Origin of the sequence: Pseudomonas sp. UBA6753, from assembly GCF_002453565.1 — a bacterium.
GTDB lineage: Bacteria > Pseudomonadota > Gammaproteobacteria > Pseudomonadales > Pseudomonadaceae > Aquipseudomonas > Aquipseudomonas putida_Z.
The window spans coordinates 1-57240 of record NZ_DKHD01000043.1 but is presented as its reverse complement, the minus strand read 5'-3'; the positions used below and the strand labels follow the sequence as shown (position 1 = coordinate 57240).

Genomic DNA, 57240 nt, shown 5'->3' with positions numbered 1-57240 from the left:
GGCCCCCCTGTGCCTGCCTCTGTCGCTCAACCTGGAAGACATGGATGCACTGGATGAAATCGTCAAGCGTGGGCGGCCGTTGAAAAAAGGCGAGTTCCTGTTCCGCCAGGGCGACAATTTCGGCTCGGTCTACGCGGTACGTTCCGGCGCGCTGAAAACCTTCAGCCTCAGCGACAGCGGCGAAGAGCAGATCACCGGCTTCCACCTGCCCAGCGAGCTGGTCGGCCTGTCGGGCATGGACACCGAAGCCTACCCGGTGTCGGCACAGGCCCAGGAAACCACCTCGGTGTGCGAAATCCCGTTCGAGCGCCTCGACGAGCTGTCGGTGCAGCTGCCGCAGCTACGCCGCCAGCTGATGCGGGTAATGAGCCGGGAAATTCGCGACGACCAGCAGATGATGCTGCTGCTGTCGAAAAAGACCGCTGACGAGCGTATTGCCACCTTCCTGGTCAACCTGTCGGCGCGCTTCCGCGCCCGCGGCTATTCGGCCAACCAGTTCCGCCTGAGCATGTCGCGCAACGAAATCGGCAACTACCTGGGCCTGGCGGTAGAAACCGTGTCGCGGGTGTTCACCCGCTTCCAGCAGAATGGCCTGATCCGTGCCGAAGGCAAGGAAGTGCACATTCTCGACCCGATCCAGCTGTGCGCGCTGGCCGGTGGCGCAATGGAGGCCTGAGGCCGGCGTTTAGCGGGTATACTTGGGCATTCGTTTTCCCAGGATACCCGCAACAATGCACAGCGACGCCTTCGACCTCAAAGCCCTGATCCGCCCGGTAGTGGACTTCCCCAAACCGGGCGTGATCTTCCGCGATATCACCCCGCTGTTCCAGTCGCCGCGCGGGCTGCGCTATGTGGCCGACCAGTTCATCGAACGCTATGTCGAAGCCGAGTTCAGCCACATCGGCGCCATGGACGCGCGGGGCTTCCTGATCGGCTCGATCATCGCCCACCAGCTGAACAAGCCACTGATCCTGTTCCGCAAGCAGGGCAAGCTGCCGGCTGACGTGCTGAGCGAGGGTTACCAGACCGAGTACGGCGAAGCCTTCCTGGAAGTGCATGCCGACAGCCTGTGCGAAGGGGATTCGGTGTTGATCTTCGATGACTTGATTGCTACTGGCGGTACGCTGCTGGCAGCGGCCAACCTGGTGCGCCGGACCGGTGCGCAGGTGTTCGAGGCGGCGGCGATCATCGATCTGCCGGAGCTGGACGGGTCGCGCCGGCTGCAGGCGGCCGGGGTACCGACGTTCTGCCTGACCGAGTTTTCGCTCAGCGAATACTGAGTATTCGAGGGCGCTTTGCGCCCTATCGCCGGCAAGCCAGCTCCCACAAGTACGGCGCTGCCATCAGCCCTGCGGCAACCCTGTGGGAGCTGGCCTGCCGGCGATGGGCCGCAAAGCGGCCCCAACAATTCTGAATCAGAGCGAAATCGGCCGACGCCCCGCAAACGCATGGGCCAAGGTCCCACCATCCACCAGCTCCAGCTCGCCGCCCAGCGGCACGCCATGGGCAATCCGCGACGCCACCAGGCCCTTCTCGCTCAGCAACTGGGCAATGTAATGCGCCGTCGCTTCCCCTTCCACCGTCGGGTTGGTCGCCAGGATCACCTCGGTGAAGGTGCCCTGCTCCTCGATCCGCGCCATCAGTTGCGGAATCCCGATCGCCTCAGGCCCCAACCCGTCCAGCGGCGACAAGTGGCCCTTGAGCACGAAGTAGCGGCCACGGTAGCCGGTCTGCTCCACTGCATACACATCGGTCGGCCCTTCGACCACACACAACTGGGTATCGTCACGGCGCGTGTCGGCGCATTGCGGGCACAGCTCCTGTTCGGTCAGGGTGCGGCACTGACGGCAATGCCCTACCCCCTCCATGGCCTGGGTCAAGGCCTGGGCCAGGCGCAGGCCGCCGCTGCGGTCACGTTCGAGCAGTTGCAGGGCCATGCGCTGGGCGGTTTTCTGGCCGACACCCGGAAGAATTCGCAGGGCATCGATCAGTTGGCGGATGAGAGGGCTGAAGCTCATGGGAAAGGCCTGACAAATCAATAAGAGGCGGTTTATACCCAGCGGGGGCAGTGGCGTCAAATCAGCCATGCGACCTACGCGGTCCGCTTTTTTGTGGGAGCGGCCTTGTGTCGCGAAAGGGGCGCGAAGCGGCCCCGGGATTTCAGCTTCGCAGCGTGAATTGCCGGGGCTGCTGCGCAGCCCTTTCGCGACACAAGGCCGCTCCCACAAAAAACAGACCGCGCCTGGGTTGAAATCTCTGTAAAAAAAACCGCCGCTGTCATCAGCGGCGGTTTTCGGTAACGCAAATGCCCTTAGAACGGCATCTTGAAGCCCGGCGGCAGCTGCATGCCGGCGGTCATGCTGCCCATCTTGTCCTGGCTGTTCTGCTCGACCTTGCGCACGGCGTCGTTCAGCGCGGCGGCGATCAGGTCTTCCAGCACTTCCTTGTCGTCTTCATCAGTCGACATCAGGCTCTGGTCGATGCTGACACGCTTGACGTCGTGACGACCGGTCATCACCACGCTCACCAGGCCACCACCGGACTGGCCGGTGACTTCGGCGTTGGCCAGCTCTTCCTGCATCTTCTGCATCTTTTCCTGCATCTGCTGGGCCTGCTTCATCAGGCCGGCCATGCCACCTTTCATCATGGGGGTATACCTCGATTGGGTCATGTGATGCGGCCCGGCACCGGGCCGGCCGCATGGTTATCCGTTACTGGCCCTGATTAACCAGGGCTTCTACAGGCTCAATAGTATCCTGCCGCACCTTGGCGCCGAACAACTTGATCATCTGCTGGATCAACGGATCCTGTTCGATCGAGGTGACTGCGTCCTGCTGGCGCTCGGCGCGTTTGCGCGCCGCTGCCTGGGCCGGGGTTTCCTGCTCGGGCAGGATCAGCTCGATGCGCAGGTTCAGCGTGCGCCCCAGGTGCTGGTTGAGCGCTTCGTTAAGGCGCCGCTGCTGGGTGGCGTTGAACAGCGCACCCTGGCCAGGGTCCAGGTGCAGCAGCCAGTCGTCGCCATCGGCGGCAATCAACGTACAGTTTGCCGCGATGTTGCATGTCATCCCGGATACAGGCAACTGTGGGAATAATTCCAGCCATTGCAGGGCCAGGCCGGTGGCCGGCTTGGCTGCGGGCAGCGGTTCGGCTGCCGGCTTGGGTGCTTCTTCCTGGACGTGTTCGGCCAGTTCATCCAGGTAGCTGAAGCCGACCGGGTCGCTTTCGCCGCCGTAATAGTCTTCGTCCAGGGGCGGTTCATCGTCGCGGTCCATGCCTACTGCGGCATAAGCGGACGGGTCGAAAGGTGGCTCGTCGTCGTGTGCCGGGGCGGCAGGAGCCGGCGTGGGTGCAGGGGGCGGAGCAGGAGCCGGCGCAGGCTCGGCCACTACCGGTGCAGGCGCTGGCGCGGGCTCTTCCCATGGCAGATCAACCACCTCTGTCACGGGTTCTGGTGCTGGCTCAGGTTCGCTGACCAGTGCAGGTTCAGCCGCCACCACAGGCTCGGCAGCCGGCTGTGGCGCTGGCTCGACCGGTGCGGGCGCCTGCGCTTGTTGCGCGGCAACCGGTGCAACAGGCTCCACGACAGCAGCGGCCGGCGGCGCCACGGCAACCGCCGGCGCTGCCACCGGTGTTGCAAGATCAGCTGTGGCCTGGCTGATCCCCACTGGCTTTAGTACCGGCTTCGGCGCGTCGTCGGTGTCGGCCGGGCGGAACGCCAGCATGCGCAGCAGGACCATTTCGAAACCACCGCGCGGATCCGGCGCCAAGGGCAGGTCACGGCGGCCGATCAGGCCCATCTGGTAATAGAACTGCACGTCCTCCGCTGGCAATGCCGAGGCCAGCGCCAGCACCCGCTCACGGTCGCCCTGGCCGTTGTCCACCGCTTCCGGCAGCGCCTGGGCAATGGCCACGCGGTGCAGCACATTGAGCATCTCTGCCAGCACGCCAGCCCAGTCCGGCCCCTGCTCGGCCAGGTTGCGCACGGCCTCGAGCAAGGCCCGGGCATCGCCTTCGAGCAGCGCCTGCAGCACCCCGTAGACCTGGCCATGATCAAGGCTGCCGAGCATGGCCCGCACATCGGCGGCCAGCACCTTGCCTTCGCCAAAGGCGATGGCCTGGTCGGTCAGGCTCATGGCGTCGCGCATCGAACCATCGGCCGCGCGACCCAGCAGCCACAGGGCATCCGGCTCGAACGGCACGTTTTCGGCAGCCAGGACATGGCTGAGGTGCTCGACCACCCGCTCCGGGCTCATGTTCTTCAGCGAGAACTGCAGGCAGCGCGACAGGATGGTGGCTGGCAGTTTCTGCGGGTCGGTGGTGGCGAGGATGAACTTGACGTAGGGCGGCGGCTCTTCCAGCGTCTTGAGCAAGGCGTTGAACGAGTGGGTCGAGAGCATGTGCACTTCGTCGATCAAGTAGACCTTGAAGCGCCCACGGCTCGGGGCGTACTGCACGTTATCGAGCAGTTCGCGGGTGTCCTCGACCTTGGTGCGGCTGGCGGCGTCGATCTCGATCAGGTCGACGAAACGGCCTTCGTCGATCTCCCGGCACACCGAGCAGGTGCCGCAGGGCGTGGAGGTGATGCCGGTTTCGCAGTTCAGGCACTTGGCGATGATACGGGCGATGGTAGTCTTGCCCACACCCCGGGTACCGGTGAACAGGTAGGCATGGTGCAGGCGCTGGTTGTCCAAGGCATTGATCAAGGCCTTGAGCACATGGGTCTGGCCGACCATTTCGCGGAACGAGCGCGGACGCCATTTACGTGCAAGAACCTGATAACTCATCGAAAAACCATCGTAGCCTGATCGAGCGGAAGATCGCTAATGCTAGCGGAGCGGGGGCAAAATTGCACCCTGCGCAAGTCGTCTAAGCTTTGAAACTGGCGCGCCATCCAGGGAGGATTGCCTTTGCGAAGACTGCTGGCCCTGTTGATGCTGTGGAGCACCTACAGCCAGGCTGAACAGCCCGTGGTGCCGGGCCCACAAATACTTCCCAGCGCCGGTGACTTCCACTTAGCGCAACCGCGCAAATTGCCCGCCGAGTTTGCGTAACCAGTGACCGCAGAAAAATATCAGGATGCCGGTCAAGATCAGGCAGATCGCCAGCCATTGCCCGGCACTCATCTGCTCGTCGAAGAAAAGCCAGGAGGTTGCGAGGCCGGACACCGGTATCAGCAACGACAAGGGCGCAACGTGGGTAGCCGGATACTTCTTCATCAGGTTGTTCCACACGCGGTAGCCCAGAATCGTCGTGATCAGGCTCTGGAAAAGTACGGAAAACAATGTTGGCCATGCCAGGCCACCGGCCAGGGTTTCGAGCGCCGCCCATCCTTGCGAGGCAAACGTGAGCACCACAAGGACCGGCAGCGCATACAAGCTCGACCAGACGATAAAGGCCGTCATTTGACCTGGGCGCTTGAGCTTAATCAAAAGGTTGCACAAAGCCCAGGCGAGCGCAGCAACCAATACCAGCAGCAGACCGACCACCGTTGAGGACTGGCTGCTCGCCAACAACATCAGGCCCAACCCGCATGCCGCGAAGACCATACCCCAGGAATGGGCGGCGGTGATACGCTCACGCAAAAAGATAGCGCTCAGCAAGATCGTGAAGAACGCACTGAACTGCAGGAACACCGAGGACATACCCGGACTCAAGCCTTGGTGCATGGCAAGATTGACCACCCACCAGATACCGACAGCGAACAGCACGCCATATACCACCATGGCAACCACTGAAACTCTGGTCGGACGCCGGATGAAAAAAACCAGCGGCACCGCACAGAAGGTGAATCGTAACAGCGTCAACAAATAGGGATCGAGCTCTCGCAAGCCAAGTTCGATGACACTGTAGTTACCACCCCACAGGACAGTCACCAGGAGACCAACGGTCAAGTCACGCCTGCTCATTTTCATGCCTGCTCTCCAAGATTGGCAGGCACCACTCTATTTTCGTCACACCCGGGTAGATGTAGGCGCACTCGTCGCGGCCTGTGAGAAAACCTACTCGGCGCGAATACAAGCGCTCATGCAGCCTCACATCCTTCAATGCACGCAACGTTTCACTGTGATGTGACTGGGATAGACAAGACGCGGGTTTTTCATATCCCGGAAATGGAGGCGGCCCCACCAGCCACACCCCGGCACTCGATGTTCCCGTGCCAGCCACCGAGTTGCATTCTTCGCGGGCATGCCCGCTCCCACAGGATTGTGCGGTGCAGACACAGTTTCTATTACAGGCTCAAGCCTGGTGGTGTCAGCAGGCTGATTGCGCGCTCGTCAGCAAACTCGCACTCAAGAACATCCCCACGCCAAACACAAAATGCGTGGCCAGGCTCTTCAGGCAGTTGCGCACAGGCGTCGGCGTCCTCGACGCAAAGAACCCCGCGCCCATCGCCGGCTGCATGAAGCACAAAGGCGCCACGACCGTCACCACACCAACAACCAGCGCGGGCAACAATGTAGGTGCCAGCAACCAGCCCTCCCCCACGATCATGACCAGCAGCATCGCGAACAGCACGCCGATGGCGTAATGAATCCCCCACCCCAACGCCAGCTCATGCCGCACCGGTTCTGCCTTGGCAATCGCCTGGTGCCGCACACGCCCGTGCATCAAATGCCCCGCCCAACGCCCGACCATGGCGAAGTTCAGCGTGGCGACACCCATCCGCCTCAGCAGCAGCCCCCACAAGTCCATCACCATCGTGGCACCGATACCAATTGGCAAGGCGGCGGAAAACATCGCAGTAAACGTCATTGAACAAGCCCTCGAAGATTGACGGTCATCACCATGCCGCGCAGCATAGAAGTTGAAGTCAACTTCAAGTCAAGGGCCCGAAATGGACATTGCCGACGTCGCCAAACGCACAGGCGTACCCGCCTCGACGCTGCGCTACTACGAGAAGAAAGGCCTGCTCAAGTCACTCGCCGGGCCTGGCCAGCGGCGGCAGTTCGCAGCCGATGTTGCAGACCGGCTGGCGCTGATCGCCCTGGGCCAGGCTGCGGGGTTTTCGCTGGATGAAGTGGGGACGATGCTGGTGGACCTGCAAGTCGACCGGCAGATGCTGATCGCCAAGGCCGACGAACTGGATGCACGAATCAGGCGCTTGCAGGCGATGAGCAAGGGCTTGCGGCATGCGGCGCAGTGCCCTGAGGAAGATCACCTGGAATGCCCGAAATTCCAGCGGCTGATGAAGCTGTCGGCGGCGGGGCATGGGAAAAAACAGGGCAGTTCAACAGTTGCCTTTAAGCGGCCAGGATAAAACCACCATCTGGATGCATCAACATCTGAATAGAGTAATGGCAATACGATATCAATGCGCCACTACTCAGTGTAGAGTTACGCGCCTCCGCGCCCAGCCGTGCGCCGAGAACAGTACTCACACTCAGGAAATGTTGCATGTCCACAATTCGAAATCTGACCGCTGCCGCACTGATAGCGCTGACCACTGGTTGTGCTACCGGCCTCAATTCGGCCCAAGAGTCGGAACTTGCCAGCTATCGCGCCAGAAACCTCGCGGTTGAAGAAAAAAGCCCAGGGCTTGCTGCCGGCCTTGGCCTGCTTCCAGGTGGCGGTTCGTTCTACGGTCGCGCATATGGCTTTGGTGTGGTGAACCTGCTGTTCTGGCCGCTTTCCATTCTGTGGGACCCGGTGAGTGGGCATGACGCTGCAGAGATGATCAACTACCAAGCCAGCAAAGCCCATGTTGCAACGCTGAAAAAGCACGACATGGACGAACTCGATGCCAAGCTGGAATCCGACTCGATCGACCTCAAGCGCTACACGCTCGACAAACGCAGAATCGATGAGAAGTACAACCTGTAAAGGCATCTGCCGCACAGCGCAACGCTCGGCCTGAGGCCTGTACATTCCTGACGATGCCGCGACGCGGCCTTTTCCACAGTTGAAGCCATACATGATGTATGGCTTCCGTTGACTTGAATTTGCTGCGCTCGCCTGCGAGGCGCCCGCCACTCATCAAGATCGATGATAGGTAATATCGATATTTGCCCGTTTTCTATCAGCCAAATGAAATGGAGAATGGCGCCTGAACTCAAATCTGGAACTGTCTGATGCGCTTTCTGCCTCTTGCTGCTGCCTCCTTCACTATCACGCTGCTGGCGGGGTGCGCATCCGCGCCTAACCAGCCGACAAAGGAGTTGCTGACCGCGAAATCTCCAGAAGCTTTTTCCGCCTGCGTCATGCAGAAGTTGCAAGAGAATCAGCAATCGCCGAACGTCACCCATACGAGCCGAAGCTATCGCGTGATTCTGAGCAGCCCTGTTGCGGCGGACAATGTGATCGAGACGTTCAAAGGGGACACGGGCGGGAAAGTCTACGTTTATCAGCGAGGGCTCTTTTCTGAAAACCTCGTTCGTGTAGCTTCGCAATGCGCTTGAGGAGAAGTCGAGTAGGGTAATGCAAGAAATCCTTGAGAATTCAAGGACCTGAAATGGAGGCGGCCCCACCAGCCACACCCCGGCACTCGATGTTCCCGCTATGGCTGCTCCCTTCCGGGCCTGACCAGGTTAACGGGTAATCAATGCGGGGGGACCGATGGGGCCACCACTACAAGGCTCGCTGAACAGCGAGTGGCGCCATTGTACCGGTCTTGGGGGCAGATACAACCTCTGGAGCAGAAAAAGTCATCATTTCTCAATGACTTGTCCGGGTCGGGGTGGCCTGGAGCTGCCAATTCGCGGGTGAACCCGCTCCTACAGGGGTAGCGCTGACATCAAGACCAGCGCAGGACCTGTGGGAGCGGGCGTGTCGAGGCGTCGAACCGCCGCGAAGCAGGCGCCGCGGTGGATGGCACGGGCTTCGCCCGTGTTCGCGGGCATGCCCGCTCCCACAAGGACCGCGCAAGCCACAGGGGATTGCGCAGGGCGTTAGACAGCGATGCCCTGCTCGCCCAGGAAGGTGACGAAGGCATCTTCATCAAGCACCTTCACGCCCAACTCGCTGGCCTTGGCCAGCTTGGACCCCGCCCCCGGCCCTGCCACCACGCAGTGGGTCTTGCCAGAAACCGAACCCGCCACCTTGGCCCCCAGGCTTTCCAGCTTTTCCTTGGCGATATCACGGCTCATGCGCTCCAGGGTGCCGGTCAGCACCCAGGTCTGGCCGGCCAGCGGCAAGCCTTCGGCCACTTTCTTCTCGCTGCTCCAGTGCATGCCGAACGCCAGCAACTGTGCCTCGATGTCCCGGGCCAGCTTCTGGTTGGCTTCATCCTTGAAGAACTCGCGCACGGCTTCGGCCTGCTTGGCCGCCAGGGCCTGGCGCAGGTCGATGCCGTCGGCGGCGATGATCTTGTCCAGGCTGTCGAGCTTGGCCACCAGCTTCTCGGCACCGGTCGGGCCAACCGAGGCGATGTCGAGCTTGGCGATCATGCCGGCCAGAGTGGTGCTGGCGGCGAACTCGGCAGCCAGCTCGCCTTCGTCCTGCAGTTGCATGCCGCTGTCGAGCAACTGCTTGATGACCTTGCGGTTGTGCTCGTCCTCGAAGAAGTTGTGGATCTCGTACGCCACTTCCAGGCCGATGTCCGGCAGGTAGGTGAGCACTTGCGGCAGCGCTTGCTGCACACGCGCCAGGCTGCCCAGCGAGCGGGCCAGCACCTTGGCGGTCTCCTCGCCTACGTCCGGGATGCCCAGGGCGTAGATGAAGCGCGCCAGGCCCGGGCGCTTGCTGGCTTCGATGGCATCCAGCAGCTTCTTGCTGGACACTTCGGCAAAACCTTCCAGGCCGACGATCTGGTCGAATTCCAGCTTGTACAGGTCGGCCGGCGAGCCGATCAGGCCTTCGTCCACCAGCTGCTCGACGCTCTTCTCGCCCAGGCCGTCGATGTCCATGGCGCGGCGCGACACGTAGTGGATGATCGCCTGCTTGAGCTGGGCGCCACAGGCCAGGCGACCGACGCAGCGGTACACCGCCCCCTCGCTGGTGGTTTCCTTGCCCTTGCTACGCTTGACCAGCTGGGTACGCTCGACCTGCGAGCCACATACCGGGCATTCGCTCGGCACCTGCACCGAGCGCGCATCTTCCGGGCGGCGCTCCAGCACTACCTGCATCACCTGCGGAATCACGTCACCGGCGCGGCGGATGATCACCGTGTCGCCAATGCGCAGGCCCAGGCGGGCGATTTCGTCCATGTTGTGCAGGGTGGCGTTGGACACGGTCACACCGGCGACCTTGACCGGCTTCAGGCGTGCCACGGGCGTTACCGCGCCGGTGCGGCCGACCTGGAACTCGACATCCAGCACCTCGGTCAGCTCTTCCATGGCCGGGAACTTGTGGGCAATCGCCCAGCGCGGCTCACGGGCGCGGAAGCCCAGTTCACGCTGGGCGGCCAGGCTGTTGACCTTGAACACCACGCCGTCGATTTCGTAGGGCAGGCTGTTGCGTCGCTCGCCGATGTCGCGATAGTAGGCCAGGCATTCTTCAATGCCAGCGGCATGCTTGAGTTCGCGGCTGATCGGCAGGCCCCAGGCCTTGAGCTGCTCGAGGATGCCGATGTGGCTGTCGCCGATGCTCGCGGACACCTGGCCGACGCCATAGCAGCAGAATTCCAGCGGGCGGCTGGCGGTGATTTTCGAATCCAGCTGACGCAGGCTGCCGGCGGCGGCGTTGCGCGGGTTGGCGAAGGTCTTGCCACCGGCTTCGGCCTGGGCGGCGTTGAGCCGGTCGAAACCGGCCTTGCTCATGTACACCTCGCCGCGCACCTCCAGCACCGCCGGCCATCCCTCGCCTTGCAGCTTGAGCGGGATGTTGCGCACGGTACGCACGTTGGCACTGATGTCTTCGCCAGTGGTGCCGTCGCCACGGGTGGCGCCCTGCACCAACTGGCCGTCGCGGTACAACAAGCTTACGGCCAGGCCGTCGAGCTTGGGCTCGCAACTGTAGTCGACCGCACCGGGCTGGTCGAGGCCGTCTACCACGCGGCGGCCGAACTCACGCAAGTCGGCTTCTTCGAAGGCGTTGCCCAGGCTGAGCATGGGCACTTCGTGGCGTACCTGGCTGAACGCGGCCAGGGCTTCGCCACCCACGCGCTGGGTGGGCGAGTCTGGGGTTACCAGGTGCGGGTGTTCGGCTTCAAGCGCCTTGAGCTCGTTGAACAGGCGGTCGTATTCGGCATCGGGCACGCTTGGCTCATCGAGCACGTAGTAGCGGTAGTTGTGCTGGTCGAGCTCGGCACGCAGTTCGTGGATACGGGTTTCGGCGGTCATGGGATTTGTCTTCTCTTGCAAAGCAAAAGAGCAGCCTGGGGTGGTGCCGGAGGCTTGAGGTATTTATTGCCTGTGCCGGCCTCTTCGCGGGCTTGCCCGCTCCCACAGGAACACCACGAGCCTCAAGGGCAGTGATGTACCTGTGGGAGCGGGCAAGCCCGCGAAGAGGCCAGTACAGGCAATTGCAATACCCGAACCGACCAGCACGCCCTCAGGCTGCTCTTTCGTCTGGATCTGTCAGCGCTTCTGGGTCAGCGCACGGCGCTCGAACTCGACGATGCGCTGGCGGTAGTGCTCGATGGTCTGGGCGGTCAGCACGCTGCGCTGGTCGTCCTTGAGCTCACCGTTCAGTTCGTGCGCCAGCTTGCGCGCCGCAGCCACCATCACGTCGAAGGCCTGCTTCGGATGACGTGGGCCCGGCAGGCCGAGGAAGAAGCTCACCGCGCGGGTGCTGAAGTGGTCGATGTCGTCCAGGTCGAACACGCCGGGCTTGACGGCGTTGGCCATGGAGAACAGCACCTCGCCGTGACCGGCCATGCTCTCGTGACGGTGGAAGATGTCCATTTCGCCGAAGCGCAGGCCGCTTTCCAGAATGTTCTGCAGCAGCGCCGGGCCCTTGAAGCCACCCTCGTCGCGGGAGATGACGCTGATCACCAGCACTTCCTCGGCCGGCGGCAGCTCCTTGACGCTGCTGCTGGCAGGCGCCGCACCGTTGCTGCGGGTGTTTTCCGCGGCAAAGTCGTCATCGCTGTCGGCAAACAGGTCGGGCTCGCGTGGCTCGGCGCTCAGGTTCAGGTCGCCCTGCTGTGCATCCGCAGCAGCGGTGGCGCGCTTGCCACGCTTGGCAGCCTTGGCCGGCTTGGGCTCGCGCTCGCGATCACGCGCAGAAGCACTGAGCGACGGCAGGTCGCTTTCGTCCAGCTCAGGCTCCTTGTGGGTATCCAGCACCCGCGAAGGGCCAAGCACTTCGGCATTGCCCTCTTCGTCCGGCAGGTTGGAATAACTGCGATCCAGACGGAATTTCAACTTGCCTTTCCCGCCGCGCATGCGGCGCCAGCCGTCGAAAAGAATCCCGGCAATGACAATGATGCCGATGACGATCAGCCACTCGCGCAGACCGATTTCCATGTAATCCCGTGCCTCTATAAAAATATGCTTGAAAACAAAGGGTTCAAAGCCCTTTAACACGTGGCGCCAACTCTATGTTCTGACAGGCGTTTTACCCACGCAAAAAACGAGTGACATTAAGCTAGCACGACCAAAGACAACTTTACACCGTCTGTCGCACATGGCGGGGGCATTTCGCTACGGAATATGCCCTTATCGTCGAGCATCAGGCATCGACCATGGCCATGGCCTCCTCCACATCGACGGCAACCAGACGTGAACAGCCCGGTTCATGCATGGTCACCCCCATCAATTGATCCGCCATCTCCATGGCAATCTTGTTATGGGTGATGTAGATGAACTGCACGCTTTCACTCATTTCCTTGACCAGACGGGCGTAGCGCCCGACGTTGGCATCGTCCAGCGGCGCGTCGACTTCGTCGAGCATGCAGAACGGTGCGGGGTTCAACTTGAAGATGGCAAACACCAGCGCCAATGCGGTCAGTGCCTTCTCGCCGCCGGACAGCAGATGGATGGTGCTGTTCTTCTTGCCCGGTGGCCGCGCCATGATCGTTACCCCTGTATCGAGTAGATCTTCGCCCGTCAGTTCCAGATAAGCGCTGCCACCACCGAAAACTTTTGGGAAAAGTGCCTGTAATCCGGCATTTATCTGATCAAAGGTATCCTTGAAGCGGTTGCGGGTTTCCTTGTCGATCTTGCGAATGACGTTTTCCAGGGTCTCCAGGGCTTCGACCAGGTCGGCGTCCTGAGCGTCCAGGTAGCGCTTGCGCTCGGACTGCTGCTCGTACTCTTCGATGGCCGCCAGGTTGATCGCCCCCAGGCGCTGGATACGCGCCTCGAGCTGCTCCAGCTCCTGTTCGGTGCCCTGCTCGCTGGCCTCGGCCTCCAGGGTAGCGAGCACGCCTTGCAGGTCGTAGCCATCGGCCAGCAACTGCTCCTGCAAGGTCTTGCGCCGCACATCCAGGCCCTGGCACTCCAGGCGCAGCTGCTCCAGCTGGCCACGCAGCAACTGGGCCTGCTGCTCGGCCTGGGTACGGCGCTTTTCGGCGTCGCGCAGTTCGCGGTCGGCTTCGTCCATTTGCAGGCGGGCCTGGCGCATTTCCTCGTCGACGCTCATGCGCCGCTCCAGCAGCTCTTCCAGCTTCAGGCGCAGTTCTTCCTGTGGGGCCTCGCCCTCTTCCAGGTTCAGGCTCAGTTGCTCCTGGCGCTCGGTCAGGCGCGCGGCCTGCTGCTCCAGGCGTTCCAGGGCCTGGCGGGTGGAATCATGCTGCGCGCGCAGCGAGCCCAGGCGCACAGCCAGCTGGTGAGCGTGGTCCTTGTGCTGGCGGGCCTCCTGGCGCACGCGATCGAGGCTTTCGCGCAGGGTGTCGCGGCGGGCCATCAACTGCTCGCGCTGCTCGGTGTCCTGGGCCATCAGCTCCAGGGCCTCCTGCAGCAGCAGGCGGGCTTCGCCCAGCTGCTCATGCTCCAGGGCGCGCTGCTCTTCCAGTTCGGCCAGCTCTTCCTGCAGGCGCCGGCGGCGCAGCTCGACCTGCTCGGCACGTGCGCGGCCAGCCGACAGGTTGGCCTTCAGCTCGCCATGCAGGCGGTTTTCTTCCTGGGTGCGACGGCGCAGTTGTTCACGCTGTTCTTCAAGGTCCAGCTGCTGCTCGCGCAGGGCCTGCAATTGCTGCTCCAACTGCTCCAGCGCCGCTTCCTGCTCCAGTTGCTCCTGGCCCAGGCGCTCGATCTCCTGGCCGCGTGCCAGCACGCCGCCTTCGGCTTCGCCGCCACGGCGCACCCGCAGGAAGTGTCGGCCAACCCAGTAGCCATCGCGGCTGACCAGGCTCTGGCCTTCGCCTAGCGACGCGCGCTGCGCCAGCGCCTGGGCAAGGTCCTCCACGGGCTTGACCTGGCCCAGCCAGGGCGCCAGGTCGACACGGCCTTCGACCTTTTCCAGCAGGCTGCCGGGCAGCGACGAGCCGGTCCCGCTCGCCAGCAGCAAGCGCAACTCGCCCTGCTCCAGGCCGGCAAAATCCAGGTTACTGAAGCCGTCCACCAGCACAGCCTGCAGGTCGGCGCCAAGCACGGTCTCTACCGCAAGCTCCCAGCCCGGCTCAACCCGCAACCCTTCAGCCAGCCGCGGCTGTTGCTCCAGGCCTTGGCCCTGCAGCCAGTCCGCAGCACCTGCACCCGGCTCCAGGGCGGCCTGCTGCAAGGCTTCGAGCGAGGCCAGGCGACCGCCCAGGCGTTGCAGGTCGCCCTGCGCCTGCTGTTGGGCCTGGGTGGCCTGCTGCAGTTGCTCACGCGCGCCTTCCAGGCGCTCGACCACATGCTCTTCCGACAACTGCAACTCTTCCAGCACCATTTCGCTGCTGGCCAGCTGCTCGGCCAGTTCGAGCATGGCCGCATCCTGCGGGTCGCTGCCCAGCAGCTCACGCTCCTCGCCCAGCTTGCGCTGGCGCTCGGCCTGGCGTTCCAGGCTGGCCTCCAGCTGTTGCAGGCGCGCCTGCTGCACTTCGGCCTGGCGGCGCGGCTCGGCGGAACGGCTGTTGAAGCTGTCCCACTGTTCCTGCCAGCCGTGCATGCCCAGCTCGGCCTCTTCAAGGGCAGCAGTGGCTTCTTCGGCAGCGACCAGGGTCATTTCCTGCTCGGGTTCGAGCATGGCCAGCTCTTCGCCCAAGGTAGCCAGCAGGGTTCGGTCGTGGCCCAGGTGCGACTCGGTTTCCAGGCGCGTGCGCTCGGCTTCCTTGAAGTCATCCTGCAACTGGCGCAGGCGCTGCTGGCCGTGCTGGATGCTCTGCTCGACCCGGGCGATGTCACCGGCCACCGAGTAGAAACGGCCCTGCACCTGGTTGAAGCGTTCGGACAATTCGTGATGGCCATCGCGCAGGCGCTCGATGCTGGCATCGGCATTGCGCTGCTCGGCCACCAGCGCCTCATGGGACACATCCTGGTCGCTGATCACCGCCTCGCGCTGGCGCACCCGTTCATCCAGGTCGCGCCAGCGCAAGGCCGACAGGCGCGCCTTCAGCTGGCGTTCCTGGGCCTTGTACTCGCGGTACTTCTCGGCTGCCTGGGCCTGGCGGTGCAGGCGCTCCAGCTGGCGCTCCAGCTCTTCGCGCAGGTCGGTCAGGCGCGCCAGGTTTTCCTGGGTGCGGCGGATGCGGCTCTCGGTTTCACGGCGGCGTTCCTTGTACTTGGAAATGCCGGCGGCTTCCTCGATGAAGTTGCGCAGCTCCTCGGGCTTGGCCTCGATCAGCTTGGAGATCATGCCCTGTTCGATGATCGAGTAGCTGCGCGGCCCCAGCCCGGTACCGAGGAAGATGTCGGTGATATCGCGCCGGCGGCACTTGGTACCGTTGAGGTAGTAGCTGTTCTGCCCGTCGCGGGTGACCTTGCGGCGGATCGAGATCTCGGCGTAGGCGGCATATTCGCCGACCAGGGTGGTTTCGCTGTTGTCGAACACCAGCTCGATGCTGGCCTGGCTGACCGGTTTGCGGCCACTGGAGCCGTTGAAGATGACATCGGTCATCGACTCGCCGCGCAGGTTCTTTGCCGAACTCTCGCCCATCACCCAGCGCACGGCATCGATGATGTTGGACTTGCCACAGCCGTTGGGGCCGACCACGGCCGCCATGTTGCTGGGGAAGTTGACCGTGGTCGGGTCGACGAACGACTTGAATCCGGCCAGGCGAATGCACTTCAGGCGCATCGGTCAGCCTCGGGCCAACGCCGCCAGCACCAGTTCGCAACTGCGCTGGCCATAGGCGGTGAGCACCTCGCGAATGCGCGGCAGGTCACGGGCGATCACGGCGTCGAGCAGGCGGGCGAACAGGTCCAGATAATCGATCATGTTGGCCTGGCGCTGGTCCAGCGACAGGTAGTAGGCACGGCTCATCGCCGGCTGCAGGTTTTCCACGGTTTCCTGCAGGAACGGGTTGTCGGCGAACGGATAGGCCGCCCGCATGACCGCGAAGCTGTCGGCGACGAAGGCCTTGATGTCCAGCTGGTCATGGGCCCGCTGCAGGCGCTGCTGGATCTCCAGGAACGGGCGCAGGTCGGCATCGGTGCGCCATTTTTGCGCAACCGCGTTACCCAGCAGGATGTAGAACTCGCCCATCAGTGCGCACAGGCTGCGCACACTGCGCTCGTCGAGCTCGGTCACATGGGCACCCCGGCGCGGCAGGATCGCCACCAGGTGACGGCGTTCGAGGATCAGCAGCGCCTCGCGCACCGAGCCGCGGCTGACGTTGAGAGCCTGGGTGACCTTCTGCTCCTGGATACGCTCGCCTGGCGCCAGCTCGCCGCGAATGATGCGTTCGGCCAGGTAATCGGCAATCTGCTCGGAGAGGCTGTCCGGGGCCTTGAACGTCATGGTTTTCCTTCAAAATCATTGAACTGGGCACAAGGAGCGGATTGTAGCGTACTTGGCCGGTAATCGCGCAGAGGGGCCTGGCGGTTTATTTGACCTGCAAAGCATCCAGGCACCCGGCGCGATCTATGCTTGGGATATGGGCAATGTGTGCGGCCGGGCTTGGACATGAGCAATTTCTTGACCTTTGAGTCAGAAAAATATTGACCAGCTGGACAGCTCTTGCTTAGAGTCCGCCCAACAACAATAAAACCATTGCGAGGCCATCCCCGTGATCCAGTTTCTCGTCAACCAGGAGCTGCGTAGTGAGCATGCCCTGGACCCGAACATGACGGTGCTGCAGTACCTGCGCGAGCACCTGGGCAAACCTGGCACCAAGGAGGGCTGCGCCAGTGGTGACTGCGGCGCCTGCACCGTGGTGGTCGGCGAACTGACCCAGGACGACCAGGGCAACGACAGCCTGCGCTACCGCAGCCTCAACTCCTGCCTGACCTTCGTTTCGTCGCTGCACGGCAAGCAACTGATCAGCGTCGAAGGCCTCAAGCACCAGGGCCAGCTGCACAGCGTGCAACAGGCCATGGCCGATTGCCATGGCTCGCAGTGCGGCTTCTGCACCCCCGGCTTCGTCATGTCGCTGTTCGCCCTGCAGAAGAACAGCAGCGGCCCCGACCTGCACCAGGCCCAGGAAGCCCTGGCCGGCAACCTGTGCCGCTGCACCGGCTACCGGCCGATCCTCGACGCCGCCGAGCAGAGCTGCCGCCAGCCCTGCCGCGACCAGTTCGATGCCCAGCAGGCACAGACCATCAGCCGCCTCAAGGCCATTGCGCCGACCCAGACCGGCGAGCTGAACAGCGGCGACAAGCGCTGCCTGGTACCACTGACCGTGGCCGACCTGGCCGACCTGTACAGCTCGCACCCCGAGGCGCGGCTGCTGGCCGGCGGCACCGACCTGGCCCTGGAGGTCACCCAGTTCCACAAGACCTTGCCGGTGATGATCTACGTCGGCCATGTGGCCGAGCTCAAGCGCATCGAGAAAACCGCCAGCCACCTGGAAATCGGCGCCGCCACCCCGCTCACCGACTGCTACGGCGCACTGAACGAGGAATACCCGGACTTCGGCGCCCTGCTGCACCGCTTCGCTTCGCTGCAGATCCGCAACCAGGGCACCTTGGGCGGCAATATCGGCAACGCTTCGCCAATCGGCGACTCGCCACCCCTGCTGATTGCCCTGGATGCGCAGATCGTGCTGCGCCAGGGCGAGCGCCAGCGGGTGATGCCACTGGAAGACTACTTCATCGACTACCGCATCACTGCCCGCCAGGACAGCGAGTTCATCGAGAAGATCATCGTGCCGCGCGCCACCAGCGACTGGGCGTTCCGCGCCTATAAAGTGTCCAAGCGCCTGGACGATGACATTTCCGCCGTGTGCGGCGCCTTCAACCTGAGCATCGAAGACGGCGTGGTCAGCGGTGTGCGCATCGCCTTCGGCGGCATGGCGGCGATCCCCAAACGGGCCCGTGCCTGCGAAGCGGCGCTGCGCGGCAAGCCGTGGAATCAGGCTGCCATCGAGCGTGCCTGCCAGGCCCTGGCGGAAGACTTCACCCCGCTCAGCGACTTCCGCGCCAGCAAGGAATACCGCCTGCTGACCGCGCAGAACCTGCTGCGCAAGTACTTCATCGAACAGCAAACGCCGTACATCGAAACCCGGGTGACCGCTTATGTCTAACCATCACGTAGCCAAGAGCCAGGCCGAGATGGCCGAACTGTTCAGCCAGGACCTGACCACCGGGGTCGGCCGCAGCGTCAAGCACGACAGCGCCGACAAGCATGTGTCCGGCGAGGCGGTGTACATCGACGACCGCCTGGAATTCCCCAACCAGCTGCACGTCTATGCGCGCACCGCCGACCGCGCCCACGCGCGCATCCTGCGCATCGACACCACGCCGTGCTATGCCTTCGAGGGCGTGCGCATCGCCATCACCCACGAAGACATCCCCGGCCTCAAGGACATCGGCCCGGTGGTGGCCGGCGACCCGCTGCTGGCCATCGACAAGGTCGAGTTCTTCGGCCAGCCGGTGCTCGCCGTGGCCGCCCGCGACCTCGACACCGCACGCCGTGCGGCCATGGCCGCCATCGTCGAGTATGAAGACCTGGAGCCGGTGCTGGATGTGGTCGAAGCACTGCGCAAGAAGCACTTCGTGCTCGACAGCCACACCCACCAGCGTGGCGATTCCGCTGCTGCCCTGGCCAGTGCCCCGCACCGCATCCAGGGCACCCTGCACATCGGTGGCCAGGAGCACTTCTACCTGGAAACGCAGATTTCCTCGGTGATGCCCACCGAAGACGGCGGCATGATCGTCTACTGCTCCACGCAAAACCCCACCGAAGTGCAAAAGCTGGTTGCCGAAGTACTCGACGTGCCAATGAACAAGGTGGTGCTGGACATGCGCCGCATGGGTGGCGGTTTTGGTGGCAAGGAAACCCAGGCCGCCAGCCCGGCGTGCCTGTGCGCCGTGGTCGCGCGCCTGACCGGCCAGCCCACCAAGATGCGCCTGCCACGGGTCGAAGACATGACCATGACCGGCAAACGCCACCCGTTCTACGTCGAGTACGACGTGGGCTTCGACGACGACGGGCGCCTGCACGGGATCAACTTCGATCTGGCCGGCAACTGCGGCTACTCGCCTGACCTGTCCGGTTCGATCGTCGACCGCGCCATGTTCCACTCCGACAACGCCTACTACCTGGGCGATGCCACCGTGCACGGCCACCGCTGCAAGACCAACACCGCCTCCAACACCGCCTATCGCGGCTTCGGCGGCCCGCAGGGGATGGTCGCCATCGAGCAGGTGATGGACCACATCGCCCGCCACCTGGGCCGCGACCCGCTGGCGGTGCGCAAGGCCAACTACTACGGCAAGACCGAGCGCAACGTCACCCACTACTACCAGACCGTCGAGCACAACATGCTCGAAGAGATGACCGCCGAACTGGAAGCCAGCAGTGACTATGCCGAGCGCCGCGAGTCGATCCGCCGCTTCAACGCCAACAGCCCGATCCTGAAGAAGGGCCTGGCGCTGACCCCGGTCAAGTTCGGTATCTCGTTCACTGCCACCTTCCTCAACCAGGCCGGTGCGCTGATCCATATCTACACCGACGGCAGCATCCACCTGAACCACGGTGGCACCGAGATGGGCCAGGGCCTGAACACCAAGGTGGCACAGGTGGTGGCGCAGATCTTCCAGGTCGATTTCAGCCGCATCCAGATCACCGCCACCAATACCGACAAGGTGCCCAACACCTCGCCGACCGCAGCCTCCAGTGGTGCCGACCTGAACGGCAAGGCGGCGCAGAACGCTGCCGAAATCCTCAAGAAGCGCCTGACCGAGTTCGCCGCGCGGCACTACCAGGTGACCGAGGAAGACGTCGAGTTCCGCAACGGCCATGTGCGCGTGCGCGACCAGATCGTCAGCTTCGAGCAGCTGGTGCAGCAGGCCTACTTCGCCCAGGTGTCGCTGTCCAGCACCGGCTTCTACCGTACGCCGAAGATCTACTACGACCGCAGCCAGGCACGTGGTCGGCCGTTCTACTACTTCGCCTTCGGCGCCGCCTGCGTGGAGGTGGTGGTCGACACCCTGACCGGCGAATACAAGATGCTGCGCGCCGACATCCTGCACGATGTGGGTGATTCGCTGAACCCGGCCATCGACATCGGCCAGGTGGAAGGCGGCTTCATCCAGGGCATGGGCTGGCTGACCACCGAAGAGCTGGTGTGGAACGCCAAGGGCAAGCTGATGACCAACGGCCCGGCCAGCTACAAGATCCCGGCAGTGGCCGACATGCCACTGGATCTGCGGGTAAAACTGGTGGAGAACCGCAAGAACCCGGAAGACACCGTATTCCACTCCAAGGCCGTGGGTGAGCCGCCGTTCATGCTCGGAATCGCTGCCTGGTGCGCGATCAAGGACGCCGTGGCCAGCATCGCCGACTACCGCGTGCAGCCACAGGTGGATGCGCCGGCGACGCCGGAGCGGGTGTTGTGGGGTTGCGAGCAGATGCGCAAGGCAGTGGCTGCAGCGCAACCTGCCGAGCCGGAGCTGGAAACCGTCACTCACTGAGGTTGGGTGGGCGCCTGTTCGGGCCCTATCGCCGGCAAGCCGGCTCCCACAGGAACTGCACCGCTGGCAAGCCCTGTGTTGCACCTGTGGGAGCCCGGCTTGCCGGCGATAGGGCCAGTACAGGCCACCTGAAATGAGGATCTGCATCATGCACCAATGGATCAACGCCCTCGCCGACCACCAGTCCCGTGGCGAAGCCTGCGTGCTGGTTACCATCATCGAGGAGCGCGGCTCGACCCCGCGCAATGCTGGCTCGAAAATGGTCGTCAGCGCCAGCGGCCTGTTCGACACCATCGGCGGCGGCCACCTGGAATACAAGGCCCTGCACATCGCCCGGCAGATGCTCGAAGAGCACCGCACTACCCCGCACCTGGAACGCTTCAGCCTCGGTGCCAGCCTTGGCCAGTGCTGCGGCGGCGTCACTGTGCTGCTGTTCGAACCCATGGCCGCGGTGCAGGCGCAGATCGCGGTGTTCGGCGCGGGCCATGTCGGCCGGGCTCTGGTACCCTTGCTCGCCGCGCTGCCCTGCCGGGTGCGCTGGATCGATTCGCGCGAGCAGGAATTCCCTGCCCTGATCCCCGACGGGGTGACCAAAGTGGTCAGCGAGGAGCCGGTCGACGAAGTGGCAGACCTGCCGTCAGGCTGCTACTGCATCGTCATGACCCACAACCACCAGCTCGACCTGGAACTGACCGCCGCCATTCTCAAGCGCAACGACTTCACCTGGTTCGGCCTGATCGGCTCGAAGACCAAACGGGTCAAGTTCGAGCACCGCCTGCGCGAGCGCGGCTACGACGATGCCGTGATGGCGCGCATGCGCTGCCCGATGGGCCTGGCCGAGGTCAAGGGCAAGCTGCCCATCGAGATCGCCGTGTCCATCGCCGGTGAAATCATCGCCACCTACAACGCCTGCTTCGGCCAGCACGACGCTGCCGCCAATGCCGGCCCCATTGCCCAGTTGCTGCCGCCTTCCCGGCGCAGCCAAGCCATTTGACGAGTGTGTTATGACCGTTACCCGCAAAGCCTACCGTGCCGCCATCCTGCACAGCATCGCCGACCCGGCCGAGGTGGGCCTGGAGGCTTCCCATGAATACTTCGAGGACGGCCTGCTGGTAGTCGACGACGGCCGCATCCGCGCCGTTGGCCACGCCGCCGAACTGTTGCCGACTCTGGACGCCGATATCCCGGTCGAGCACTACCAGGACGCGCTGATTACCCCGGGCTTCATCGACACCCACATCCACTTCCCGCAGACCGGCATGATCGGCTCCTACGGCGAACAGCTGCTGGACTGGCTGAACACCTATACCTTCCCCTGCGAAAAGCAGTTCGCCGACAAGGGCCACGCCGACCAGGTGGCGAAGATCTTCCTCAAGGAACTGCTGCGCAACGGCACCACCACCGCCCTGGTGTTCGGCAGCGTGCACCCGGAATCGGTCAATGCCCTGTTCGAGGAAGCCGAGCGCCTGGACCTGCGCCTGATCGCCGGCAAGGTGATGATGGACCGCAACGCCCCGGACTACCTGACCGACACCGCCGAGTCCGGCTATGCCGAAAGCAAGGCACTGATCGAGCGCTGGCACGGCAAGGGCCGCCTGCATTACGCAGTCACCCCGCGCTTCGCCCCGACCAGTACGCCTGAGCAGCTGACGCTGGCAGGCCAACTGCTGAAGGAACACCCGGGCGTGTACATGCACACGCACCTGTCGGAAAACCTCAAGGAAATCGATTGGGTCAAGTCGCTGTTCCCCGAGCAGAAGGGTTACCTGGACGTATACGACCACTTCGAGTTGCTGGGCGAACGCTCGGTATTCGCCCATGGCGTGCACCTGTGCGATGACGAATGCCAGCGCCTGGCCGAAACCGGCTCGGCCGTGGCCTTCTGCCCCACCTCCAACCTGTTCCTCGGCAGCGGCCTGTTCAACCTGCCCCAGGCCGAGCGCTTCAAGGTCAATGTGGGCCTGGGCACCGACGTTGGCGCCGGCACCAGCTTCTCGCTGCTCAACACCCTGAACGAGGCGTACAAGGTGATGCAGTTGCAGGGCGCGCGCCTGCACCCGTACAAGTCACTGTACCTGGCCACCCTCGGCGGCGCCCGCGCGCTGCGCCTGGACGACCGCATCGGCAGCCTGCGCCCGGGCAACGATGCCGACTTCGTGGTACTGGACTACAAGGCCACGCCACTGCTGGACTACCGCATCCAGCAGTCCAACAGCATCGAGGAAACCCTGTTCGTGCTGACCACCCTCGGCGACGACCGCACCGTGCGTGAAACCTACGCCGCAGGGCGTTGCGTGCACCAGCGCTAAGGTTCTTTTGCCAGGCCCCGGTACAGTGCGCCGCCGATCGCAGCACCAATCAGCGGCGCTACCCAGAACAGCCATAGCTGTTGCAGGGCCCAGCCACCGACGAACAAGGCCGGCCCCGTGCTACGCGCGGGGTTGACCGAGGTATTGGTCACCGGGATCGAGATCAGGTGGATCAGGGTCAGGGCCAGGCCGATGGCGATCGGTGCAAAACCCGCTGGCGCCCGGGCGTCGGTGGCGCCCATGATCACCACCAGGAACATCGCCGTCATCACCACTTCACTGACAAAGCCCGCCCCGAGCGTGTAGCCGCCGGGCGAGTGGTCGGCGTAGCCGTTCGAAGCCAATCCCGCAGAAAGCTCGAAACCTGCCTTGCCGCTGGCAATGAGGTAGATCACACCTGCCGCCAGGATGGCGCCGATCACCTGGGCGATCACGTAGGGCAACAGCTCTTTGGCCGGGAAGCGCCCGCCCACCACCAGCCCGAACGACACGGCGGGGTTGAGGTGGCAGCCGGAGATATGACCGATGGCGAAGGCCATGGTCAGCACGGTGAGGCCGAAGGCGAAGGCGACGCCGAGTACACCGATGCCGATGGGGGAACTGGCGGCGAGTACCGCACTGCCACAGCCGCCAAGCACCAGCCAGAAGGTGCCGAGAAGCTCGGCGCCCATGCGTTTACCGAGGGACATGCTCATGAGTCCATTCCTCAAGAAGTTGAACGCAACGAATGCGCAAGCCCAACTGCTTGATGAAGGTTTGCTCACAAGAATTTAGCAGACCTTTAGCTGATGGCGAGAAATGGCAATCATCTCTGTGGGAGCGGGCGTGCCCGCGAAGCAAGCACTGCGGTGGATGGCACGGGCTTCGCCCGTGTTCGCGGGCACGCCCGCTCCCACAGGTTTTGCACATGGCCTACATTACGCGATCGCCCCTCGATCACCCAGGCAAACGATCAACCCTTGATCGATACCTTGGGCTTTTTCAACAGATGCGAGAACACCGCATGCAGATCGTCCGAGGCACTCTCCTCGTCCAGGTTCAGCTTGCTGTCGATGTGGTCCATGTGGTGCATCATCAGGCTCACCGCCTGCTCGGCATCGCGCGCCTCGATGGCATCGATCAGCTGCATGTGTTCGTCATACGAGCAATGCGAGCGGTTGCCGCTTTCGTACTGGGCAATGATCAGCGAGGTCTGCGACACCAGGCTGCGCTGGAAGCTGACCAGCGGCGCATTACCTGCGGCCTCGGCCAGCTTGAGGTGAAATTCGCCGGAAAGACGAATGCCGGCACCGCGGTCACCACGGGAGAAGCTGTCGCGCTCCTCACGCACCATCTGCCGCAGCTCGTTGAGCTGCTCGAGGGTAGCGTGCTGCACGGCCAGTTCGGTGATGGCCCGTTCGACCATGCGCCGGGAGAAGAACACCTGGCGGGCCTCTTCCACCGTCGGGCTGGCCACCACCGCGCCGCGGTTCGGCCGCAACAGCACCACGCTTTCGTGGGCCAGGCGCGATAAGGCGCGGCGGATGATGGTGCGGCTGACGCCGAAGATCTCGCCCAGCGCTTCCTCGCTCAACTTGGTGCCCGGTGCCAGACGCTGCTCGAGGATCGCCTCGAAAATATGCGCGTAGACGATGTCGTCCTGGGTACCACTGCGGCCAGCCTTGCCGGTACGCGCAGGTTTCTTCAGAGGTTGCAGCTGTTCGTTCATGGGCTCTCGAGGCACGAAGGAAAGTATGGCGCCATTGTACACAGGCTGAGCCGTTTCTGCAGGTGGCCTTTTACCTATATAGCCGTTGTACGACGCATTGCGCACACAAAACATAAAACATTATTTGCATTCTTTGTACACAAAAGCATAATCCACCGAGCAACTTCTTGACCCACAAGTCAACAAACCGGTCAGACGTCTGCCTTCCCTCGCGGAGCCGCCAAGTGCATTGCTCAGGCCCCTGGCTCCATAACAACAAGAAAGACTTGAGGAGTACTCGCTGTGGAAAGCCGCAAATCCGAAGCCCCTACGCTGGATCTTGCCCCACCGCTCGAAACGAGCTGGCTGGAGCGGATTTTCAAACTCAAGCAACACGGCAGCACCGTCAGAACCGAAATGATCGCCGGGGTGACCACCTTCATCACCATGGCCTACATCATCTTCGTCAACCCCAACATCATGGCCGACGCCGGCATCGACCACGGTGCCGCCTTCGTCGCCACCTGCATCGCCGCCGCGCTGGGTTGCCTGCTGATGGGCCTGTACGCCAACTGGCCGGTAGGCCTGGCACCGGGCATGGGGCTTAACGCCTTCTTCACCTACACCGTGGTCGGCACCATGGGCTACAACTGGGAAACGGCACTGGGCGCAGTCTTCGTCTCGGGTGTGCTGTTCATGTTCCTGACCTTGTCGAAAGTGCGCGAATGGTTGCTCAACAGCATCCCGGTCAGCCTGCGCCATGCCATGGGGGCCGGCGTCGGATTGTTTCTCGGGCTGATCGGCCTGAAGACGGCAGGCATCATCGTCGACAGCCCGGCCACGCTGATCAAGCTGGGCTCGCTGCATGAACCGGGGCCGCTGCTGGCCGCGGTGTGCTTCCTGCTGATCGCCATCCTCAGCTACAAGCGGGTGTTCGGTGCGATCCTGATCAGCATCATCGGTGTCACCCTGGCCGGCTGGGGTCTGGGCCTGGTGAAATTCGGCGGGGTGATGTCGATGCCGCCAAGCCTGGCACCGACCTGGATGGCCATGGATGTGGCCGGCGTGTTCAACGTCAGCATGATCAGCGTGGTGCTGGCGTTCCTGTTCGTGCACATGTTCGACACCGCCGGCACCCTGATGGGCGTGGCGCAGCGGGCCAACCTGGTGGCACCGGACGGGCGTATCGAGAACCTGTCGAAGGCGCTGAAGGCTGACAGTGCCTCAAGTGTGTTCGGCGCCGTGGTCGGCGTGCCGCCGGTGACCAGCTATGTGGAAAGTGCTGCCGGCGTGGCCGCAGGTGGTCGTACCGGCCTGACTGCCGTGGTGGTCGGCCTGCTGTTCATCGCGGCGATGTTCTTCGCCCCGCTGGCCGGGATGATTCCGGCCTATGCCACCGCCGGTGCGCTGATCTACGTGGCAATGCTGATGATGGGCAGCATGGCGCATATCCACTGGGACGAGGCCACCGACAGCATTCCGGCGATCGTCACGGTGATCATGATGCCGCTGACGTTCTCGGTCGCCGACGGTATTGCCCTGGGCTTCATCAGCTATGTGGCATTGAAAGCAGGTACTGGCAAATACAAGGAAATCTCCGCCAGTCTGTGGGTGCTGTGCGCGATCTTCATTGCCAAGTTCGTGTTCCTCTGAACCCTGCTGCACCAACCAAGGGCGCCTAGGCGCCCTTTCTTTATTTCTACAGCCTGTACCGGCCTCTTCGCGGGCTTGCCCGCTCCCACAGGATCACCACAGCCTTAAAACCCGGCGCCGTACCTGTGGGAGCGGGCAAGCCCGCGAAGAGGCCGGTGCAGGCGATACAAAAACAGCAGACGAAAAAAAGCCCGCCAGTGTGAGAGCGGGCCAAAGGACCTACGAAGATTCTTCTAGCGACCAACTAGCTTCCACGATAGGTCGAATAGCTGTACGGCGAGATCAGCAGCGGCACGTGGTAGTGCTCCTGCTGCTCGTCGATGCCAAAGCGCAGCACGACAACATCCAGGAACGCCTGGGCCGGCAGCTGTACACCGCGAGCGCGGTAGTAGTCGCCAGCGCTGAACTGCAGCTGGTAGACGCCGGTACGGTAGTCGTCACCCTGCAGCAGCGGCGCGTCGACACGGCCATCGCTGTTGGTCAGGGCGGTGTTCACCAGCTCCAGCTGCTGGCCTTCGACACGGTACAGCTCGACCTTGATCGAGCTGCCCGGGCAGCCATGCGCGGCATCCAGTACGTGTGTGGTCAAACGTCCCATTGCTTGTCGCCTCTTGTTCAATCTGTGGGCAAAAAATACACGGCCATCATCACGCCAAAGGGCCTGAGATGTGCGGGAATGACGCCATTAAGACATTCCATCGCCAAATTGTACACAATTTTTTGAGCCCTTCTGTCGCACCCGCCGTTTCTTACCCATAAACGACCCATCGGTCGCAAATACAGGCGCCGTAAAGACGTCAACGTCATTAGCTGACCAATCAGGCAGGTTTCTTGCACTGTTTTTCCAGGTCGCTGCGAGGCGACAAAAGGGAAGAAATGCGGAAAAACAGGCTTACAAAAGATTTCAGAAGTTGTATACAATCAGCCCATCCGGTGGTGCGACATACCGACGCGGTCCGCCCACCCCCCGCACTAACGCACAAGAAGGAAGACTGCAGTGAGCGCTGACTACCCTCGCGACCTGATCGGTTACGGCAACAACCCTCCTCACCCGCAATGGCCGGGCAACGCTCGCATCGCGCTGTCTTTCGTCCTCAACTACGAGGAAGGTGGCGAACGCAACATCCTGCACGGTGACAAGGAGTCCGAAGCATTCCTCTCGGAAATGGTCGCCGCCCAGCCACTGCAGGGCGTGCGCAACATGAGCATGGAATCGCTGTACGAATACGGCAGCCGCGCCGGCGTGTGGCGCCTGCTGAAGCTGTTCAAGGACAGCGGCGTGCCACTGACCATCTTCGCCGTGGCCATGGCCGCCCAGCGCCACCCCGACGTGATCCGCGCCATGGCCGAGGCCGGCCATGAAATCTGCAGCCACGGCTACCGCTGGATCGACTACCAGTACATGGACGAGGCCCAGGAGCGCGAGCACATGCTCGAAGCCATCCGCATCCTCACCGAAATCACCGGCGAGCGCCCGCTGGGCTGGTACACCGGCCGCACCGGCCCGAACACCCGTCGCCTGGTGATGGAGGAAGGTGGCTTCCTGTACGACAGCGACACCTATGACGACGACCTGCCCTACTGGGAGCCGAACAACCCTACCGGCAAGCCGCACCTGGTGATCCCCTACACCCTCGACACCAACGACATGCGCTTCACCCAGGTACAGGGCTTCAACTGCGGCGAGCAGTTCTTCCAGTACCTGAAGGACGCCTTCGATGTGCTGTACGCCGAAGGCGCCGAAGCACCGAAAATGCTGTCCATCGGCCTGCACTGCCGCCTGGTCGGCCGCCCGGCACGCCTGGCCGCACTGAAGCGCTTCGTCGATTACGCAAAAAGCCATGACCAGGTCTGGTTCGCCCGTCGCGTGGACATCGCCCGCCACTGGCACGCCACCCACCCGTACAAGAAAGAGAACGCCTGATGACCGCCTTCAACACCCTCAAGCCATCCGCCCTGGGCCGTGACGCCTTCGTCAAGGCATTCGCCGACATCTACGAGCACTCGCCGTGGGTAGCCGAAAAAGCCTACGACCTGGGCCAACTGGGCGAGCTGGACGAGATCGAGGCGCTGCACCAGCGCATGAGCGACATCCTGCTCAGCGCCAACCACGCCGACCAGCTGGCGCTGATCAACGCTCACCCGGACCTGGCCGGCAAGGCCGCCATCCAGGGCGAGCTGACTGAATCGAGCACCAACGAGCAGGCCGGCGCCGGTATTCACCAGTGCACCGCCGAAGAGTTCGCCCGTTTCACCGAGCTGAACGACGCCTACAAGGCCAAGTTCCAGTTCCCGTTCATCATGGCGGTAAAAGGCAGCAACCGGCACCAGATCCTCGCCTCCTTCGAAAAACGCATCCACAACGATGCCGATGCCGAATTCAAGGAAGCCCTGGCGCAGATCAACCTGATCGCCCTGTTCCGCCTGCTGCAGCTGTAAAGCCGCCGCAACGCTTGAGCCTTATCCAGAACAACGAACATAGAAGAGATATCCGCATGCGCACCCTGATGATCGAGCCCCTGACCAAAGAAGCCTTCGCCCCTTTCGGAGACGTGATCGAAACCGACGGCAGCGACCACTTCATGATCAACAACGGCTCGACCATGCGCTTCCACAAGCTCGCCACGGTCGAAACCGCCGAGCCTGAAGACAAGGCGATCATCAGCATCTTCCGCGCCGACGCGCTGGACATGCCGCTGACCGTGCGCATGCTGGAACGCCATCCGCTGGGCAGCCAGGCTTTCATCCCGCTGCTCGGCAACCCCTTTCTGATCGTGGTCGCGCCAGTTGGCGATGCACCTGTATCAGGTTTGGTCCGAGCCTTCCGCAGTAATGGCAGGCAGGGCGTCAATTACCATCGCGGCGTCTGGCACCACCCGGTGCTGACGATCGAAAAGCGGGATGACTTCCTGGTGGTTGATCGCAGTGGTTCCGGCAACAACTGCGACGAGCATTACTTCACCGAGGAACAGATGCTGGTCCTCAATCCCCACCAATAAGAAAAGGTCGGTCATTCAAGGGCAATGCCCGAGCGGGTGACCGGCAAGAGGTACATACTGTGGAAGCACACCTTCACGAATGGCTGAACCTGAGCATTCGCTGGGTTCACATGATCACCGGTGTCGCCTGGATCGGTGCATCGTTCTACTTCGTCTGGCTGGAGAACCACCTGAACCGAAGCAACCCGCGCGATGGGTTGTCGGGTGATCTCTGGGCAATTCACGGCGGTGGTATCTACCACCTGGAGAAATACAAGCTCGCACCCCCGAAAATGCCCGAGAACCTGCACTGGTTCAAATGGGAAGCCTACTTCACCTGGATGTCCGGTATCGCCCTGCTGTGCGTGGTGTTCTACTGGAACCCGACCCTGTACCTGCTGGCCCCTGGCAGCACCCTTAGCGGTGCCGAAGGCGTGGCCATCGGTATCGGCTCGCTGATCGCCGGCTGGTTCATCTACGACTTCCTGTGCGACTCGCCCCTGGGCAAGAAGCCAGCGCTGCTCGGTGCTGTACTGTTCGTGCTGATCATCGCCGCGTGCTGGGGCTTCAGCCTGGTGTTCAGCGGCCGTGGTGCGTACCTGCACACCGGCGCGATCATCGGCACCATCATGGTCGGCAACGTGTTCCGCATCATCATGCCGGCCCAGCGCCAGCTGGTGGCTGCGATCGAGAACAACCAGACCCCAGACCCGGTACTGCCGGCCAAGGGCCTGCTGCGCTCGCGCCACAACAACTACTTCACCCTGCCGGTGCTGTTCATCATGATCAGCAACCACTTCCCGAGCACCTACGGTAGCCAGTACAACTGGCTGATCCTGGCCGGTATCGCAGTAGCCGCGGTCCTGATCCGCCACTACTTCAACACCCGCCACGACAGCAACAAGTACGCCTGGACCCTGCCAGTCGGCGCCCTGGCGATGATCTGCCTGGCCTACGTCACCGGTCCGAAACCGATGGCCGTCAGCCCTGAGCAAGCCGCGGCGAAGGTCGAGTACCAGCCACTGCCTGCGACCGCTGTAGGTGGCAAGACCGCTGCCGAGCAACGCGCCGAGGACGCCGCCAAGGCTGCCGCAGCGCCTGCCGCGCCGGCCGAAGCCCCTGCCCAGGCCACCGCCCAGGCTGGCGGCGAGAGCTTCGACAAGATCCACAATGTCATCCAGGAACGCTGCACCGTGTGCCACTCGTCCAAGCCGACCAGCCCACTGTTCAGCGCCGCCCCTGCCGGCGTGATGTTCGACACCCCGCAGCAGATCCAGGCCCAGGCCGCGCGCATCCAGGCGCAAGCGGTCGCCAGCCAGATCATGCCGCTGGGCAACATCACCCAGATGACCACCGAAGAGCGCAAGCTGGTCGGTGACTGGATCGCCAAAGGCGCCCCGGTCAACTGATAGCACCTCGCCAGGCAACCCGTTCCCAAGGGGGATCACCCTGTGGGAGCGGGCGTGCCCGCGAAGAGGCCGGCAAAGCCAGCCTCAGGCTTCATGTATTACGCAACAAGCAAGCATCGAGCGTTCAGCGTCAGGCGGGAACCCCAGGCTCTCTTCCCAGTGAGCCTGCCGCCTGAGGCCGGCGCTTGGATCCGAGAATAAAAACAAAACTCGAGGTGCTGCATGTCCGAGTCACGCAAGGCGTACATCCCTGTTGCGCCGCCGCGCGAGCCCTTGCCCCTGTTCCAACTGATCCTGGTTGGCCTGCAACACGTTCTGCTGATGTACGGTGGCGCCATCGCCGTGCCATTGATCATCGGCCAGGCCGCCGGGTTGTCCCGTGAAGAAGTCGCTTTCCTGATCAACGCCGATCTGCTGGTCGCTGGCGTCGCTACCATCATCCAGTCCTTCGGTATCGGCCCGGTGGGCATCCGCATGCCGGTAATGATGGGTGCCAGTTTCGCTGCCGTCGGCAGCATGGTGGCCATGGCCGGCATGCCTGGCGTGGGCCTGCAGGGGATCTTCGGCGCGACCATCGCCGCCGGGTTCTTCGGCATGCTGATCGCGCCGTTCATGTCCAAGGTCGTACGCTTCTTCCCGCCACTGGTCACCGGCACGGTGATCACCTCGATTGGCCTGTCGCTGTTCCCGGTGGCAGTCAACTGGGCCGGTGGCGGCCAACAGGCAGATACCTTCGGCTCGCCGATCTACCTGCTGGTGGCCGGCCTGGTGCTGGCGGTAATCCTGCTGATCAACCGTTTCATGCGCGGTTTCTGGGTCAACGTGTCGGTGCTGGTGGGCATGGGCCTGGGCTACATCCTGGCCGGCTCCATCGGCATGGTCGACCTGTCGGGCCTGAACGACGCACCGTGGCTGCAAGTGGTGACCCCACTGCACTTCGGCATGCCGACCTTCAGCCTGGCACCGATCCTGTCCATGTGCCTGGTGGTGGTGATCATCTTCGTCGAGTCCACCGGCATGTTCCTGGCCCTGGGCAAGGTGACCGATCGTGAAGTTACCCCAGGGATGCTGCGCCGCGGCCTGCTGTGCGATGCCGGCGCGTCGTTCATCGCCGGCTTCTTCAACACCTTCACCCACTCCTCGTTCGCCCAGAACATCGGCCTGGTGCAGATGACCGGGGTGCGCTGCCGCTATGTCACCATCGTGGCCGGTGCACTGCTGATCCTGCTCAGCCTGCTGCCCAAGGCGGCCTTCCTGATTGCCTCGATCCCGCCTGCGGTACTGGGCGGCGCGTCCATCGCCATGTTCGGCATGGTCACCGCCACCGGGATCAAGATTCTCCAGGAGGCGGACATCGGCGACCGTCGCAACCAGCTGCTGGTTGCGGTGAGCGTCGGCTTCGGGTTGATCCCCGTGGTGCGTCCGGAGTTCTTCGCCCAGATGCCCCAGTGGATGGAACCCATCACCCACAGTGGCATCGCCATGGCCACGGTCAGTGCCCTGGTGTTGAACGTGCTGTTCAACATCCTTGGTGGTGCCGACCGCGCGGTGCACAACGAAGCCTGTCACCAGCATTGAGCAAGGGGGGCGGCGCACTGCCGCCCCGCCTCGAATTCGCCGTAAACGCTACACCGTCGGCCCGCCGGAATGGGCCGTCCGGGGCGCCTGTGCGCCAAAAAAACCCAACAAAAACAATAAGTCCGGGAACCACAACATGAAACGCATCACCTCGTCCCTCTTGCTGGGCAGCAGCCTGCTGGCCACCCTCCCCGCCCACGCTGGCGAATGGCTGCAGTGGCATGGCGAAAGCCTGACCTACCTGTACGGCAAGGATTTCAAGGTCAACCCACGCATCCAGCAGACAGTGACCTTCGAGCACGCCAACAAATGGAAGTACGGCGATACCTTCATGTTCGTCGACAAGGTCTTCTACAACGGCAAGCCCGACCCAGGCAAAGGCGTGACCAGCTACTACGGTGAGTTCAGCCCGCGCCTGTCGTTCGGCAAGATCTTCGACCAGAAGCTGGCGTTCGGCCCGATCAAGGACGTGCTGCTGGCCATGACCTACGAGCGTGGCGAGGGCGACAACGAGGCCTACCTGATCGGCCCCGGCTTCGACCTGGACATCCCCGGCTTCAACTACTTCACTCTCAACTTCTACCTGCGCAACACCGAAGGCAGCCGCCCCGGTGACAACGTCTGGCAGATCACCCCGGCCTTCTCGTACACCATTCCGGTGGGCAAATCCGACATTCTGATCGACGGTTACATGGACTGGGTGGTCGACAACGACCAGACCCGCCGTGGCACCTACCACGCCAACCTGCAGTTCAACCCACAGGTCAAGTACGACCTGGGCAAAGCCCTGAACCTGGGCGCCAAGCAGCTGTACGTGGGGATCGAGTACAGCTACTGGAAGGACAAGTACGGCATCGACAGCCAAGGCAATATCGACAGTAACCAGAGCGTCACCAGTGCCCTGATCAAGGTGCACTTCTAGAAAGCTGACCAAACGCACAAGTTTGTACCACACTGCTCCAGGACGGAGCACTTGAGGCAAGGCGCGCAAGCCAGTAATCTGCGCGCCCCCTCGATCAGGGCAGAAGGGATTCTGCCTGCGTTTACTGACCGCTCAGTCAATGAATTCGGGCGGTTGGCCAACGTGTTGCCAGCCTGAAAGACCCTTTTCATCCGTTCAGAACGAAGTCGAGCAGGAAGGTTTTGCCAGCCCAGGAAAGTTGGCTCAACCCTTGCCAAACAGCTGTGGCCTATCGAAAAAAGCTGACTCAAAAGACAAAAAAGCGCCAACAACGAGCGCTGACAATAGATCAATCAAGGGAGCGACACTCGCAATGCGTACCATCAACAGCCTGATCCTCGCCGGCGGCCTGCTGGCCTGTGGCACCACCTTCGGCGGCGACCTGCTGCAATGGCAGAACAACAGCCTGACCTACCTGTGGGGCAAGAACTTCAAGGTCAACCCGTCGATCCAGCAAACCGTGACCTTCGAGCACGCTGATGGCTGGAAGTACGGCGATAACTTCATCTTTGTCGACAAGATCTTCTACCAGGGCCAGAAAGATGAGGGCAATGGCCCGAACACCTACTACGGCGAAATCAGCCCGCGCCTGTCGTTCGGCAAGATCTTCGACCAGAAGCTGGCCTTCGGCCCGGTCAAGGACGTGCTGCTGGCGATGACCTACGAGTTCGGCGAAGGTGATACCGAGTCGTACCTGATCGGCCCTGGCTTCGACCTGGACATCCCTGGCTTCGACTACTTCCAGCTGAACTTCTACAACCGCACCACCGACGGCAGCCGCGCTGGCGACAACGTGTGGCAGATCACCCCGGTGTGGTCGTACACCATTCCGGTCGGTTCGTCCGATGTGCTGATCGACGGTTTCATGGACTGGGTGGTGGACAACGACGAGAACCGCCGCGGCACCTACCAGGCCAACCTGCACTTCAACCCGCAGATCAAGTATGACCTGGGCAAGGCCTTGCACCTGGGCGAGAAGCAGCTGTATGTGGGTGTGGAGTACGACTACTGGAAGAACAAGTACGGCATCAAGGATTCCGATGCCTTCACCACCGACCAGAACACCATGAGCTTCCTGCTCAAGGTTCACTTCTGACTTGAAGCGTTGGGGCCGCGCTGCGGCCCATCGCCGGCAAGCCGGCTCCCACCTCGACCGCGCTGCCTTCAGGCCTGTGCAGTACCTGTGGGAGCTGGCTTGCCGGCGATGAGGCCCTGCCAGGCAACTCAAGACAGTTGCTCCCACACTGTGGGAGCGGGCTTGCCCGCGAACCGGGGCAACGCCCCGGCCATGCAACTCAGGTGGCCGGCCGAACCGCCCGCCACAGTTTCCCCGCAATGCCCACCACCGCCAGCACCACGGCACCGGCCACAACCCCGACACCGCCGTTCAGCAGCGCCACGGTCAACGCCCCGCCACGCCCTTCACTGAACGCCTCGATGGCGTGATGCAGCGGCCCGATGCCATGCACCAGGATCCCGCCACCGACCAGGAACATGGCCGCCGTGCCGATCACCGACAGGCTCTTCATCATGTATGGCGCGGCACGCAGAATGCCGTTACCCACCGCCCTGGCCAGGCTTGATGCCTTGCGGGTCATCCACAGCCCCAGGTCATCGAGCTTGACGATACCGCCCACCAGCCCGTACACGCCGATGGTCATGACCACCGCGATACCCGACAGCACGACGATCTGCTGGGTCAACGGCGAGTCGGCAACGATGCCCAGGGTGATGGCGATGATTTCCGCCGAAAGGATGAAGTCGGTACGTACCGCGCCCTTGATCTTGGCTTTCTCGAACGCCACCAGGTCGACATTGGCATCGGCCACCGCCTCCTTGAGCGCTTCATGCTCGGCGTCAGTCTCGGCCTTGCTGTGCAGGAACTTGTGCGCCAGCTTCTCGAAACCCTCGAAGCACAGGTAGGCGCCGCCCAGCATCAGCAACGGCGTCACCGCCCAGGGGATGAACGCACTGATCAGCAGCGCCGCCGGCACCAGGATGGCCTTGTTCACCATCGAGCCCTTGGCCACAGCCCACACCACCGGGATCTCGCGCTCGGCACGCACCCCGGTGACCTGCTGGGCATTCAGCGCCAGGTCATCGCCCAGCACGCCTGCGGTCTTTTTCGCCGCCACCTTGGTCATCACCGAGACGTCATCAAGCACCGTGGCGATGTCGTCGATCAGTACCAGTAGACTGCTTCCTGCCATGTTTGCCTGTATCCAGAAGAGTGAGTGCCCAGGATTCTAGCCCAAAGCCGCTGCCTTGAGCGCCCGTCGAGCCCGGTGCTACCATGCCCGATCCCTCTTAGAGGTGGCCAGACACGAGGAAGATCCCTGACCATGAGCACCATTCGCGAGCGCAACAAGGAACTGATCCTGCGCGCGGCCAGCGAGGAATTCGCCGACAAGGGCTTCGCCGCCACCAAGACCAGCGATATCGCGGCCAAGGCCGGCCTGCCCAAGCCGAACGTGTATTACTACTTCAAATCCAAGGACAACCTCTACCGCGAGGTCCTGGAAAGCATCATCGCGCCGATCATGCAGGCGTCGACCCCGTTCAATGCCGACGGTGACCCGAAGGAAGTGCTGAGTGCGTACATCCGCTCGAAGATCCGCATTTCCCGCGACCTGCCGCATGCGTCCAAGGTGTTCGCCAGCGAGATCATGCACGGTGCCCCGCACCTGTCGCCGAACCAGGTAGCGCAGCTGAACGAGCAGGCGCGGCATAACATCGAGTGCATCCAGCGCTGGATCGACCGCGGGCAGATCGCCCATGTGGATGCGCATCACCTGATGTTCAGCATCTGGGCAGCGACCCAGACCTATGCCGATTTCGACTGGCAGATCTCTGCGGTGACCGGCAAGGCCAAGCTGGCCGACAGCGATTATGATGCGGCGGCGGAGACCATCATCCGCATGGTGCTCAAGGGCTGTGAGCCTGAGCTAGCCTGACAGGGCCAGTGGGGCTGCCTTGCAGCCCATCGCCGGCAAGCCAGCTCCCACAGGGCCCGCCACAGACCTTGAAAACTGTGGTGTACCTGTGGGAGCTGGCTTGCCGGCGATGGGGCCGGAACAGGCGATAGAGAATTAGGCTGCTACACCCGCATCCGCCTTCAACCCCACCTCCTCGATCGCACTGATCGCGCACTGCTCGTCGATATCCGACGTATCCCCGCTGATCCCTACCGCACCCAGCACCTTGCCGTCCTGATCACGCACCAGCACGCCACCCGGCGCCGGCACCACCGGCCGCTCGCCCAACCCGTTCAGCGCGGCAAAAAATGCCGGCCGCTGCTGCGCGTCCAGCGCCAGCAGGCGCGAGCCCTTGCCCAGGGCAATCGCACCCCAGGCCTTGCCGGTGGCCACCTCCGGCCGGATCAGGCTGGCGCCATCCTCGCGTTGCAGCGCCAGCAAGTGGCCGCCGGCATCCAGCACCGCCACGGTCAGTGGCGCGGCATTGATCTTGCGGCCCGCCGCCAGCGCGGCATTCACCAGGCTGACCGCGACTTTCAGGTTCAAAGCGTTCATGGAAAGGTCCTCTTCTTGTTGTGAGAAGCCCTGAGGGCAGTTGAAAACCGATAGAACAAATAGAACACAACGAAAGATATTTTTGTATACAATATTTTGAAACGATCGTATGCGATGGCGCAAACCTCCGTTTTCACGGGCGCTCGAACGAAAGCGACGTCCGCCGACGAAAACCCGTTGACCTAAGCGGCCAGCCGTGAATACACTCTGGCACAAAGCAAGTTGTATACAATTACAAAATCGATGAGGCACAAACCATGAGCAAAATGAGAGCAATCGATGCAGCCGTTCTGGTCATGCGCCGTGAAGGTGTAGATACCGCGTTCGGCATCCCGGGGGCTGCCATCAACCCGTTGTACTCGGCCCTGAAGAAAGTCGGTGGCATCGATCACGTCCTCGCTCGTCACGTCGAAGGCGCCTCGCACATGGCCGAGGGTTACACCCGTGCCAACCCGGGCAACATCGGCGTGTGCATCGGCACCTCCGGCCCAGCCGGCACCGACATGGTCACCGGCCTGTACAGTGCCTCCGCCGACTCCATCCCGATCCTCTGCATCACCGGCCAGGCCCCACGTGCCCGCCTGCACAAGGAAGATTTCCAGGCTGTCGACATCACCAACATCGTCAAGCCGGTCACCAAGTGGGCCACCACCGTCCTGGAGCCAGGCCAGGTGCCTTACGCCTTCCAGAAGGCCTTCTATGAAATGCGCACCGGCCGCCCAGGCCCGGTATTGATCGACCTGCCGTTCGACGTGCAGATGGCCGAAATCGAATTCGACATCGACGCCTACGAACCGCTGCCAGTGCACAAGCCGTCCGCCACCCGCGTACAGGCCGAAAAAGCCCTGGCCCTGCTCAATGACGCCGAGCGCCCGCTGCTGGTAGCCGGTGGCGGCATCATCAACGCCGACGCCAGCGACAAGCTGGTCGAGTTCGCCGAACTGACCGGTGTACCGGTAATCCCGACCCTGATGGGCTGGGGCACCATCCCGGACGACCACGCACAGATGGTCGGCATGGTCGGCCTGCAGACTTCGCACCGCTACGGCAACGCCACCCTGCTGAAATCCGACCTGGTGTTCGGTATCGGTAACCGCTGGGCCAACCGCCACACCGGTTCCGTCGACGTCTACACCGAAGGCCGCAAGTTCGTGCACGTGGACATCGAGCCGACCCAGATCGGCCGCGTGTTCACCCCGGACCTGGGTATCGTTTCCGACGCCGGCAAGGCACTGGACGTGTTCCTCGAAGTGGCCCGCGAGTGGAAAGCCGCTGGCAAGCTGAAGTGCCGCAAGGCCTGGCTGGAAGACTGCCAGGAGCGCAAGGCCACCCTGCAGCGCAAGACCCACTTCGACAACGTGCCGGTCAAGCCGCAGCGCGTCTACGAAGAAATGAACCAGGTATTTGGCAAGGACACCTGCTACGTCAGCACCATCGGTCTGTCGCAGATCGCCGGCGCGCAGTTCCTGCACGTGTACAAGCCACGCCACTGGATCAACTGCGGCCAGGCCGGCCCGCTGGGCTGGACCATCCCTGCCGCCCTCGGTGTGGTCAAGGCCGATCCGAAGCGCAAGGTGGTCGCACTGTCGGGTGACTACGACTTCCAGTTCATGATCGAAGAGCTGGCGGTGGGCGCACAGTTCAACCTGCCGTACGTGCACGTACTGGTGAACAACGCCTACCTGGGCCTGATCCGTCAGGCGCAACGTGGCTTCGACATGGATTACTGTGTACAACTGGCGTTCGAGAACATCAACTCGACCGACGCCGCCACCTACGGTGTCGACCATGTCGCCGTGGTCGAAGGCCTGGGCTGCAAGGCCATCCGTGTATTCGAGCCGGCCGAGATCGCCCCTGCCCTGCTCAAGGCACAGAAGATGGCCGAAGAGTTCCGCGTACCGGTGGTGGTCGAAGTGATTCTCGAACGTGTGACCAACATTTCCATGGGCACCGAGATCAACGCGGTCAACGAGTTCGAAGACCTGGCCCTGGTCGGCAACGACGCGCCAACCGCCATCTCGCTGCTGGACTGATCGCCTGACGCCCCCGTGCCGGCCCCTACCTGAGGGCGCCGGGGGCCTTCATCGCAAGGAGACACAACATGCCTCGCTTCGCTGCCAACCTGTCCATGCTGTTCACCGAACAGGACTTCCTGGCCCGCTTCAAGGCTGCCGCCGATGCTGGTTTCAGCGGCGTCGAATACCTCTTCCCGTACGATTTCAGCGCTGCCGAGATCAAGCAACAGCTGGACGCCAACGGCCTGACCCAGGTGCTGTTCAACCTGCCGGCGGGCGATTGGGCCAAGGGTGAGCGCGGTATCACCTGCCACCCTGACCGCGTCGAGGAATTCCGCGCCGGTGTCGACAAGGCCATCGAATACGCCAAGGTGCTGGGCAACACCCAGGTCAACGCCCTGGCCGGCATTCGCCCACAAGGCCCGGACTGCGCCACCGTGCGCAAGACCTTCGTGGAAAACCTGCGCTACGCCGCCGACAAGCTGAAAGCCGCCGGGATCCGCCTGGTCATGGAAATGATCAACACCCGCGACATCCCCGGCTTCTACCTGAACACCACCAAGCAGGCCCTGGAAATCCAGGCCGAGGTTGGCAGCGACAACCTGTTCCTGCAGTACGACATCTACCACATGCAGATCATGGAAGGTGACCTGGCTCGTACCATGGAAGCCAACCTGAAACTGATCAACCACATCCAGCTGGCCGACAACCCCGGCCGCAACGAGCCAGGCACCGGCGAGATCAACTACCGCTTCCTGTTCGAGCACCTGGAGCGCATCGGCTACCAGGGCTGGGTGGGCGCGGAGTACAAGCCGCTGACCACCACCGAAGCGGGCCTGGGCTGGCTGAAGACCCATAACGCAATCTGAACGGCTGAACGCTAGCCCCCTGTGAAACACGAAACCCTGTGGGAGCGGGCATGCCCGCGAACACCGGCATAGCCGGTGCCATCCACCGAGTCGCCTGTTTCGCGGGCATGCCCGCTCCCACAGGGATTGCGGTCTGCTTGAGACATCACAAATACAAAGAGGCACATTCTCATGGCTAAAATCGGTTTCATCGGCACCGGCATCATGGGCAAGCCCATGGCTCAGAACCTGCAGAAAGCAGGTCACAGCATCTTCGTTTCCACTCACCACGACGCTGCCCCGGCCGACCTGATCGCCGCCGGTGCCGTGGCCCTGGCCAACCCGAAGGAAGTTGCCCAGGAAGCCGAGTTCATCATCGTCATGGTCCCCGACACCCCGCAGGTCGAGAGCGTCCTGTTCGGTGACAACGGCGTGGCCGAAGGCGTGGGCCCAAACAAGGTCGTGATCGACATGAGCTCGATCTCCCCTACCGCTACCAAAGCCTTCGCCGAGAAGATCAAGGCCACCGGCGCTGCCTACCTGGACGCCCCGGTGTCCGGTGGCGAAGTCGGTGCCAAGGCCGCGACCCTGAGCATCATGGTCGGTGGCTGCCCGAAAGCCTTCGAGCGCACCCTGCCGCTGTTCGAAGCCATGGGCAAGAACATCACCCGCGTCGGTGGCAATGGCGACGGCCAGACCGCCAAGGTGGCCAACCAGATCATCGTTGCCCTGAACATCCAGGCCGTTGCCGAAGCCCTGCTGTTCGCCGCCAAGAACGGCGCTGACCCGGCCAAGGTACGTGAAGCACTGATGGGCGGCTTCGCCTCGTCGAAGATCCTCGAAGTGCACGCCGAGCGCATGATCAAGGGCACCTTCGACCCAGGCTTCCGCATCAACCTGCACCAGAAGGACCTGAACCTGGCCCTGCAGGGTGCCAAGGAACTGGGCATCAACCTGCCCAACACCTCCAATGCCCAGCAAGTGTTCAACACCTGCCAGGCCCTGGGCGGCGGCAACTGGGACCACTCGGCGCTGATCAAAGGCCTGGAGCACATGGCCAACTTCTCGATCCGCGACGACAAGTAATTCGAATTCGGGGGCTGCTGCGCAGCCCAATCGCCGGCAAGCCAGCTCCCACAGGGACCGCACAATCCCTCAATCCTGTGCTGTACCTGTGGGAGCTGGCTTGCCGGCGATGAATTCAACACCTTTGTACCTGCGACCACAGGTTCAAAGGTGGCACCGAGCAACACCCGCCCCTGGTTCGGCCTGCACGGAGGCAGTTCCAGGGGCGTTTTTGATTCTGCAGAACAACAATAATTGGGAGCCTGCCATGTCGGTCGATCCGCAAAAACTTCTCCGCGAGCTGTTCGACACAGCCATCGCCGCCGCCCACCCCCGTCAAGTCCTCGAACCCTACCTGCCCGCCGACCGCAGCGGCCGGGTCATCGTCATCGGTGCCGGCAAGGCAGCAGCCGCCATGGCCGAAGTGGTCGAGAAAAGCTGGCAGGGCGAAGTCTCCGGGCTTGTTGTCACACGGTACGGTCACGGCGCCAACTGCCAGAAGATCGAGGTGGTCGAAGCTGCTCACCCGGTCCCCGATGCCGCCGGCCTGGCCGTGGCAAAACGCGTGCTGGAACTGGTCAGCAACCTCAGTGAAGACGACCGCGTCATCTTCCTGCTGTCCGGCGGTGGCTCGGCGCTGCTGGCCCTGCCAGCCGAAGGCCTGACCCTGGCCGACAAGCAGCAGATCAACAAGGCGCTGCTGAAATCCGGCGCCACCATCGGCGAGATGAACTGCGTGCGCAAGCACCTCTCGGCGATCAAGGGCGGCCGCCTGGCCAAGGCCTGCTGGCCGGCCACGGTGTACACCTATGCCATTTCCGATGTCCCGGGCGACCTCGCCACGGTGATCGCCTCCGGCCCGACCGTGGCCGACCCGAGCACCTCGGCCGATGCCCTGGCCATCCTCAAGCGCTACAACATCGAAGCGCCCAAGGCCGTTATCGACTGGCTCAACAACCCAGCCTCGGAAACCGTCAAGGCCGATGACCCGGCCCTGGCCCGCAGCCACTTCCAGCTGATCGCCAAGCCCCAGCAGTCGCTCGAAGCCGCCGCGGTCAAAGCCCGCCAGGCCGGGTTCAGCCCGCTGATCCTCGGCGACCTGGAAGGCGAATCACGCGAAGTGGCCAAGGTGCACGCCGGTATCGCCCGGCAGATCGTCCAGCACGGCCAGCCGCTGAAGGCACCCTGCGTGATCCTGTCCGGCGGCGAAACCACCGTGACCGTGCGCGGTAATGGCCGTGGCGGGCGCAACGCCGAGTTCCTGCTCAGCCTCACCGAAAGCCTGAAAGGCCTGCCGGGCGTGTACGCCCTGGCCGGTGACACCGACGGTATCGATGGCTCGGAAGAAAACGCCGGCGCCTTCATGACCCCGGCCAGCTACGCCCGTGCCGAAGCCCTGGGCCTGTCGGCCAGCGACGAGCTGGACAACAACAACGGCTACGGCTATTTCGCCGCACTGGATGCGCTGATCGTCACCGAGCCGACCCGCACCAACGTCAACGACTTCCGCGCCATCCTGATCCTCGAGACTGCCCAATCATGACGCCTGATAAAAAAGTAAAGATCCTCGCCACCCTCGGCCCTGCGATCAAAGGCATCGACGACATCCGCCAACTGGTAGAAGCCGGGGTGAACATCTTCCGCCTCAACTTCAGCCACGGCGAGCACGCCGACCACGCCCTGCGCTACCAGTGGATCCGCGAAGTCGAGCAGCAACTGAACTACCCGCTGGGTATCCTCATGGACCTGCAAGGGCCGAAGCTGCGCGTCGGCCGCTTTGCCGACGGCAAGGTGCAGCTGCAACGCGGCCAGGCCCTGCGCCTGGACCTGGACAACACCCCGGGCGACAGCCGCCGGGTCAACCTGCCGCACCCCGAGATCATCGCCGCCCTCGAGCCGGGCATGGACCTGCTGCTGGACGACGGCAAGCTGCGCCTGCGCGTCACCGCCAAGCACAGCGACGCTATCGACACCGAAGTGCTGGCCGGTGGCGAGCTGTCCGATCGCAAGGGTGTCAACGTGCCGCAAGCGGTGCTCGACCTCTCCCCGCTCACCGAAAAAGACCGTCGCGACCTGGCCTTCGGCCTTGAGCTGGGCGTGGACTGGGTGGCCCTGTCGTTCGTGCAGCGCCCCGAAGACATCACTGAAGCACGCCAGCTGATCGGTGACCGTGCCTACCTGATGGCGAAGATCGAAAAGCCATCGGCAGTCGAACAGCTGCAAGCCATCGCGGAGCTTGCGGATGCGATCATGGTGGCCCGTGGCGACCTGGGCGTGGAAGTGCCGGCCGAAAGCGTGCCGCAGATCCAGAAACGCATCATCGGCACCTGCCGCCAACTGGGCAAACCGGTGGTGGTGGCCACGCAGATGCTCGAATCCATGCGCTTCTCGCCAGCGCCGACCCGCGCCGAAGTCACCGACGTTGCCAACGCCGTGGCCGAAGGTGCCGATGCGGTGATGCTGTCGGCCGAGACTGCCTCGGGCGAGTACCCGCTGGAAGCCGTACAGATGATGAGCAAGATCATCCGCCAGGTGGAGAACGGCCCGGACTACCAGGCCCAGCTCGACGTTGGCCGGCCGAAGGCCGAGGCCACCGTGTCGGACGCCATCAGCTGCGCCATCCGCCGTATCAGCGGCATCCTGCCGGTGGCGGTGCTGGTCAACTACAGCGAGTCGGGTGCCTCGACCCTGCGCGCGGCCCGCGAGCGGCCACGGGCCCCGATCCTCAACCTGACCCCGAACCTGACCACCGCGCGCCGCCTGAGCGTAGCGTGGGGCGTGCACTCGGTGGTCAACGACCGCCTGCGCCAGGTGGACGAGGTTGTTTCCACTGCGCTGGAGATTGCCCAGGCACAAGGCATGGCCAGCCGTGGCGACACGCTGCTGATCACTGCCGGTGTGCCTTTTGGCAAGCCAGGGTCGACTAACACGCTGCGGATCGAGACCTTGATCTAAAGCACCGCATCTCTCCTGTGGGAGCGGGCGTGCCCGCGAAGAGGCCAGCAGGGACAACGATGTTGCCTGAGCTGACGCATTCGCGGGCACGCCCGCTCCCAGAGGGTCGGTGGTGTCGCACACAACTGCGGAAAACCCGAGGCCCAAAGAGGCCCACCGCTCCCCATCAACCTCACTGACTGCCCCGATGTACACCAAAAATTTCGTCAACCCGTGCCCCGACTGGGCCACGGCGTTACTCAACGGCTTCAGCCAGGTGCTGCTGCTGCGCAACCCCCTGTGCGGCCTGTGCTGCCTGCTGGCCATCCTGCTGACCGCCCCCGGCCTGGTCGGTGGCGCCCTGCTCGGCGCCCTGGCCGGCCTGCTCACCGCCCAGGCACGCAGCTACGACCGTGCCGACCGCCAGGCCGGGCTGTACTGCTACAACGGCGTGCTGATCGGCATCCTGATCAGTGCCGTGCTGCCCTGGTCGGTCATCCTGCCGCCACTGATCATCGCCGCTGGCGGCCTGTCCAGCATCATCACCCACCAGTGGCGCAAGCGCGGCGGCAAACTGCTGATCGCCTACACCGCACCCTTCGTGCTGCTGGGCTGGGCCGTGTTGCTGATAGCCACCCCCTCGCCCAGCGGCTTCGTCGAAGCCGACCCGCTTTACGCGCTGGCGCGTGGCGTGGGCCAGATCTTCCTGCTCGATCAGCCCCTGGCCGGCCTGCTGATCATCATCGGCATGTTCATCGCCAACCCCTATGCCGCAATGTGGGCAGTGATCGGCTCGGCCATCGGCGGCGGTGTGGCACTGTTCGCCGACCAGGCGCAAGCCGCCTGGCTGGGCCTGTACGGTTTCAACGCCGCGCTGGCGGCACTGGCGTTCAGCAGGCAAGGTGAAAAGCCGTGGGTGACACTGCTGGCCATTGCCCTGGCCCTGCTGCTGCAACCACTGTTCAAGCTGCTACCGGTGCCCGGCCTGACCGCGCCCTTCGTCGCCGCCTGCTGGCTGATGCACCTGGGCAACCACCTGGCCCAGCCCAGGCAGCGTGACGCCAGCCGCTTGCACAGCTGAAATGCAGCCCCTAGGCTCAGCCCATCACTTTTGTGGAACGAGCCAATGAACAACCCTGCGAGCCTGCGCGAGCAGCTCTACATCATCGTCTTCCAGACCGATACCGTGGCTGGAAGACGCTTCGACAAGATCCTCCTGCTGATCATCCTGGCCAGCCTGGTTACCGTCATCCTCGACAGCATCGACGAAGTGCACCAGGGCTACGCCGGCCTGCTGGCCGGTATCGAGTGGGGCTTTACCGCGATCTTCCTGGCCGAGTACCTCACCCGCCTGTACTGCTCGCCCAAGCCGCTGCGCTATGCCTTCAGCTTTTATGGCCTGGTCGATCTGCTGGCGATCGTGCCGGGGATCATCGCGCTGTACTACAGCGACGCCCAGTACCTGCTGATCATCCGCGTGATACGGATGCTGCGGATCTTCCGTGTGCTCAAGCTCAGCCCGTACCTCAAGCAGGCCCATTACCTGATGGAGGCGCTGCGCGGCAGCAAGCAGAAGATCATCGTGTTCCTGGTGACGGTATCGACCCTGGTGACGGTGTTCGGCACCTTGATGTATGTGATCGAAGGGCCTGAGCATGGCTTTACCAGCATTCCCAAGGGCATCTACTGGGCCATCGTTACCCTGACCACGGTAGGCTTTGGCGACATCGTGCCGAAGACCCCGCTGGGGCAGGTGCTGTCGTCGCTGGTGATGATCACCGGTTATTCGATCATCGCCGTACCGACCGGGATCTTTACCGCCGAGCTGGCCAATGCCATGCGCGGGGAGCAGCTGCAGCATGATTGCCCGACCTGCAGCAAGAAGAGCCATGAGCATGGCGCGGCGTTCTGTTCGCGGTGCGGGAATGTGCTGTTTCCCAAGCAATGATGTCGCCTTTACTGGCCCTATCGCTGGCAAGCCAGCTCCCACAGTGACTGCACAATGCCCAAGACCTGTGCAGTACCTGTGGGAGCTGGCTTGCCGGCGACAGGGCCAGTACAGGCGGCAGCATAACCAAAGTAGTTTTAGTTCTTTAACCGTTACAAACCCACCCGCTATAGTCGCAGGCAAACTGCCAACACCTTCTCGATAACAAGGAAGCAACGTGAAAAAACTCTTCACCGCCTCGCTGCTCGCCGCAGGCCTTGCCCTGGGCAATTTCGCCCAGGCCGCCCCCACCCTGCTCAACGTTTCCTACGACGTGATGCGCGACTTCTACAAGGACTACAACCCGGCCTTCCAGAAGCACTGGGAAGCCGAGCACAACGAGAAGGTCAACGTGCAGATGTCCTTCGGCGGCTCGAGCAAGCAGGCGCGAGCGGTGATCGATGGCCTGCCGGCCGATGTCATCACCATGAACATGGCCACCGACATCAACGCCCTGGCCGACAACGGCAAGCTGGTGCCGGACAACTGGGTAACCCGCCTGCCGAACAACAGCGCGCCGTTCACCTCGGCCACTGTGTTCATCGTGCGCAAGGGCAACCCCAAGGCGCTGAAAGACTGGCCCGACCTGCTCAAGGATGGCGTACAGGTGATCGTGCCCAACCCCAAGACCTCGGGTAACGGCCGCTACACCTACCTGTCGGCCTGGGGCTATGTGCTCAAGCAAGGCGGTGATGAAAACAAAGCCAAGGACTTTGTCGGCAAGCTGTTCAAGCAGGCGCCGGTATTGGACACCGGTGGCCGCGCCGCCACCACCACCTTCATGACCAACCAGATCGGCGACGTGCTGGTGACCTTCGAGAACGAAGCCGAAATGATCGCCCGCGAGTTCGGCCGCGACCAGTTCGAAGTGGTCTACCCGAGCGTGTCGGCCGAAGCCGAGCCGCCGGTCAGCGTGGTCGACAAGGTGGTGGCGAAGAAAGGCACCCAGGCCGCGGCCGAGGAATACCTGAAGTACCTGTGGTCGCCAGCCGCCCAGGAAATCGCCGCACAGAACTACCTGCGCCCGCGTGATGCGACGGTACTGGCCAAGTACACCGACCGCTTCCCGAAAGTGGACTTCCTGTCGGTGGAGAAGACCTTTGGTGACTGGCGTACCGTGCAGAAGACCCACTTCAATGATGGTGGGGTGTTTGACCAGATCTACACCAACAATCAGTAATTGATGCAGGCAGGTCCGGCCCTATCGCCGGCAAGCCAGCTCCCACAGGGACTCCACAGGTCTTGAGTACTGTGCAGTACCTGTGGGAGCTGGCTTGCCGGCGATAGGGCCGGTACAGGCAACATCAGACCTGACGGAATACCAGGGCCTTCAAGCCCCCCGCCGGGTCCACGTCAGGAAACTCCGGTGGGTTCTCCAGCCGCTCGACGAATTTCAGCGACGGCGCCTGCTCCGCCATCCCCTCGATCAGAAACTCTGGCCCGATGCCCGGGTCGTTCACGCATGCCAGCACCGTCCCGCCCTCACTCAACAACTCCGGCAAGCGCCGCAGGATCTTCGCGTAATCCTGGGTCAGCACAAAGCTGCCGCGCTGGAAGGTCGGCGGGTCGATGATGATCAGGTCATAAGGCCCGTACTTGCGCACCTTGCCCCAGGACTTGAACAGCTCGTGCCCCAGGTACGCCACCCGCGACGCATCGTGGCCATTGAGGCGATGGTTATCGCGGCCCCGGGACAACGCCGACTTGGCCATGTCCAGGTTCACCACCTGCTCGGCGCCACCGGCAATCGCCGCCACCGAGAAACCGCAGGTGTAGGCGAACAAGTTCAGCACGCGCTTGCCCGCCGCCTGCTCGCGCACCCAGCGCCGACCATAGCGCATGTCGAGGAACAGGCCATTGTTCTGCCGCACGCCCAGGTCCAGCAGGTAGGTCAGCCCATCCTCGACCACCTCGCGCTGCTGGCACGGCTCGCCCAGCAGCCACTGGCCCGGGCTGTCGGGCAGGTAGCGATGCTGGAGAAGGATGGCTTGACCAGTCCACTGCGGGCGCTCGGCGAGAGTACGCAGCATGGCCTCCAGTTCGGCCAGCTGGCCTTCCACCGGCTCGCGGAACAGGGCGACCGACAGCACGCCTTGCAGCCAGTCGACGGTGACCTGCTCCAGGCCCGCCCAGCAGCGGCCGCGGCCGTGGAACAGGCGGCGGGTTTCCTGCGGGGCAGGGTCGAGGGCGGCGAGCAGGTGTTGCTCCAGAGTCTGGATCGGCGAAGTCATCATGGGTCGCAAGCTGGTAAAAGCGGCATTCTACCTTGCGGGCCCTTTCGCGGGTAAACCCGCTCCCACAGATGCTGCGCACGGTTCGGGCTTGTAATGATCCTGTGGGAGCGGGTTTACCCGCGAAAGGGCCCGCAAGACCATCTCATTACTCGGCCACAACCCGCGCTGGCCGGAACCACCACCCCTGCTGCATCCCCGCCGCCGCCAGTAGGATCAACGCCACCCCCAGCCACTGCAAGGGTGCCAGTCGGTGCCCGAACGCCACCCAGTCCACCAGAATCGCCGCAATCGGGTAGATGAACGACAGTGCCCCGGTCAGCGCCGTGGGCAAGCGCTGGATGGCACTGTACAGCAACACATACATCAAGCCGGTGTGCACCATGCCCAAGGTCACCAGGCTGGCCAGCGCCGGCACTTCACCCGGCAACCCGCCAAGCTTGACCCACGGCGCCAGCAACAGCACACCCGTGGCCACCTGGATCAGCGCGATCAGGTGCGGTGGCGTGCCACTCAGGCGCTTGATGATCAACGCCGCGATGGCATACAGGAAGGCCGCCCCGAGCGCCAGCGCAATGCCCAGCAAATAGTCCTCACCGCCACCCTGCCCCGCGCCATGGGCACTGACGATGGCCAGCATGCCGAGGAACGCCACGCTCAGCCAGGTGACCTTGGCCAGGGTGATCTTCTCGCCCAGGAATACCGCCGCCAGCCCCACCAGCATGAACGGCTGCACGTTGTACACCGCCGTGCCGATGGCAATCGACGCCCGCGAGTAGGAGGCGAACAGCAGCACCCAGTTGCCAACGATGGCCACACCGCTGGCAATCGCCAGCAGGAACGCCGTGCGGCTGATCACGCCCGGCCGCAGGAAGCCGAACCCCGCGCAGATCGCCAGCAAGGTCACGGCACCGAACACGCAGCGCCAGAACACCACCTCGAGCACCGGCTGGCCGGACACCAGCACGAACCAACCGATGGTCCCGGAAATCAGCATGGCAGCGACCATTTCCAGCGAGCCACGACGCAATGAACTGTCCATCTCACACCTCCTGTTGAAGACGGCAACAGTATGCAAAGGTTGCTGGCCGGCCTTCCAGCGGATAACGAAGGAAGATTGGCATGTTTGCCTTTACTATCAAGGCAAATCACGCGAACTACCTGCTTGAGGTGACCATGACCGATGCCATCGACCAACTGCTGATCAACGCGCTCATGGAAGACTCGCGCCGCTCGCTCAAGGCCCTGGCGCAAATCAGCGGACTGTCGGCGCCCAGCGTCAGCGAACGCCTGCGCCGCCTGGAGGAACGCGGCGTGTTGCGCGGTTACACCGTAGAGGTCGACCCGCGCGCCTTTGGCTACCAGCTGCAGGCTATCGTGCGCATCCGCCCGCTACCCGGGCAGCTGCAGGAGGTGGAACGGCAGATCGTCGCCATTCCCGAGTTCACCGAATGCGACAAGGTTACTGGCGAGGATTGCTTCATCGCTCGGCTGCATGTGCGCTCGATGGAGCAGCTGGATACCCTGCTCGACCGCATCAATGTGCTGGCCGAGACCAACACCGCCATCATCAAGAAAAGCCCGGTGAAGCGGCGGTTGCCGCCGATGAATTGATTTCCTCCTGTTCTGGCCTCTTCGCGGGCACGCCCGCTCCCACAGGATCTCCATAGTCCAGGATGCTATGCGGTCCCTGTGGGAGCGGGCGCGCCCGCGAAAAGGCCAGCACAAGAAAAAGCTGACTAATTTTTGTACACAAGAATGTCACCTTAAGTGTCGTTTTTGTGTGCACTTTCCAAGATCACGCCCCAATACGTTACACACTTCCCACAACTTATTCTGACCAAATGATCAACTAAATCATTCTCGGAAAATTTAAACCTGTTCATTTGGTCAACTTATATCCCCTTCATTTCATAAACTTATATTTCAACAAGATAGATTCGAAATGATGGCCAGCTGCAAGTTGCTTATTCCTTGGCATGGAACTCGCTTTTGTGTGTTCGTGTTTTGTATACAAACCAAGCAAAACATAAATACACAAGAACCCGCGGCGCCGACCCAACATCGGCCGCCGCGCCCCAAACCCTGAGATGCCAACGCTGCACCGACGAGATGGCGAGCCCGTGCGCATGCCCGCTCATCGCAGTCCACGTGCATCAGGAGCCCGCCGGAATGAGTACCAGCCTCGACCTTGCCCCTGAACTATCCGTCGCCAGCACCCACCCCGCTTCCCCTCTCGCCGGCAGCCAGCCGGAACTTGCCCTGAGCCCGCGCCTGCATAACCGCGACCTCGCCCCGACGCGCATCGAAGGCCGCCGCTGGGGCGGCTACAGCATCTTCGCGCTGTGGACCAACGATGTGCACAACATCGCCAACTACTCGTTCGCCATGGGCTTGTTCGCCCTCGGCCTGGGTGGCTGGCAGATCCTCCTGTCGCTGGCCATCGGCGCGGCGCTGGTGTACTTCTTCATGAACCTGTCCGGCTACATGGGGCAGAAGACCGGCGTGCCGTTCCCGGTCATCAGCCGCATCGCCTTCGGCATCCACGGCGCGCAGATCCCGGCGCTGATCCGCGCGGTCATCGCCATCGCCTGGTTCGGCATCCAGACCTACCTGGCTTCGGTGGTGCTGCGCGTGCTGCTCACCGCCGTATGGCCGCACATGGCGGCCTATGACCATGACAGCATCCTCGGCCTGTCGAGCCTGGGCTGGGCATGCTTCGTGTCGATCTGGCTGGTGCAGCTGGTGATCCTGGCCTACGGCATGGAGATGGTGCGCCGCTACGAGGCCTTTGCCGGCCCGGTGATCCTGCTGACCGTCGCCGCCCTGGCAGTGTTCATGTACTTCAAGGCCGACGCCCGCATCGCCTGGTCGGTGGCCGAACCGCTGACCGGCTACGAGATGTGGCGCAACATCTTTGCCGGCGGCGCGCTGTGGCTGGCGATCTACGGCACCCTGGTGCTGAACTTCTGTGACTTCGCCCGCTCCTCGCCATGCCGCAAGACCATCCGCGTCGGCAACTTCTGGGGCCTGCCGGTGAACATCCTGGTATTCGCCGTGATCACCGTGGTGCTTTGCGGCGCGCAGTTCCAGATCAACGGCCAGATCATCGACAGCCCTACCCAGATCGTCGCCGCCATCCCCAGCACAGCGTTCCTGGTACTGGGCTGCCTGGCCTTCCTGATCGTCACCGTGGCGGTGAACATCATGGCCAACTTCGTCGCCCCGGCCTTCGTCCTCAGCAACCTGGCACCGCGTCACCTGAACTTCCGCCGCGCCGGGCTGATCAGCGCCACCCTGGCAGTGCTGATCCTGCCGTGGAACCTGTACAACAGCCCGCTGGTGATCGTGTATTTCCTGTCCGGCCTGGGTGCCCTGCTCGGCCCGCTGTACGGGGTGATCATGTCCGACTACTGGTTGCTGCGCAAAGGCTGCATCAACGTGCCGCAGCTTTACAGCGAAGACCCGGCCGGCGCCTACCACTACACCAAGGGCATCAACCTGCGCGCGGTGGCCGCCTTCGTGCCGGCCGCACTGCTGGCCATCGTCCTGGCCCTGGTGCCCAACTTCCATGGCGTGGCGCCGTTCTCCTGGCTCATCGGTGCCGGCATCGCCGCCGCTCTGTACCTGCTGATCGCCCCACGCAAACGCCAATACCACGACGTCAGCGGCGAATGCATCGCCGTTGACCACAGCAGCCATTGACCAGGGAGGACTACCCATGCGCATTCTGATCGCCAACGTCAACACCACCGAAGCCATCACCGAAGCCATTGCCGAACAGGCCCGTACGGTGGCCGCACCCGGCACCGAAATCATCGGCCTCACCCCATGGTTCGGTGCCGAGTCGGTGGAAGGCAACTTCGAAAGTTACCTGGCCGCCATCGCGGTGATGGACCGGGTGCTGGCCTACGAAGGCCCTTACGACGCCGTGATCCAGGCGGGTTACGGCGAACATGGCCGCGAAGGCCTGCAGGAACTGCTGAACGTGCCGGTGGTGGACATCACCGATGCCGCCGCCAGCACGGCGATGTACCTGGGCCATGCCTACTCGGTGGTGACCACCCTGGACCGCACCGTGCCGCTGATCGAGGACCGCCTGAAGCTTTCCGGCCTGTATGACCGCTGCGCATCGGTACGCGCCAGCGGGCTGGCGGTACTGGAGCTGGAAGCCGACCCGCAGCGCGCGGTGGAGGCGATTGTCGAGCAGGCAGAACGCGCCGTGCGCGACGACAAGGCCGAGGTGATCTGCCTGGGTTGCGGCGGCATGGCCGGTTTGGACGAGCAGATCCGCCAGCGCACCGGCGTGCCGGTGGTGGATGGTGTGAGCGCGGCGGTAACCATAGCCGAATCGCTGGTGCGCATGGGCTTGAGTACCTCCAAGGTACGTACCTATGCCACGCCACGGGCGAAGAAAGTGGTGGGTTGGCCGGTGCGGTTCGGGCGCTAACCCTCTATTTGCCTGTGCCGGCCCCTTCGCGGGATTGCCCGCTACCACAGGCCCCCACCGCTCTCAAGGGCTGTGCTGTACCTGTGGGAGCGAGCAAGCCCGCGAAGAGGTCGGCACAGGCAAACCATCAACAGCGGATCAGGTCGGGCAGCTATGCGCACCATCATTCAGGCCCTGACGCACGTTGCGGCTGAGCAGGCTGGCCTTGCCGTCGTGCCAGGTCAGGGTCAGGACGTAGAGGGTGTCGAAGTCGTCGCCGCTCCAGTCCTCGGTGATTACCCGCTCCTCACCGAGGGCCTTGCCAGCCACGGTATTGATCAGGTCAGGGAGGTAGCCATGCGACCAGGCGGTGTACACGGTCGCGTTACGGTACTTGTCGCGCAGCAGCTCTTCGGCCAGCGCGTCGGTGTCGTTGGCGCCATAGTCGATGTTTACCGGCAGGCCCAGGCGAATGGCGCTGGGGCTGATGGTCATCAGCGGGCGAATGTAGCTGTAGCTTTCGTCCTTGCTGCCTTCCTCGACATGCCGCGAGGGGTTGGCAGCAAACACGTAGTCGGCCTTGCCAAAGCGCTCGGGCAGCACGGTAGCCAGGTCCAGCGCACGGTTGAGGCCCTGGCAGTTCAACTGGCCCAGCCCCTCGCCCGGCTTCTCGGCGTGGCGCAGGAACACAAGGGTCTGGGTGCCATCCACCGGTTGCGCCCGGCTTTCGACAGCTTCCAGCGCCAGCGGTACGGCTATGGCTGTAAGCGTCAGGCTCAGCAACCAGTGACGACGACGGCGGAAGAATGTTGGCAACTTCATCAAGACAGGCCCATGTGGCAGAAAGAATCGGGTAGACCCGCCACATCACCCCGCCAACAGCACCGCGGGGCATCCTTGTAGTGAATGCCGTCCATGGCAACGAGTGAGGGTGAGAGTGCCCTGAACCCGTTTGGTTCCTCCCTGGAGGTGGATGCCGTTCCCTAGGCAAGGCTTAGATTAGAGGATGGGTGTTGCTGAAATGTGTCCGTTCGTTACTCGTTGTTCTCGCTGATTACCGTTACGGTGGCCCGGCTGCTTCTTCCATAGAGACTGAATCGAGAATGGTTACATCAAATACCTGCTCGATAACCTGCTTCGGGCCTTGATTCAGACTCCAGGTAAAGAACACCAGAAAGCCCAGCAAGAACACGAAGAGAACCGAGCCCACGAGACTTTGTGCCACACCCGACCAAAATCCTGGTTTGGCTTGCCTGACTTCGCTGCTCGCTTTATCGGAATAGTACTGTTCAAGCTCCACAGCTTGCGCCGCGATCGAGGCATCAAGAAAGCCTTGAGCGAGTTGGCTGGCCTGATTGCGGTAGCTCTCGATCTGCGAGGGGCTGTTGCTGACATCATGGAAAGGGGCCAAGTCTTCATCCTTCGGCTCCCGGTCATGCTTTATCTTGAAAGCCTGGATAAACTCGATTTTCTGCCTCTTGTACAACGAATAGGCAATGATACCGAGTGTATCTTGCTCATTCTCCACAAGCACCGAGTATATGTGGTTGTAACAGCCATCGGCCATATGGCTCTTACCCTTTGCGCAGGCGGGAATACGCAGCCGCGAATGCTGCCTTCAGTTCCGAACGGGTTTTTCGGGAGTTGGTAACCACACTCGCCAGTTCGCGTGGTAACGAGATTTCCATTCGCGCGCCTGATGCCACCAGCAGCGCGTTCGCTTCGCGTACCACCCGTGAGGAAAAATGCGATTTCATGGATAGGCTACCCTCTTCACTCAATGAGTCTGCAAGGTTAGCCGTACCTGGGAGACGCCTCAATCAGACACTGGCCGACAGCGCGTGTAGTCCTTTTCCTCAATCATCACGCGTCAGCACTTCCAGCAATTCGATCTCGAAGGTCAAATCCGAATTCGGCGAAATCGCCCCCACGCTGCGTTCGCCATAGCCCAGGTGGGCCGGTACCAGGAGCTTGCGCTTGCCGCCAACGCGCATGCCCATCAGGCCTTGATCCCACCCCTTGATTACCCGACCCGTGCCGATCACGCACTGGAACGGCTTGCCGCGCGACCAGGACGAATCGAACTCGCTGCCGTCGGCCAGCCAGCCGGTGTACTGGGTGGTGATCAGGGCGCCTTTGACGGCGGCTTTGCCATCCCCTTCCACAAGGTCGATGATCTGCAGTTCTTGGCTCACGAGGCACACTCCAACGCTGGAAACAAAGCCGCCCTTTTCTCAGGAATGCACCGGTTTGGCAAGTTCGCGTGGCGTTTCGTGCTGGCGCATCGATCACAGCACGCCGCCTGAATCAGCCGAGCTGCTCGAAGGCTTCCTGGCCAGTCAGTTCCTTGGTCTGGTTGGCGAAGCAATACCAGGCGGGTTTCTGTTCGACGAAGATTTGCAAGTCGAAATGCCATTCCTGGTCGCCGTCGAGCAGGCCGACCGGCACGGCGTGGAAGTCATTGGCCTTGAGCCGGTAGTACAGGTGCGTGCCGCACTGGCCGCAGAAGCCGCGCTGGGCCCAATCGGAAGACTCATAGACGCTGGGCGCGCGCCCTTCGATCACCGGTGGCTTGCTGCAATGCACCACCAGCAATGGGCCGCCGGTCCATTTGCGGCACATGCTGCAGTGGCAGGCGCTGATATGGGTGCTGTCGACGGTGACCTTGAGCTTGGTAGCGCCGCACAGGCATGTGCCGTGTTTTTCCAGGGTCATGGCTGGCTCCTTCAGCGGAAGATGGGCCAGCAAGTATAGATGCCTGTACCGGCCTCATCGCCGGCAAGCCGGCTCCCACCCCGACCGCGCCGCTCTCAGGCCAGTGCAGTACCTGTGGGAGCTGGCTTGCCGGCGATGAGGCCGGCACAGGCAGCACAAGACAGTTGCCCGAGGTCAGATGTACACCGTACCGCGCAGGTACAACGCCGCCCGCCCGCTGATGATCACCCGGCCGTTACCCGGCACTTCGCACTGCAACTGCCCTTTGCGCACCCCACCCTGCTCGCAGCTCAGCACGTTCCTACCCAGACGCTCTGCCCATATCGGCGCCAGCGAGGTGTGCGCCGAGCCAGTCACCGGGTCTTCGTTCACGCCGACCCGTGGGCCGAACCAGCGGGTGACGAAATCAAAGCCACGGCCTGCTGCGGTAACGGCGATACCGCGCACGTCGAAAGCCGACAGGGCAACGAAATCCGGCTTCAGGGTGTCGAGCAACAGGGCGTCATCGATCACCACCACATAGTCGTCACTGCGGTACAGCGCCTGTGCCTGGCCAAGGCCCAGCGCCTGCAACAGGCCCGGCAGCATGTCCACGGCGACCGGCTGCTTGGCCGGGAAGTCCATGGCCAGCAGCCCGTCGGCGTTACGGCTGACCCGCAGCTCGCCACTGCGGGTGTTGAAACGCAGCACCTGCACCTGCTCGCCCAGCTGTTCGAACAGCACATAGGCAGAGGCCAGGGTGGCATGGCCGCACAGGTCGACTTCCACGGTCGGGGTGAACCAGCGCAGGTCGAAGGTTTCGCCGTTGCGCACGAAGTAGGCGGTTTCGGACAGGTTGTTCTCTTCGGCAATGCGCTGCAGCACGTCGTCCGGCAGCCAGCTTTGCAGCGGGATCACTGCCGCCGGGTTGCCCCCGAACGGTTCGGCGGAAAACGCATCGACCTGGAAGATTTCAAGTTGCATGCACACACTCCTTGTTGCCCGATCGCTGCCAGGCAGATGTATGAAAAGGGTTACTGGCGTACCGGGGTCAACACGGCTTCGCCGGCAAAGAACGCCTGCAGGTTGCGCAGCACCAGGGTCACCGTGTCGCGCGCCGCCTCCGGCGACTGGCCGGCCACGTGGGGGGTGAGCACGGTGTTGCCAAGGGCCTTGAGGGCATCGGGTACAGCCGGCTCGTCGTCGAACACATCCAGTGCCGCACCAGCCAGTTGGCCATGCTGCAGCGCGGCGACCAGGGCCTGGGTGTCGACCACGCTGGCACGCGCGATGTTCACCAGGTAGCCCTCGGCCCCCAGGGCCTCGAGCACCTGCGCATCGACCAGATGGCGAGTATTGGCACCGCCGGGGGTGGCCACAACCAGGATGTCGACGGCATCGGCCAGGTGCTGCGGGCTGTCGTACCAGTTGTACGGCACATCCTGGCGCGGCGTGCGGCTGTGGTAGCTGACGGGCATGGCGAAGCCCAGATGGGCGCGCCTGGCGATGGCCAGGCCCACCGCACCAAGGCCGAGAATGCCCAGGCGCTTGCCACTCACCGAGGGGCTGATCACCCGGTTCCATTCGCCCCGGCGGGTACTGGCATCGGCACGGGGAATGTCGCGCAACAGCGCCAGCAGCAGGGCGAGGGTGTGGTCGGCGACTGCCTCGGCATTGGCCCCGGCGCCGTTGGTAACCGTGATGCCGCGCGCAGCGGCGGCGGCCAGGTCGACCTGCTCGTAGCCGGCACCGATCACGCAGATGATCTGCAGTTTGGACAGCGTGTCGATTTCGCTGGCAGTCAGGCCCAGCGGGCCGCGGGTGAGCACGGCATCGATTTCATGGGCATGGCGCTGGATGGCCTCGGCCCGCAGTTGCGGCGAAGGGGCACGGATCAAACGGTAGCCGGCCTGCTCCAGCATGGGCAGGTAATCATCGACGGTTTCCACCAGCACCAGGACTGTCTTGTGCATGCCACCTCCGGGTCAGTTCGAGGCGACATTATGCGGAGTCACCAGCCAGTACAGTCAACCGAAATAAAGAGGTGAAACTGCACTGTTCTGCTCTGCTCTGCTCTGCTCTGCTCTGCTCTGCTCTTGATCTTGATCTTGATCTT

Annotated in this window: 52 protein-coding genes and 1 other RNA gene (1 of these 53 only partly in view); 29 read left to right on the top strand and 24 right to left on the bottom strand. The window is 63.0% G+C overall.

Annotated features, from left to right (window positions below; genetic code table 11):
* Both fnrA and B2790_RS17015 read left to right on the top strand, forming a co-directional pair.
* Nucleotides 1–676: the 3' portion of a Crp/Fnr family transcriptional regulator FnrA gene (fnrA, locus tag B2790_RS17020; RefSeq protein WP_015271145.1), read on the top strand. Its footprint begins 59 nt before the window's first position; the window shows 676 of its 735 coding nt (coding positions 60–735); its start codon lies beyond the left edge, outside the window; it ends in the stop codon at nucleotides 674–676.
* A 55-nt stretch (nucleotides 677–731) separates the two neighbouring features.
* Nucleotides 732–1280 (top strand): adenine phosphoribosyltransferase, encoded by a 549-nt coding sequence (locus tag B2790_RS17015; RefSeq protein WP_009683910.1) that lies wholly within the window; start codon nucleotides 732–734, stop codon nucleotides 1278–1280.
* 135 nt (nucleotides 1281–1415) lie between these two features.
* On the opposite strand, the gene recR is transcribed toward B2790_RS17015, so the two are convergent.
* From recR to B2790_RS16990, 5 genes are all read right to left on the bottom strand, one after another.
* Nucleotides 1416–2018 carry a recombination mediator RecR gene (gene recR, locus B2790_RS17010; protein ID WP_003259670.1) on the bottom strand — a complete coding sequence of 201 codons (603 nt, stop codon included), beginning with the start codon at nucleotides 2016–2018 and terminating at the stop codon, nucleotides 1416–1418.
* Nucleotides 2019–2311: 293 nt separating this feature from the next.
* Entirely contained in the window at nucleotides 2312–2647 is a 336-nt protein-coding gene (locus B2790_RS17005; protein ID WP_003259671.1) for a YbaB/EbfC family nucleoid-associated protein, read from the bottom strand.
* 64 nt (nucleotides 2648–2711) lie between these two features.
* Nucleotides 2712–4784 (bottom strand): DNA polymerase III subunit gamma/tau, encoded by a 2073-nt coding sequence (gene dnaX / locus B2790_RS17000; protein ID WP_286919283.1) that lies wholly within the window; start codon nucleotides 4782–4784, stop codon nucleotides 2712–2714.
* 228 nt (nucleotides 4785–5012) lie between these two features.
* Entirely contained in the window at nucleotides 5013–5891 is an 879-nt protein-coding gene (locus B2790_RS16995) for an EamA family transporter (protein WP_286919282.1), read from the bottom strand.
* A 361-nt stretch (nucleotides 5892–6252) separates the two neighbouring features.
* Nucleotides 6253–6753 (bottom strand): DUF2938 domain-containing protein, encoded by a 501-nt coding sequence (locus B2790_RS16990; protein WP_286919281.1) that lies wholly within the window; start codon nucleotides 6751–6753, stop codon nucleotides 6253–6255.
* A gap of 82 nt (nucleotides 6754–6835) precedes the next feature.
* On the opposite strand from B2790_RS16990, the gene B2790_RS16985 reads away from it, so the two are divergent.
* From B2790_RS16985 to B2790_RS16975, 3 genes are all read left to right on the top strand, one after another.
* On the top strand, nucleotides 6836–7258 hold the full coding sequence (locus B2790_RS16985) for a helix-turn-helix domain-containing protein (RefSeq protein WP_123085902.1): 423 nt from the start codon (nucleotides 6836–6838) through the stop codon (nucleotides 7256–7258).
* A 137-nt stretch (nucleotides 7259–7395) separates the two neighbouring features.
* The gene (locus B2790_RS16980) at nucleotides 7396–7821 is read left to right on the top strand and encodes a hypothetical protein (protein WP_085592845.1); all 426 of its coding nucleotides are present in this window, start codon (nucleotides 7396–7398) and stop codon (nucleotides 7819–7821) included.
* 248 nt (nucleotides 7822–8069) lie between these two features.
* Nucleotides 8070–8396, top strand: a complete 327-nt coding sequence (locus B2790_RS16975; protein ID WP_085614484.1) for a hypothetical protein — start codon at nucleotides 8070–8072, stop codon at nucleotides 8394–8396.
* A gap of 63 nt (nucleotides 8397–8459) precedes the next feature.
* Here B2790_RS16975 and ffs read toward each other — a convergent pair.
* The 5 genes from ffs to B2790_RS16950 all read right to left on the bottom strand — a co-directional run bounded on the left by ffs (nucleotide 8460) and on the right by B2790_RS16950 (nucleotide 16701).
* An RNA gene (gene ffs, locus B2790_RS16970) (signal recognition particle sRNA small type) lies at nucleotides 8460–8556 on the bottom strand.
* Between the two features lie 329 nt (nucleotides 8557–8885).
* Nucleotides 8886–11216 (bottom strand): NAD-dependent DNA ligase LigA, encoded by a 2331-nt coding sequence (gene ligA, locus B2790_RS16965; protein ID WP_286919280.1) that lies wholly within the window; start codon nucleotides 11214–11216, stop codon nucleotides 8886–8888.
* Between the two features lie 237 nt (nucleotides 11217–11453).
* The gene (gene zipA / locus B2790_RS16960) at nucleotides 11454–12344 is read right to left on the bottom strand and encodes a cell division protein ZipA (protein ID WP_015271153.1); all 891 of its coding nucleotides are present in this window, start codon (nucleotides 12342–12344) and stop codon (nucleotides 11454–11456) included.
* Nucleotides 12345–12549: 205 nt separating this feature from the next.
* Entirely contained in the window at nucleotides 12550–16038 is a 3489-nt protein-coding gene (gene smc, locus B2790_RS16955) for a chromosome segregation protein SMC (protein ID WP_286919279.1), read from the bottom strand.
* A 3-nt stretch (nucleotides 16039–16041) separates the two neighbouring features.
* On the bottom strand, nucleotides 16042–16701 hold the full coding sequence (locus tag B2790_RS16950; RefSeq protein WP_015271155.1) for a GntR family transcriptional regulator: 660 nt from the start codon (nucleotides 16699–16701) through the stop codon (nucleotides 16042–16044).
* A gap of 268 nt (nucleotides 16702–16969) precedes the next feature.
* On the opposite strand from B2790_RS16950, the gene xdhA reads away from it, so the two are divergent.
* The 4 genes from xdhA to guaD all read left to right on the top strand — a co-directional run bounded on the left by xdhA (nucleotide 16970) and on the right by guaD (nucleotide 23125).
* Nucleotides 16970–18424: a xanthine dehydrogenase small subunit gene (xdhA, locus tag B2790_RS16945; RefSeq protein ID WP_025340024.1), complete on the top strand. Its 1455-nt coding sequence runs from the start codon at nucleotides 16970–16972 to the stop codon at nucleotides 18422–18424.
* The gene (xdhB, locus tag B2790_RS16940) at nucleotides 18417–20816 is read left to right on the top strand and encodes a xanthine dehydrogenase molybdopterin binding subunit (RefSeq protein ID WP_286919278.1); all 2400 of its coding nucleotides are present in this window, start codon (nucleotides 18417–18419) and stop codon (nucleotides 20814–20816) included. Before xdhA ends, xdhB begins: the two co-directional genes overlap by 8 nt.
* 148 nt (nucleotides 20817–20964) lie before the next feature.
* Nucleotides 20965–21810, top strand: a complete 846-nt coding sequence (gene xdhC / locus B2790_RS16935) for a xanthine dehydrogenase accessory protein XdhC (RefSeq protein WP_137164495.1) — start codon at nucleotides 20965–20967, stop codon at nucleotides 21808–21810.
* Nucleotides 21811–21820: 10 nt separating this feature from the next.
* A complete protein-coding gene (gene guaD, locus B2790_RS16930) occupies nucleotides 21821–23125 on the top strand; it encodes a guanine deaminase (RefSeq protein WP_075045889.1) in 1305 nt (434 codons plus the stop codon).
* Here guaD and aqpZ read toward each other — a convergent pair.
* Nucleotides 23122–23820 carry an aquaporin Z gene (gene aqpZ, locus B2790_RS16925; RefSeq protein ID WP_025340028.1) on the bottom strand — a complete coding sequence of 233 codons (699 nt, stop codon included), beginning with the start codon at nucleotides 23818–23820 and terminating at the stop codon, nucleotides 23122–23124. The genes guaD and aqpZ overlap by 4 nt on opposite strands.
* 257 nt (nucleotides 23821–24077) lie before the next feature.
* Nucleotides 24078–24833, bottom strand: a complete 756-nt coding sequence (locus B2790_RS16920) for a GntR family transcriptional regulator (RefSeq protein WP_085664005.1) — start codon at nucleotides 24831–24833, stop codon at nucleotides 24078–24080.
* Between the two features lie 282 nt (nucleotides 24834–25115).
* Here B2790_RS16920 and B2790_RS16915 point away from each other — a divergent pair, with 282 nt between their 5' ends.
* Nucleotides 25116–26465, top strand: coding sequence for an NCS2 family permease (locus B2790_RS16915; protein ID WP_013973528.1), 1350 nt, complete (start codon nucleotides 25116–25118; stop codon nucleotides 26463–26465).
* A 244-nt stretch (nucleotides 26466–26709) separates the two neighbouring features.
* Here the strand turns inward: B2790_RS16915 and uraH are convergent, their stop codons facing one another.
* Entirely contained in the window at nucleotides 26710–27063 is a 354-nt protein-coding gene (uraH, locus tag B2790_RS16910; RefSeq protein ID WP_003259496.1) for a hydroxyisourate hydrolase, read from the bottom strand.
* Nucleotides 27064–27462: 399 nt separating this feature from the next.
* On the opposite strand from uraH, the gene puuE reads away from it, so the two are divergent.
* The 7 genes from puuE (at nucleotide 27463) to B2790_RS16875 (ending at nucleotide 34487) form a co-directional block, all read left to right on the top strand.
* Nucleotides 27463–28389 (top strand): allantoinase PuuE, encoded by a 927-nt coding sequence (gene puuE, locus B2790_RS16905; RefSeq protein ID WP_013973531.1) that lies wholly within the window; start codon nucleotides 27463–27465, stop codon nucleotides 28387–28389.
* Nucleotides 28389–28904 (top strand): 2-oxo-4-hydroxy-4-carboxy-5-ureidoimidazoline decarboxylase, encoded by a 516-nt coding sequence (gene uraD, locus B2790_RS16900; RefSeq protein WP_025340030.1) that lies wholly within the window; start codon nucleotides 28389–28391, stop codon nucleotides 28902–28904. The genes puuE and uraD overlap by 1 nt, the downstream gene beginning before the upstream one ends.
* 56 nt (nucleotides 28905–28960) lie before the next feature.
* Entirely contained in the window at nucleotides 28961–29464 is a 504-nt protein-coding gene (locus B2790_RS16895) for an ureidoglycolate lyase (protein WP_003259500.1), read from the top strand.
* Between the two features lie 59 nt (nucleotides 29465–29523).
* Nucleotides 29524–30852 carry a urate hydroxylase PuuD gene (locus B2790_RS16890; RefSeq protein WP_013973534.1) on the top strand — a complete coding sequence of 443 codons (1329 nt, stop codon included), beginning with the start codon at nucleotides 29524–29526 and terminating at the stop codon, nucleotides 30850–30852.
* A gap of 222 nt (nucleotides 30853–31074) precedes the next feature.
* A complete protein-coding gene (locus B2790_RS16885; protein WP_013973535.1) occupies nucleotides 31075–32430 on the top strand; it encodes a nucleobase:cation symporter-2 family protein in 1356 nt (451 codons plus the stop codon).
* Nucleotides 32431–32566: 136 nt separating this feature from the next.
* Entirely contained in the window at nucleotides 32567–33352 is a 786-nt protein-coding gene (locus B2790_RS16880; RefSeq protein WP_075045891.1) for an outer membrane protein OmpK, read from the top strand.
* Nucleotides 33353–33704: 352 nt separating this feature from the next.
* Nucleotides 33705–34487, top strand: a complete 783-nt coding sequence (locus B2790_RS16875) for an outer membrane protein OmpK (RefSeq protein WP_025340033.1) — start codon at nucleotides 33705–33707, stop codon at nucleotides 34485–34487.
* Nucleotides 34488–34686: 199 nt separating this feature from the next.
* Here B2790_RS16875 and B2790_RS16870 read toward each other — a convergent pair whose 3' ends face one another.
* Entirely contained in the window at nucleotides 34687–35601 is a 915-nt protein-coding gene (locus B2790_RS16870) for a DUF808 domain-containing protein (RefSeq protein WP_286919277.1), read from the bottom strand.
* Between the two features lie 132 nt (nucleotides 35602–35733).
* Here B2790_RS16870 and B2790_RS16865 point away from each other — a divergent pair, with 132 nt between their 5' ends.
* The gene (locus B2790_RS16865) at nucleotides 35734–36345 is read left to right on the top strand and encodes a TetR/AcrR family transcriptional regulator (protein WP_015271167.1); all 612 of its coding nucleotides are present in this window, start codon (nucleotides 35734–35736) and stop codon (nucleotides 36343–36345) included.
* Nucleotides 36346–36480: 135 nt separating this feature from the next.
* Here the strand turns inward: B2790_RS16865 and B2790_RS16860 are convergent, their stop codons facing one another.
* Entirely contained in the window at nucleotides 36481–36921 is a 441-nt protein-coding gene (locus B2790_RS16860) for a GlcG/HbpS family heme-binding protein (RefSeq protein ID WP_013973539.1), read from the bottom strand.
* A gap of 257 nt (nucleotides 36922–37178) precedes the next feature.
* On the opposite strand from B2790_RS16860, the gene gcl reads away from it, so the two are divergent.
* From gcl to B2790_RS16820, 8 genes are all read left to right on the top strand, one after another.
* Nucleotides 37179–38954, top strand: a complete 1776-nt coding sequence (gcl, locus tag B2790_RS16855; RefSeq protein ID WP_015271168.1) for a glyoxylate carboligase — start codon at nucleotides 37179–37181, stop codon at nucleotides 38952–38954.
* Between the two features lie 68 nt (nucleotides 38955–39022).
* Nucleotides 39023–39805 (top strand): hydroxypyruvate isomerase, encoded by a 783-nt coding sequence (gene hyi, locus B2790_RS16850; protein ID WP_286919276.1) that lies wholly within the window; start codon nucleotides 39023–39025, stop codon nucleotides 39803–39805.
* A 171-nt stretch (nucleotides 39806–39976) separates the two neighbouring features.
* Complete coding sequence (locus B2790_RS16845; protein WP_025340037.1) at nucleotides 39977–40870, top strand: 2-hydroxy-3-oxopropionate reductase; 894 nt, start codon at nucleotides 39977–39979, stop codon at nucleotides 40868–40870.
* A 247-nt stretch (nucleotides 40871–41117) separates the two neighbouring features.
* Nucleotides 41118–42392, top strand: coding sequence for a glycerate kinase type-2 family protein (locus B2790_RS16840; RefSeq protein ID WP_025340038.1), 1275 nt, complete (start codon nucleotides 41118–41120; stop codon nucleotides 42390–42392).
* The gene (pyk, locus tag B2790_RS16835) at nucleotides 42389–43804 is read left to right on the top strand and encodes a pyruvate kinase (protein ID WP_025340039.1); all 1416 of its coding nucleotides are present in this window, start codon (nucleotides 42389–42391) and stop codon (nucleotides 43802–43804) included. The genes B2790_RS16840 and pyk overlap by 4 nt, the downstream gene beginning before the upstream one ends.
* Before the next feature lie 187 nt (nucleotides 43805–43991).
* Entirely contained in the window at nucleotides 43992–44864 is an 873-nt protein-coding gene (locus B2790_RS16830) for an urea transporter (protein ID WP_286919275.1), read from the top strand.
* A gap of 45 nt (nucleotides 44865–44909) precedes the next feature.
* Entirely contained in the window at nucleotides 44910–45731 is an 822-nt protein-coding gene (locus B2790_RS16825) for an ion transporter (RefSeq protein ID WP_013973544.1), read from the top strand.
* Nucleotides 45732–45948: 217 nt separating this feature from the next.
* Complete coding sequence (locus B2790_RS16820; protein ID WP_015271174.1) at nucleotides 45949–46950, top strand: sulfate ABC transporter substrate-binding protein; 1002 nt, start codon at nucleotides 45949–45951, stop codon at nucleotides 46948–46950.
* 124 nt (nucleotides 46951–47074) lie between these two features.
* On the opposite strand, the gene B2790_RS16815 is transcribed toward B2790_RS16820, so the two are convergent.
* Together B2790_RS16815 and B2790_RS16810 are read right to left on the bottom strand one after the other, a co-directional pair.
* Nucleotides 47075–48001 (bottom strand): class I SAM-dependent methyltransferase, encoded by a 927-nt coding sequence (locus tag B2790_RS16815; protein WP_137164837.1) that lies wholly within the window; start codon nucleotides 47999–48001, stop codon nucleotides 47075–47077.
* Nucleotides 48002–48149: 148 nt separating this feature from the next.
* A complete protein-coding gene (locus B2790_RS16810) occupies nucleotides 48150–49043 on the bottom strand; it encodes a DMT family transporter (protein ID WP_039614450.1) in 894 nt (297 codons plus the stop codon).
* A gap of 134 nt (nucleotides 49044–49177) precedes the next feature.
* Between B2790_RS16810 and B2790_RS16805 the strand changes: the two genes are divergently transcribed.
* From B2790_RS16805 to B2790_RS16795, 3 genes are all read left to right on the top strand, one after another.
* Nucleotides 49178–49615 (top strand): Lrp/AsnC family transcriptional regulator, encoded by a 438-nt coding sequence (locus tag B2790_RS16805; RefSeq protein WP_137164838.1) that lies wholly within the window; start codon nucleotides 49178–49180, stop codon nucleotides 49613–49615.
* Nucleotides 49616–50173: 558 nt separating this feature from the next.
* Nucleotides 50174–51706, top strand: coding sequence for an NCS1 family nucleobase:cation symporter-1 (locus B2790_RS16800; RefSeq protein WP_085588971.1), 1533 nt, complete (start codon nucleotides 50174–50176; stop codon nucleotides 51704–51706).
* A 16-nt stretch (nucleotides 51707–51722) separates the two neighbouring features.
* Nucleotides 51723–52451 (top strand): aspartate/glutamate racemase family protein, encoded by a 729-nt coding sequence (locus tag B2790_RS16795; protein ID WP_075045896.1) that lies wholly within the window; start codon nucleotides 51723–51725, stop codon nucleotides 52449–52451.
* A 138-nt stretch (nucleotides 52452–52589) separates the two neighbouring features.
* Here the strand turns inward: B2790_RS16795 and B2790_RS16790 are convergent, their stop codons facing one another.
* From B2790_RS16790 to B2790_RS16760, 7 genes are all read right to left on the bottom strand, one after another.
* Complete coding sequence (locus tag B2790_RS16790) at nucleotides 52590–53252, bottom strand: histidine phosphatase family protein (protein WP_075045897.1); 663 nt, start codon at nucleotides 53250–53252, stop codon at nucleotides 52590–52592.
* A gap of 238 nt (nucleotides 53253–53490) precedes the next feature.
* Nucleotides 53491–53997, bottom strand: coding sequence for a hypothetical protein (locus B2790_RS16785; protein ID WP_075045898.1), 507 nt, complete (start codon nucleotides 53995–53997; stop codon nucleotides 53491–53493).
* A 7-nt stretch (nucleotides 53998–54004) separates the two neighbouring features.
* Nucleotides 54005–54187, bottom strand: coding sequence for a hypothetical protein (locus B2790_RS16780; protein WP_137164507.1), 183 nt, complete (start codon nucleotides 54185–54187; stop codon nucleotides 54005–54007).
* Nucleotides 54188–54286: 99 nt separating this feature from the next.
* A complete protein-coding gene (locus tag B2790_RS16775; RefSeq protein WP_286919274.1) occupies nucleotides 54287–54625 on the bottom strand; it encodes an FKBP-type peptidyl-prolyl cis-trans isomerase in 339 nt (112 codons plus the stop codon).
* Between the two features lie 112 nt (nucleotides 54626–54737).
* Entirely contained in the window at nucleotides 54738–55145 is a 408-nt protein-coding gene (locus B2790_RS16770) for a GFA family protein (RefSeq protein WP_286919273.1), read from the bottom strand.
* Nucleotides 55146–55319: 174 nt separating this feature from the next.
* Entirely contained in the window at nucleotides 55320–56108 is a 789-nt protein-coding gene (locus B2790_RS16765; RefSeq protein ID WP_286919272.1) for a PhzF family phenazine biosynthesis protein, read from the bottom strand.
* A 50-nt stretch (nucleotides 56109–56158) separates the two neighbouring features.
* Nucleotides 56159–57097, bottom strand: a complete 939-nt coding sequence (locus B2790_RS16760; protein ID WP_286919271.1) for a 2-hydroxyacid dehydrogenase — start codon at nucleotides 57095–57097, stop codon at nucleotides 56159–56161.
* Nucleotides 57098–57240: the final 143 nt, after the last annotated feature.

Excerpts from the sequence above, each read along its gene's own strand:
- B2790_RS17015 (WP_009683910.1), top strand. The coding sequence starts at position 732 with ATGCACAGCGACGCCTTCGACCTCAAAGCCCTGATCCGCCCGGTAGTG.
- recR (WP_003259670.1), bottom strand. The coding sequence starts at position 2,018 with ATGAGCTTCAGCCCTCTCATCCGCCAACTGATCGATGCCCTGCGAATT.
- B2790_RS17005 (WP_003259671.1), bottom strand. The coding sequence starts at position 2,647 with ATGATGAAAGGTGGCATGGCCGGCCTGATGAAGCAGGCCCAGCAGATG.
- dnaX (WP_286919283.1), bottom strand. The coding sequence starts at position 4,784 with ATGAGTTATCAGGTTCTTGCACGTAAATGGCGTCCGCGCTCGTTCCGC.
- B2790_RS16990 (WP_286919281.1), bottom strand. The coding sequence starts at position 6,753 with ATGACGTTTACTGCGATGTTTTCCGCCGCCTTGCCAATTGGTATCGGT.
- B2790_RS16985 (WP_123085902.1), top strand. The coding sequence starts at position 6,836 with ATGGACATTGCCGACGTCGCCAAACGCACAGGCGTACCCGCCTCGACG.
- B2790_RS16980 (WP_085592845.1), top strand. The coding sequence starts at position 7,396 with ATGTCCACAATTCGAAATCTGACCGCTGCCGCACTGATAGCGCTGACC.
- B2790_RS16975 (WP_085614484.1), top strand. The coding sequence starts at position 8,070 with ATGCGCTTTCTGCCTCTTGCTGCTGCCTCCTTCACTATCACGCTGCTG.
- ligA (WP_286919280.1), bottom strand. The coding sequence starts at position 11,216 with ATGACCGCCGAAACCCGTATCCACGAACTGCGTGCCGAGCTCGACCAG.
- zipA (WP_015271153.1), bottom strand. The coding sequence starts at position 12,344 with ATGGAAATCGGTCTGCGCGAGTGGCTGATCGTCATCGGCATCATTGTC.
- smc (WP_286919279.1), bottom strand. The coding sequence starts at position 16,038 with ATGCGCCTGAAGTGCATTCGCCTGGCCGGATTCAAGTCGTTCGTCGAC.
- B2790_RS16950 (WP_015271155.1), bottom strand. The coding sequence starts at position 16,701 with ATGACGTTCAAGGCCCCGGACAGCCTCTCCGAGCAGATTGCCGATTAC.
- xdhB (WP_286919278.1), top strand. The coding sequence starts at position 18,417 with ATGTCTAACCATCACGTAGCCAAGAGCCAGGCCGAGATGGCCGAACTG.
- xdhC (WP_137164495.1), top strand. The coding sequence starts at position 20,965 with ATGCACCAATGGATCAACGCCCTCGCCGACCACCAGTCCCGTGGCGAA.
- guaD (WP_075045889.1), top strand. The coding sequence starts at position 21,821 with ATGACCGTTACCCGCAAAGCCTACCGTGCCGCCATCCTGCACAGCATC.
- aqpZ (WP_025340028.1), bottom strand. The coding sequence starts at position 23,820 with ATGAGCATGTCCCTCGGTAAACGCATGGGCGCCGAGCTTCTCGGCACC.
- B2790_RS16920 (WP_085664005.1), bottom strand. The coding sequence starts at position 24,833 with ATGAACGAACAGCTGCAACCTCTGAAGAAACCTGCGCGTACCGGCAAG.
- uraH (WP_003259496.1), bottom strand. The coding sequence starts at position 27,063 with ATGGGACGTTTGACCACACACGTACTGGATGCCGCGCATGGCTGCCCG.
- uraD (WP_025340030.1), top strand. The coding sequence starts at position 28,389 with ATGACCGCCTTCAACACCCTCAAGCCATCCGCCCTGGGCCGTGACGCC.
- B2790_RS16895 (WP_003259500.1), top strand. The coding sequence starts at position 28,961 with ATGCGCACCCTGATGATCGAGCCCCTGACCAAAGAAGCCTTCGCCCCT.
- B2790_RS16885 (WP_013973535.1), top strand. The coding sequence starts at position 31,075 with ATGTCCGAGTCACGCAAGGCGTACATCCCTGTTGCGCCGCCGCGCGAG.
- B2790_RS16880 (WP_075045891.1), top strand. The coding sequence starts at position 32,567 with ATGAAACGCATCACCTCGTCCCTCTTGCTGGGCAGCAGCCTGCTGGCC.
- B2790_RS16875 (WP_025340033.1), top strand. The coding sequence starts at position 33,705 with ATGCGTACCATCAACAGCCTGATCCTCGCCGGCGGCCTGCTGGCCTGT.
- B2790_RS16870 (WP_286919277.1), bottom strand. The coding sequence starts at position 35,601 with ATGGCAGGAAGCAGTCTACTGGTACTGATCGACGACATCGCCACGGTG.
- B2790_RS16865 (WP_015271167.1), top strand. The coding sequence starts at position 35,734 with ATGAGCACCATTCGCGAGCGCAACAAGGAACTGATCCTGCGCGCGGCC.
- B2790_RS16860 (WP_013973539.1), bottom strand. The coding sequence starts at position 36,921 with ATGAACGCTTTGAACCTGAAAGTCGCGGTCAGCCTGGTGAATGCCGCG.
- gcl (WP_015271168.1), top strand. The coding sequence starts at position 37,179 with ATGAGCAAAATGAGAGCAATCGATGCAGCCGTTCTGGTCATGCGCCGT.
- hyi (WP_286919276.1), top strand. The coding sequence starts at position 39,023 with ATGCCTCGCTTCGCTGCCAACCTGTCCATGCTGTTCACCGAACAGGAC.
- B2790_RS16845 (WP_025340037.1), top strand. The coding sequence starts at position 39,977 with ATGGCTAAAATCGGTTTCATCGGCACCGGCATCATGGGCAAGCCCATG.
- B2790_RS16840 (WP_025340038.1), top strand. The coding sequence starts at position 41,118 with ATGTCGGTCGATCCGCAAAAACTTCTCCGCGAGCTGTTCGACACAGCC.
- pyk (WP_025340039.1), top strand. The coding sequence starts at position 42,389 with ATGACGCCTGATAAAAAAGTAAAGATCCTCGCCACCCTCGGCCCTGCG.
- B2790_RS16830 (WP_286919275.1), top strand. The coding sequence starts at position 43,992 with ATGTACACCAAAAATTTCGTCAACCCGTGCCCCGACTGGGCCACGGCG.
- B2790_RS16825 (WP_013973544.1), top strand. The coding sequence starts at position 44,910 with ATGAACAACCCTGCGAGCCTGCGCGAGCAGCTCTACATCATCGTCTTC.
- B2790_RS16815 (WP_137164837.1), bottom strand. The coding sequence starts at position 48,001 with ATGACTTCGCCGATCCAGACTCTGGAGCAACACCTGCTCGCCGCCCTC.
- B2790_RS16810 (WP_039614450.1), bottom strand. The coding sequence starts at position 49,043 with ATGGACAGTTCATTGCGTCGTGGCTCGCTGGAAATGGTCGCTGCCATG.
- B2790_RS16805 (WP_137164838.1), top strand. The coding sequence starts at position 49,178 with ATGACCGATGCCATCGACCAACTGCTGATCAACGCGCTCATGGAAGAC.
- B2790_RS16800 (WP_085588971.1), top strand. The coding sequence starts at position 50,174 with ATGAGTACCAGCCTCGACCTTGCCCCTGAACTATCCGTCGCCAGCACC.
- B2790_RS16795 (WP_075045896.1), top strand. The coding sequence starts at position 51,723 with ATGCGCATTCTGATCGCCAACGTCAACACCACCGAAGCCATCACCGAA.
- B2790_RS16790 (WP_075045897.1), bottom strand. The coding sequence starts at position 53,252 with ATGAAGTTGCCAACATTCTTCCGCCGTCGTCGTCACTGGTTGCTGAGC.
- B2790_RS16785 (WP_075045898.1), bottom strand. The coding sequence starts at position 53,997 with ATGGCCGATGGCTGTTACAACCACATATACTCGGTGCTTGTGGAGAAT.
- B2790_RS16780 (WP_137164507.1), bottom strand. The coding sequence starts at position 54,187 with ATGAAATCGCATTTTTCCTCACGGGTGGTACGCGAAGCGAACGCGCTG.
- B2790_RS16770 (WP_286919273.1), bottom strand. The coding sequence starts at position 55,145 with ATGACCCTGGAAAAACACGGCACATGCCTGTGCGGCGCTACCAAGCTC.
- B2790_RS16765 (WP_286919272.1), bottom strand. The coding sequence starts at position 56,108 with ATGCAACTTGAAATCTTCCAGGTCGATGCGTTTTCCGCCGAACCGTTC.
- B2790_RS16760 (WP_286919271.1), bottom strand. The coding sequence starts at position 57,097 with ATGCACAAGACAGTCCTGGTGCTGGTGGAAACCGTCGATGATTACCTG.